Source organism: Mesorhizobium sp. M0998 (genome assembly GCF_040318885.1).
In the GTDB taxonomy this organism is placed as follows: Bacteria; Pseudomonadota; Alphaproteobacteria; order Rhizobiales; family Rhizobiaceae; genus Mesorhizobium.
In genome coordinates, this window is sequence record NZ_JAMYND010000039.1 from 1 (window position 1) to 48,777 (window position 48,777).

The 48,777-nt window shown below is 61.6% G+C and carries 47 protein-coding genes and 5 pseudogenes; 26 read left to right on the plus strand and 26 right to left on the minus strand.

The window, feature by feature from the left end:
• Window positions 1-106: 106 nt before the first annotated feature.
• The 6 genes and pseudogenes from NKH59_RS27025 to NKH59_RS27050 all read right to left on the minus strand — a co-directional run.
• A pseudogene (locus NKH59_RS27025) lies at window positions 107-262 on the minus strand (hypothetical protein); the annotation flags it as partial.
• Window positions 263-399: 137 nt separating this feature from the next.
• Entirely contained in the window at window positions 400-771 is a 372-nt protein-coding gene (locus tag NKH59_RS27030) for a hypothetical protein (protein WP_352818805.1), read from the minus strand.
• Entirely contained in the window at window positions 720-1,241 is a 522-nt protein-coding gene (locus NKH59_RS27035) for a PAS domain-containing protein (protein ID WP_352818802.1), read from the minus strand. Before NKH59_RS27035 ends, NKH59_RS27030 begins: the two co-directional genes overlap by 52 nt.
• 25 nt (window positions 1,242-1,266) lie before the next feature.
• Entirely contained in the window at window positions 1,267-2,034 is a 768-nt protein-coding gene (locus NKH59_RS27040) for an ATPase domain-containing protein (RefSeq protein ID WP_353023574.1), read from the minus strand.
• Entirely contained in the window at window positions 2,015-2,287 is a 273-nt protein-coding gene (locus tag NKH59_RS27045; RefSeq protein WP_352474883.1) for a BrnA antitoxin family protein, read from the minus strand. The genes NKH59_RS27040 and NKH59_RS27045 overlap by 20 nt, the downstream gene beginning before the upstream one ends.
• A complete protein-coding gene (locus NKH59_RS27050; protein WP_352818797.1) occupies window positions 2,271-2,573 on the minus strand; it encodes a BrnT family toxin in 303 nt (100 codons plus the stop codon). The genes NKH59_RS27045 and NKH59_RS27050 overlap by 17 nt, the downstream gene beginning before the upstream one ends.
• 337 nt (window positions 2,574-2,910) lie before the next feature.
• On the opposite strand from NKH59_RS27050, the pseudogene NKH59_RS27055 reads away from it, so the two are divergent.
• The 4 genes and pseudogenes from NKH59_RS27055 to NKH59_RS27070 all read left to right on the plus strand — a co-directional run.
• Window positions 2,911-3,882: pseudogene (locus NKH59_RS27055) on the plus strand (ParB N-terminal domain-containing protein); the annotation flags it as partial.
• A gap of 59 nt (window positions 3,883-3,941) precedes the next feature.
• Window positions 3,942-4,118 carry a helix-turn-helix domain-containing protein gene (locus NKH59_RS27060; RefSeq protein WP_353023576.1) on the plus strand — a complete coding sequence of 59 codons (177 nt, stop codon included), beginning with the start codon at window positions 3,942-3,944 and terminating at the stop codon, window positions 4,116-4,118.
• Window positions 4,119-4,786: 668 nt separating this feature from the next.
• Window positions 4,787-5,779 (plus strand): LacI family DNA-binding transcriptional regulator, encoded by a 993-nt coding sequence (locus tag NKH59_RS27065; RefSeq protein WP_352474894.1) that lies wholly within the window; start codon window positions 4,787-4,789, stop codon window positions 5,777-5,779.
• A 44-nt stretch (window positions 5,780-5,823) separates the two neighbouring features.
• The gene (locus NKH59_RS27070) at window positions 5,824-6,099 is read left to right on the plus strand and encodes a heme-binding protein (RefSeq protein ID WP_353023578.1); all 276 of its coding nucleotides are present in this window, start codon (window positions 5,824-5,826) and stop codon (window positions 6,097-6,099) included.
• A 176-nt stretch (window positions 6,100-6,275) separates the two neighbouring features.
• Here the strand turns inward: NKH59_RS27070 and NKH59_RS27075 are convergent, their stop codons facing one another.
• Both NKH59_RS27075 and NKH59_RS27080 read right to left on the minus strand, forming a co-directional pair.
• Entirely contained in the window at window positions 6,276-7,307 is a 1,032-nt protein-coding gene (locus NKH59_RS27075) for an L-idonate 5-dehydrogenase (protein ID WP_353023580.1), read from the minus strand.
• A 15-nt stretch (window positions 7,308-7,322) separates the two neighbouring features.
• Window positions 7,323-8,243 (minus strand): 2-hydroxyacid dehydrogenase, encoded by a 921-nt coding sequence (locus NKH59_RS27080; RefSeq protein ID WP_353023601.1) that lies wholly within the window; start codon window positions 8,241-8,243, stop codon window positions 7,323-7,325.
• A gap of 99 nt (window positions 8,244-8,342) precedes the next feature.
• Here NKH59_RS27080 and NKH59_RS27085 point away from each other — a divergent pair, with 99 nt between their 5' ends.
• The 9 genes from NKH59_RS27085 to NKH59_RS27125 all read left to right on the plus strand — a co-directional run bounded on the left by NKH59_RS27085 (window position 8,343) and on the right by NKH59_RS27125 (window position 16,101).
• Window positions 8,343-9,155 carry an SDR family oxidoreductase gene (locus NKH59_RS27085; RefSeq protein WP_352541909.1) on the plus strand — a complete coding sequence of 271 codons (813 nt, stop codon included), beginning with the start codon at window positions 8,343-8,345 and terminating at the stop codon, window positions 9,153-9,155.
• Window positions 9,124-9,702 carry a gluconokinase gene (locus tag NKH59_RS27090; RefSeq protein WP_352818790.1) on the plus strand — a complete coding sequence of 193 codons (579 nt, stop codon included), beginning with the start codon at window positions 9,124-9,126 and terminating at the stop codon, window positions 9,700-9,702. Before NKH59_RS27085 ends, NKH59_RS27090 begins: the two co-directional genes overlap by 32 nt.
• Window positions 9,699-10,583 carry an NAD(P)-dependent oxidoreductase gene (locus NKH59_RS27095; protein WP_352541833.1) on the plus strand — a complete coding sequence of 295 codons (885 nt, stop codon included), beginning with the start codon at window positions 9,699-9,701 and terminating at the stop codon, window positions 10,581-10,583. The genes NKH59_RS27090 and NKH59_RS27095 overlap by 4 nt, the downstream gene beginning before the upstream one ends.
• An 80-nt stretch (window positions 10,584-10,663) precedes the next feature.
• Window positions 10,664-12,160, plus strand: coding sequence for a sugar ABC transporter ATP-binding protein (locus NKH59_RS27100; protein ID WP_352541834.1), 1,497 nt, complete (start codon window positions 10,664-10,666; stop codon window positions 12,158-12,160).
• A 19-nt stretch (window positions 12,161-12,179) separates the two neighbouring features.
• A complete protein-coding gene (locus NKH59_RS27105; protein WP_352818785.1) occupies window positions 12,180-13,235 on the plus strand; it encodes an ABC transporter permease in 1,056 nt (351 codons plus the stop codon).
• 22 nt (window positions 13,236-13,257) lie between these two features.
• Window positions 13,258-14,193, plus strand: coding sequence for an SMP-30/gluconolactonase/LRE family protein (locus NKH59_RS27110; protein ID WP_352541836.1), 936 nt, complete (start codon window positions 13,258-13,260; stop codon window positions 14,191-14,193).
• 73 nt (window positions 14,194-14,266) lie between these two features.
• On the plus strand, window positions 14,267-15,382 hold the full coding sequence (locus NKH59_RS27115; protein ID WP_352997055.1) for an ABC transporter substrate-binding protein: 1,116 nt from the start codon (window positions 14,267-14,269) through the stop codon (window positions 15,380-15,382).
• A 132-nt stretch (window positions 15,383-15,514) separates the two neighbouring features.
• Window positions 15,515-15,904, plus strand: coding sequence for a hypothetical protein (locus NKH59_RS27120; protein ID WP_352541838.1), 390 nt, complete (start codon window positions 15,515-15,517; stop codon window positions 15,902-15,904).
• 23 nt (window positions 15,905-15,927) lie between these two features.
• The gene (locus tag NKH59_RS27125) at window positions 15,928-16,101 is read left to right on the plus strand and encodes a hypothetical protein (protein WP_352541839.1); all 174 of its coding nucleotides are present in this window, start codon (window positions 15,928-15,930) and stop codon (window positions 16,099-16,101) included.
• A 248-nt stretch (window positions 16,102-16,349) separates the two neighbouring features.
• Here NKH59_RS27125 and NKH59_RS27130 read toward each other — a convergent pair whose 3' ends face one another.
• Window positions 16,350-18,113, minus strand: a complete 1,764-nt coding sequence (locus NKH59_RS27130) for an adenylate/guanylate cyclase domain-containing protein (protein ID WP_353023582.1) — start codon at window positions 18,111-18,113, stop codon at window positions 16,350-16,352.
• Window positions 18,114-18,916: 803 nt separating this feature from the next.
• Here NKH59_RS27130 and ligD point away from each other — a divergent pair.
• Window positions 18,917-20,689: a DNA ligase D gene (ligD, locus tag NKH59_RS27135; RefSeq protein ID WP_353023584.1), complete on the plus strand. Its 1,773-nt coding sequence runs from the start codon at window positions 18,917-18,919 to the stop codon at window positions 20,687-20,689.
• A 74-nt stretch (window positions 20,690-20,763) separates the two neighbouring features.
• On the opposite strand, the gene xth is transcribed toward ligD, so the two are convergent.
• Both xth and NKH59_RS27145 read right to left on the minus strand, forming a co-directional pair.
• The gene (xth, locus tag NKH59_RS27140) at window positions 20,764-21,552 is read right to left on the minus strand and encodes an exodeoxyribonuclease III (RefSeq protein ID WP_353023586.1); all 789 of its coding nucleotides are present in this window, start codon (window positions 21,550-21,552) and stop codon (window positions 20,764-20,766) included.
• Between the two features lie 354 nt (window positions 21,553-21,906).
• Complete coding sequence (locus NKH59_RS27145; RefSeq protein WP_502904314.1) at window positions 21,907-22,137, minus strand: hypothetical protein; 231 nt, start codon at window positions 22,135-22,137, stop codon at window positions 21,907-21,909.
• Between the two features lie 182 nt (window positions 22,138-22,319).
• Between NKH59_RS27145 and NKH59_RS27150 the strand changes: the two genes are divergently transcribed.
• The 4 genes from NKH59_RS27150 to NKH59_RS27165 all read left to right on the plus strand — a co-directional run bounded on the left by NKH59_RS27150 (window position 22,320) and on the right by NKH59_RS27165 (window position 25,861).
• The gene (locus tag NKH59_RS27150; protein ID WP_353023588.1) at window positions 22,320-23,462 is read left to right on the plus strand and encodes a Fic family protein; all 1,143 of its coding nucleotides are present in this window, start codon (window positions 22,320-22,322) and stop codon (window positions 23,460-23,462) included.
• A 423-nt stretch (window positions 23,463-23,885) separates the two neighbouring features.
• On the plus strand, window positions 23,886-24,134 hold the full coding sequence (locus NKH59_RS27155; RefSeq protein ID WP_352455498.1) for a plasmid stabilization protein: 249 nt from the start codon (window positions 23,886-23,888) through the stop codon (window positions 24,132-24,134).
• Window positions 24,131-24,544: a type II toxin-antitoxin system VapC family toxin gene (locus NKH59_RS27160; protein ID WP_352541844.1), complete on the plus strand. Its 414-nt coding sequence runs from the start codon at window positions 24,131-24,133 to the stop codon at window positions 24,542-24,544. Before NKH59_RS27155 ends, NKH59_RS27160 begins: the two co-directional genes overlap by 4 nt.
• A gap of 225 nt (window positions 24,545-24,769) precedes the next feature.
• Window positions 24,770-25,861, plus strand: coding sequence for an AI-2E family transporter (locus tag NKH59_RS27165; protein WP_353023590.1), 1,092 nt, complete (start codon window positions 24,770-24,772; stop codon window positions 25,859-25,861).
• A gap of 86 nt (window positions 25,862-25,947) precedes the next feature.
• Here the strand turns inward: NKH59_RS27165 and NKH59_RS27170 are convergent, their stop codons facing one another.
• Entirely contained in the window at window positions 25,948-26,937 is a 990-nt protein-coding gene (locus NKH59_RS27170; RefSeq protein WP_353023603.1) for a Tim44 domain-containing protein, read from the minus strand.
• A 366-nt stretch (window positions 26,938-27,303) separates the two neighbouring features.
• Between NKH59_RS27170 and NKH59_RS27175 the strand changes: the two genes are divergently transcribed.
• From NKH59_RS27175 to NKH59_RS27195, 5 genes are all read left to right on the plus strand, one after another.
• On the plus strand, window positions 27,304-28,023 hold the full coding sequence (locus tag NKH59_RS27175) for a FadR/GntR family transcriptional regulator (RefSeq protein WP_352503247.1): 720 nt from the start codon (window positions 27,304-27,306) through the stop codon (window positions 28,021-28,023).
• 14 nt (window positions 28,024-28,037) lie between these two features.
• The gene (locus tag NKH59_RS27180) at window positions 28,038-29,243 is read left to right on the plus strand and encodes a mandelate racemase/muconate lactonizing enzyme family protein (protein WP_352541846.1); all 1,206 of its coding nucleotides are present in this window, start codon (window positions 28,038-28,040) and stop codon (window positions 29,241-29,243) included.
• A 39-nt stretch (window positions 29,244-29,282) separates the two neighbouring features.
• The gene (locus tag NKH59_RS27185) at window positions 29,283-30,266 is read left to right on the plus strand and encodes a sugar ABC transporter substrate-binding protein (protein WP_502895713.1); all 984 of its coding nucleotides are present in this window, start codon (window positions 29,283-29,285) and stop codon (window positions 30,264-30,266) included.
• A 195-nt stretch (window positions 30,267-30,461) separates the two neighbouring features.
• Window positions 30,462-31,442 carry an ABC transporter permease gene (locus NKH59_RS27190; RefSeq protein ID WP_352503300.1) on the plus strand — a complete coding sequence of 327 codons (981 nt, stop codon included), beginning with the start codon at window positions 30,462-30,464 and terminating at the stop codon, window positions 31,440-31,442.
• A gap of 2 nt (window positions 31,443-31,444) precedes the next feature.
• Entirely contained in the window at window positions 31,445-32,176 is a 732-nt protein-coding gene (locus NKH59_RS27195) for an ATP-binding cassette domain-containing protein (protein WP_254819755.1), read from the plus strand.
• A 52-nt stretch (window positions 32,177-32,228) separates the two neighbouring features.
• Here NKH59_RS27195 and NKH59_RS27200 read toward each other — a convergent pair whose 3' ends face one another.
• The 11 genes and pseudogenes from NKH59_RS27200 to NKH59_RS27250 all read right to left on the minus strand — a co-directional run bounded on the left by NKH59_RS27200 (window position 32,229) and on the right by NKH59_RS27250 (window position 45,109).
• Window positions 32,229-33,227, minus strand: coding sequence for a sugar-binding transcriptional regulator (locus NKH59_RS27200; RefSeq protein WP_353023592.1), 999 nt, complete (start codon window positions 33,225-33,227; stop codon window positions 32,229-32,231).
• A 97-nt stretch (window positions 33,228-33,324) separates the two neighbouring features.
• A complete protein-coding gene (locus NKH59_RS27205; protein WP_352541849.1) occupies window positions 33,325-34,380 on the minus strand; it encodes a hypothetical protein in 1,056 nt (351 codons plus the stop codon).
• Complete coding sequence (locus tag NKH59_RS27210; protein ID WP_353023594.1) at window positions 34,381-35,463, minus strand: ABC transporter ATP-binding protein; 1,083 nt, start codon at window positions 35,461-35,463, stop codon at window positions 34,381-34,383.
• A gap of 77 nt (window positions 35,464-35,540) precedes the next feature.
• Window positions 35,541-36,866: an iron-containing alcohol dehydrogenase gene (locus NKH59_RS27215; protein ID WP_352541851.1), complete on the minus strand. Its 1,326-nt coding sequence runs from the start codon at window positions 36,864-36,866 to the stop codon at window positions 35,541-35,543.
• The gene (locus NKH59_RS27220; protein ID WP_353023596.1) at window positions 36,859-38,388 is read right to left on the minus strand and encodes a xylulokinase; all 1,530 of its coding nucleotides are present in this window, start codon (window positions 38,386-38,388) and stop codon (window positions 36,859-36,861) included. Before NKH59_RS27220 ends, NKH59_RS27215 begins: the two co-directional genes overlap by 8 nt.
• 65 nt (window positions 38,389-38,453) lie before the next feature.
• Window positions 38,454-39,983 carry an ABC transporter substrate-binding protein gene (locus tag NKH59_RS27225; RefSeq protein ID WP_352686320.1) on the minus strand — a complete coding sequence of 510 codons (1,530 nt, stop codon included), beginning with the start codon at window positions 39,981-39,983 and terminating at the stop codon, window positions 38,454-38,456.
• Between the two features lie 47 nt (window positions 39,984-40,030).
• Window positions 40,031-40,930, minus strand: a complete 900-nt coding sequence (locus NKH59_RS27230) for a carbohydrate ABC transporter permease (protein ID WP_352503255.1) — start codon at window positions 40,928-40,930, stop codon at window positions 40,031-40,033.
• Window positions 40,930-41,841, minus strand: a complete 912-nt coding sequence (locus NKH59_RS27235) for a carbohydrate ABC transporter permease (RefSeq protein ID WP_352474341.1) — start codon at window positions 41,839-41,841, stop codon at window positions 40,930-40,932. The genes NKH59_RS27230 and NKH59_RS27235 overlap by 1 nt, the downstream gene beginning before the upstream one ends.
• 553 nt (window positions 41,842-42,394) lie before the next feature.
• A pseudogene (locus tag NKH59_RS27240) lies at window positions 42,395-43,092 on the minus strand (ArdC family protein); the annotation flags it as partial.
• A 587-nt stretch (window positions 43,093-43,679) separates the two neighbouring features.
• Window positions 43,680-44,072 carry a hypothetical protein gene (locus NKH59_RS27245; protein WP_353016357.1) on the minus strand — a complete coding sequence of 131 codons (393 nt, stop codon included), beginning with the start codon at window positions 44,070-44,072 and terminating at the stop codon, window positions 43,680-43,682.
• A gap of 695 nt (window positions 44,073-44,767) precedes the next feature.
• A complete protein-coding gene (locus tag NKH59_RS27250) occupies window positions 44,768-45,109 on the minus strand; it encodes a hypothetical protein (RefSeq protein WP_352541854.1) in 342 nt (113 codons plus the stop codon).
• A 358-nt stretch (window positions 45,110-45,467) separates the two neighbouring features.
• Between NKH59_RS27250 and NKH59_RS27255 the strand changes: the two genes are divergently transcribed.
• Complete coding sequence (locus NKH59_RS27255) at window positions 45,468-45,935, plus strand: hypothetical protein (protein WP_352474337.1); 468 nt, start codon at window positions 45,468-45,470, stop codon at window positions 45,933-45,935.
• A gap of 408 nt (window positions 45,936-46,343) precedes the next feature.
• Here NKH59_RS27255 and NKH59_RS27260 read toward each other — a convergent pair.
• Both NKH59_RS27260 and NKH59_RS33580 read right to left on the minus strand, forming a co-directional pair.
• Window positions 46,344-46,828: pseudogene (locus NKH59_RS27260) on the minus strand (exopolysaccharide biosynthesis protein).
• A 70-nt stretch (window positions 46,829-46,898) separates the two neighbouring features.
• A pseudogene (locus NKH59_RS33580) lies at window positions 46,899-47,106 on the minus strand (hypothetical protein); the annotation flags it as partial.
• On the opposite strand from NKH59_RS33580, the gene NKH59_RS27265 reads away from it, so the two are divergent.
• The gene (locus NKH59_RS27265) at window positions 47,055-47,378 is read left to right on the plus strand and encodes a DUF4142 domain-containing protein (RefSeq protein ID WP_352541855.1); all 324 of its coding nucleotides are present in this window, start codon (window positions 47,055-47,057) and stop codon (window positions 47,376-47,378) included. The pseudogene NKH59_RS33580 and the gene NKH59_RS27265 sit on opposite strands and share 52 nt — an antisense overlap.
• A gap of 188 nt (window positions 47,379-47,566) precedes the next feature.
• A complete protein-coding gene (locus NKH59_RS27270) occupies window positions 47,567-47,809 on the plus strand; it encodes a polymerase (RefSeq protein WP_352686328.1) in 243 nt (80 codons plus the stop codon).
• A gap of 105 nt (window positions 47,810-47,914) precedes the next feature.
• Here the strand turns inward: NKH59_RS27270 and NKH59_RS27275 are convergent.
• On the minus strand, window positions 47,915-48,777 hold an 863-nt coding region (locus tag NKH59_RS27275; RefSeq protein ID WP_353023599.1), incomplete at its 5' end, for a DUF1236 domain-containing protein.

Genomic DNA, 48,777 nt, shown 5'->3' on the forward strand with positions numbered 1-48,777 from the left:
GCGCTGTGCAGCAGGATACGAACTGCGGTCGAGGCCGCAGACCGCTTGATGGAGATCGATCCCCCCAGCTTTGAACGACATCACGTGGGTTGAACTGGGCCGGCGTTCATTCGTCGCGACCTTGCGGCACCCTGCCGCAAGAGCTTGCCCTGTTGGCATCACAGCGTGAGCAAACATTGGAACAATGCACGCTGGTCCCTTTGCCCACCTGGCTATCGATGCGGATGTGCCCGCCGGACTGTTTGACGAAGCCGTAGACTCGGCTGAGTCCGAGCCCTGTTCCCTCGCCATTGCTTTTTGTCGTGAAGAAGGGCTCGAAGACCTAGGCGAGAACTTGCTTGTCCATGCCGTGGCCGGTGTCGCTCAGCGTCAAGCGAACGAACAACGCCGCCAATCCTTTCAGATCAGATCGTCAGGCGCGTCACTCGTCTCGATCGTGAACCTGCCGTAGTCTGTCATTGCATGCCTGGCGTTGACCGCCAGGTTGAGAATGGCGACGTCGAGCTGATTGGCGTCGATGAGAACCGGACCGAGCGCTGGATCGAGATGACGCTCGATCCTGATGTCGCGGCCGAAGGTCCGCTCCAGCAGAGCGGTGAGCGATCCAATATGTTGGTTGAGATCGACCTTTTCGGGCTCCAGGAACTGACGCCGGGAGAAGGCGAGCAACTGCTGCGTCAGCGCGCCGCCATTTCGCGTGCGCTTCAGCATCTCCTCGATCAGCGTACCGATTTTCGGATCGGCGGGATTCTCCGCAAGCTGCTTTGCCAACTGCCGGAGGCCGGATTCGAAGAGGCGATCAGATTGTTGAAGCCATGAACGATGCCGGCTGCGATGCGACCGATGGCTTCGAGTTTTTGCGACTGCAACTGGCGTTCTTCCTGCGCGGGGCGCGCGGACACGTCGCGAAGGCTGGCGAGCAGGGCAGGTTTGCCATCCCAGGTCACCTCGACGACGCGCATCTCGACCTCGGCCGCCTTGCTGCCCGGACGGGCCACGGTGATTTCTGCGGTTTCTCCCGAGACGACGGGCCGCCCGAGGGGAACATGAAGAAGCTCTTCGAGCGGATGCCCGAAAATGCGGGCCGCGGCCGGATTCGCGTAGAGAACCGCTCCCGAAAGATCGACGACGAGGACACCGTCGGCCGTGTTCTCGATCAGGAGACGGAAACTGAGCTGGCTGATGCTGGTCAGCTGCGGATCATCGGTCAGGTCGGAAATTTCCGCCGCGCTCCGCGTCATCGTTCTGGCCTCCTCACAGGTATGACTATGACGAATCGTTCGTCGCGGAACCGCCGAAGACATCCGGCGCGCCCTCTATCGGCTGGCCGAGATGCATTCCGCCGCCATCGATCGTGAAGCGTCTGATCTGCTTGTCGTGTTCGCTGCCGCGCATCTTCAGCACCATGAGGCCGCGATACATGAACTGTGCTTTCTGAATGTAGCGCAAAAGGATGAAGGAGTCGGTCAGCGTCGAGATGTGCTGTTCGCTCGCCGAATGGCCGCCGACCAGCGACTTGTCCGTGGCGGTGCAAAGTCCAGCGATTTCCCGTTTCTTGACGAAGGATGTGAGGCTGATCAGGAACTCGCGAAAGCCGGTCTCCGGCGCAATGCGTTCGAGCGCGGAAAGGCTGTCGATGGCAAGCCGATCCGGTTTGAATTCCTCGACCAATTGACGGATCATCAGCAGATGGTCGGGAAGGCTTTGCGCCTCCGGATAGAGACAGACGACCTTGAGCCCGCCTTCCGCTTCCATCGTCTCGAAATCGACACCCCAACTGCACGCGTTGCGAATGAGCTGACCGCCGCTTTCTTCGTAGCCAACCAGTAAGGAGCGTTCGCCGGCCGCGACGCCACCGGCCAGGAAATTGGTCACCAGCAGCGTCTTGCCGGTGCCGGTCGCGCCGCTGACCAGCGTAACGCTGTCGCGGAAGAAGCCCCCGCTCGTCATCCTGTCAAGATCGGCATTGCCGCTCGTTATCGGGAGAGGTAGAGGCGGCTTAAGGCCGGCCTCCTTAGCCTCGAGAGGCGTCAATTTTCTCGGACAGCCAGGTCTTGATAAGGGACTGATAGGGCACGTCGCGCTTGTTCGCCGCGACCTTGATCCGTTCGAGCAGGCTATTGGGCAGCCGCAACGAGATCGAGGTCGACGACGGCTTGAGGTTGGGCAGGCGGACCCGCTCTGCCTTGCTCCAATCGACATGCTCACTGGAGTCGTTGGACTCCCAGAAGGCGCGCTCCTCGGCCTCCGATGCAAAGGTCGGAACCGGCTTAGCTGTCTTGGTCATAGTAGCCTCGCTCCTTGCGGCTCATATCCCGGGCGGAAATCACCCGGATCTTGGTCTCCTTGTCCCGAAGCGTGAAGGTGATGTGCAGCAGCCTTCCATCATCGGTGCGCCCGAGAGCATGAATTCGTTGCTCGATGGCGCTGTGCTTTGCGTAGGGAACGGTCAGCAACGGCTCGTTGAAGAACACCTGTTCCGCCTCGGCCTGGCTGACGTCGTGCTTGTCGATGCTCTTGCGGGCATTGCCCGCATCCCAGTCGAAGCCGGCAATCCGTTCCCATTCGATCATCGATGTATATTGCCATAATATACGCCGATTTCAAGCTCCGTCAGGCGTGAGCGCTCCGCCCAGCAGATTTGGACAGCATAGGGAGAGGAAATGGAGGCAAGGAAAACCACCTCGCTGATCGGCCAGACCGGTGGCGCTGACGCTCAACCGCCAGCCTCGCAATCCCGGCCGCGTCGTCCGGCGCAGGGCTGAAAGCCCCGCTTGTCCTGCCGGGCAGGGATGCTCACCAGGCAGTTGCACCGGCCCGCCGGCTCCGCGGGCAGGGGGATGTCTTCGGAAGAAAGACGAGAAAGGACCGGTGAAAGGCCGCGTCTGCAACCCTCCAAGGAGAATTCCTATGGAACTGAAATTCGTTGATCCGCGCTCGCTCAAGGACAATCCCGACAAGGCGCGCCGTTCCAAGTCCAGCCCGCAGGCCGACGCGCTGCTGCTGGCGACGATCAAGGCTGTTGGCATCGTGCAGCCGCCCGTCGTCGCCGCAGAAACCGATGGCGGCAACGGCTTCGTCATCGACGAGGGCCACCGTCGCGTCAAGCAGGCGATTACCGCCGGCCTCGAGGAAGTCGCCGTTATCGTCGTTCCCTGCGCCGAGGATGGCGGCGCCATGCGTTCGCTGGTCACCACGATCGCGCATGAGCAGCTTAACCCCGTTGACCAGTGGCGCGCCATCGAGCGTCTCGTGGCGCTCGGCTGGACCGAAGAGGCGATCGGCATCGCGCTCGCCCAGTCGGTGCGCCAGATCAAGAAGCTGCGCCTGCTCGCCAATGTGCTGCCGGCGATGCTGGATCATATGGCCAAGGGCGACATGCCCGACGAGCGCCAGCTCCGCACCATCGCGGCCGCCTCGCTCGAGGAGCAGAAGGAGGTCTGGAAGGCACATAAGCCGACCAAGGGCGATCCCCAGGTCTCGTGGTGGGCTGTCGCCAACGGCCTCGCCAAGACCCGCATGTATGCGCGCGACGCCAGCTTCGGCGACGATCTGCGAGAGGCCTATGGCATCGCCTGGGTCGAGGATCTGTTCGCCCCGGCCGACCAGGACAGCCGCTACACCACCGACGTGGACGCCTTCCTGGGGGCCTAGCAGGAGTGGATGACGCAGAACCTGCCCAAGAAGGGCGTCATCGTCGAGACCAACAATTGGGGCGAGGTGAAGCTGCCGCCCAAGGCCGAACGCGTCTACAGTACGCCCAAGAAGTCGGACCACACAGCGATGTATCTTGACCGCGAGGGCAAGGTGAAGACGGTCCACTTCCGCATGCCCGAGGCCACGAAGCCCAAGGGCAAGGGTGCGGAAGACGCCGGCGGCTCGCGGCGGTGCTCGAAGGTTCGCCCATGCCGCCCAGGCTTTCTCCGCGACAGGCCGAGATCATGATGCTGGTCAACAAAGGCATGACCAACAAACAGATCGCCAAGGATCTCGATATCTCGCCGGCGACGGTGAAGACCTTGCTCGAACGGCTGTTCCGGATTTCGAAGGCGAAGAACCGGATCGCCCTGATTCATTGGTGGCAGGGGACAGATCACCCCAATGTGTTCGACGGCTGAGCATGGTGCGCCGGCTGCTCGGATAATTCGGCAGATAGGCTTCGTTATGCCCACGGGATCCTGGTCGGCGGGGTCATCGCCGCCGCCGTCGGCAACGATCTGGTGCTGGCGCATTCCCATGATCCGCTCAAGACGGCCTAACCTAAGTCCTGATCCTCACTGGCGGACCGGCGATCTATCTGCTCGGGAGCGCCAACTACATGAAGGCGGTCTATCGTGTGGTGCCGGCATCCCAATGGCGGGCGTTCCTGCCCTGCTGCTCCTGATCCCGTCGCCTACACCGTCGACTTGCTCGCTATGGGCTGGCTGACAGAGCTGGCGCACCCACGCCCGGCAGGCATCGAAGAAACGGTGTCCGGTCCTGTCGGGCGGACCTCATTCGGCAATCGTCGTCGGCAGGAGAGCCAAAGTGTGATCGCGGCCCAAACCGGTGCTCATGACCATGTTTACGCTTGGGCCGTATGTGGCTGTTGTCTTTTGATATGGTATCGATAACATGCCTTGCGTGAAGTTGATTCCAACGGGTGGTTCATGAGCGATGCCGGACGCCGCAGAGAGCTTGTGCCCGAGTGTCCAGCGTTTTGCTTGGGCACATCGCTGCCGGCTGGTGGAGCGGCATGATGGCCAAGGCCGCCTCATCGAGACCGGGCGAGAGCCACGCCCCGACGATGGTCGACGTGGCGCGGCGGGCAGGTGTGTCCACCATGACGGTTTCACGCGCCCTGAAAGAGGGCAGCCTCGTTTCCAAGGCGACGCGGGAAAAGATCATGGTCGCGGTCAACGACCTCGGCTACGTGCTCGACCAATCGGCCGGCAGCCTGTCCTCGCGCAAGACTGGATTTGTTGCCGCGATGGTTCCATCACTCAACAATTCCAACTTCGCCGATACGGCGCGCGGCATAACGGATGAACTGGAGAGCACGGGACTCCAGCTTCTGCTCGGCTACACCGACTATACGGTCGAGAAGGAGGAAAAGCTGATCGAAGCGATGCTCCGTCGGCGGCCCGAAGGCATCATTCTGACCGGCGGCGCCCATACGGAGCGCGCCCGCCGGCTTCTTAAAAACGCGGGCATCCCTGTAGTCGAAACCTGGGAGTTGCCGGCGAAACCCATCGATCAGGTGGTCGGATTCTCCAATGAAGAGGCGATGGGACTTCTCGTCAAGACGCTGGCCAGAAAAGGCTACAATAAATTCGGTTACATCGGTGGCACGACCTCGCGCGACACGCGCGGCAGCCAACGGCGCGAAGGCTTTGTCAGAGCCATTGAGGAGCTCGGCCTGCCAACCGGGCGCCTCGTTTCCTTTGGCGTGCCGCCGATATCCATCGAGCAGGGAGGCCAGGCCGTCGTCAGCATGCTGGAGCGCTGGCCAGACACGCAAGCCGTACTCTGCGTTTCGGACCTTTCGGCCTTCGGCGCACTGATGGAATGCAAGCGCCGGGGCATGCGGATCCCGCAGGACATCGCCATTGCCGGCTTCGGCGACTACGAGGTAGCCGCCTTTTGCCATCCCGGCATCACCACCGTGAATGTCGACTGCTACGGCATCGGGCAACAGGCCGCCCGCAGATTGATCCAGGTGATCCGAGGCGACGAGAAACGACACGGCGAAGAAATCGTCCTCACAAGCTATCGCGTCGTCGAGCGCGAAAGCACCTGAGTTCCTGCATCGATTCAAACGCAGCGAAGGGCAGCCCAGCAGCGATGTTTCGCGAGACCATCACCCTCACGCATGACGGTGCTTTGAAAGCCGTTGCAGCCGGAGCAGCGCGCGCCGTCACGATGGGCGTGCCGCAATGTCTCGTGGTCGTCGATGCGAGCGGCGAAGTCCTCGCCAGCCTGCGCATGGATGGCGCGCGGTTCCTCAGCATGCGTACGGCGCAGGCGAAGGCGTGCACCGCGGCGTCAATAAACGCCGCTACTGGCGGCATGGCGTTCGAAGTGGCGCTCTCAGCCGGTATCGCATCGCAGGGCGCGTGACCAATTTGCCCGGGGGCTTGCCGATCCGCTTCGGCAGACGCCTTGCGGGCGGCATCGGCGTCGGGTCGGAACCGGCGAGCAGGATTTCGATGTGGCACACGCCGCCTTGGCGGCGGTTGGCGCCGACGTGATTTAATGCGATGTGCCGATGCGCCTCCAGCGCAACCGAAGGATCTTCAGAACGCTATCTGAACCTTCATGGATTTGTTTCGGTCACCAGCGATGTCGAAAGCCGCGACCGCCTCGTCGAGAGCATAGATGCCTGTCAGTAGCGGTTTGACATCCACCCGGCGGCGATTGATCAGGTCGACGGCGAGCGCAAACTCCTCGTGGAAACGGAAAGTGCCCCGCATCTCGATCTCTTTCGCGACGATGAGGTTCTGCGGGATTGACAGATCGCCGCCGAGACCGAGCTGCACGAGCACGCCGCGTGGCTTCAGGACATCGAGCCCTGCACGCACCGCGCGTTCATTGCCGGAGGCCTCGAACATCATGTCGAAACTTCCCTTGTCGACAGTATAGACGGCGAGCTCTTCGCTGTTTGTCGCGACGTTGATAGTGCGATCGGCGCCGATCTCCAGGGCCTTCGCCAGCACGCCCTCCATGACATCGGTGGCGACGATTTCGCGCGCACCGTGGGCTCGTGCGGCGAGGATGCAAAGCGCGCCGATCGGCCCGCAGCCGGTGACCAGAACCCGCTTGCCAAGCAGCGAGCCGGCGCGGTTCATGGCATGCAGCGTAACCGCGAAGGGCTCCGCAAACGCGGCTTCGTGGATGGAGATGTGGTCGGCTATTCTGTGGCACTGCCACGCCTCGGCGACCAGGCGCTGGCGGAAGGCGCCCTGGATGTGCGGCATCGGCATGGCGCTGCCATAGAAGCGCATGTCGAGGCACTGGTTCTGCATGCCTTGCAGGCAGTAGCGACAGGCATTGCAGGGCCGGCTGGGCGAGATCGCCACGCGATCGCCCACCGCAAGTGTGGAGATGCCGTCGCCGAGGGCCCGCACCGTGCCCGCAACCTCGTGGCCAAGAATCATGGGTTCACGAAGGCGGATCGCGCCGAAGCCGCCATGGTTGTAATAATGCAGGTCCGAGCCGCAGATGCCGCCAGCCTCGACCGCGATCTCGACCTGTCCGGCGCCAGGGGAGCCCGGATCGGTCTCCTCGATCCGCAGGTCTTTTGCCGCGTGGATGACGATCGACTTCATTGATGTGATCGCTTCTCAGACGACCGGTGTCAGCAAGGTCTGTCCGCCGAAATGGGCCGCGAGATTATCGCGAACGAGCTGACCCATGGCCTTGCGGGTCTCCACCGTGCCGCTGGCGTGGTGCGGTTGCAGCACGATGTTGGTAAGCTTCAGGAAGCGCTCGTCGATGGTTGGCTCGTTCCAGAACACGTCGAGCCCGGCACCCTTGATGGCACTGGATTCCAGGGCCGCGAGCAACGCGGTCTCGTCGATCGTGCTGCCGCGCGAAATATTTATGACGATACCGTCTGCTCCGAGCGCTGCCAGGATCGACGCATTAATCATGTGTTTTGTGCTTTCGCCGCCGGCGAGCGTTACGATCAGAAATTCGCTGTCGCGCGCCAGTTCGACCAGATCGCCGACAAAAGCATAAGGAAGATCGTCGCGCTTGCGGTTGTCGAAATAGGAAATCGTGCAGTCGAATGCAGCGGCGCGCTTCGCCACCGCCGCACCGACGCGGCCCATGCCGACAATGCCCAGCCTTTTTCCACAGACACGCGTGACCAGCCCCATATTGCCCTTGCGCCAGCTTCCATCGCGTACGTAGGCGTCGGCCTGCGGGATTTTTCGCGCCACGGCGAGCAGCAGCCCGATGCCGATATCGGCTACGTCCTCGGTCAGCACATCTGGTGTATTGGTGACACGAATGCCGTTCGCCCTGGCATAGGCAAGGTCGATGGCGTCGGTGCCCACGCCGTAGCAGGAAACGATCTCGAGCTGCGGCAGCTTTCCCATCAGCGCAGCACTTGCGCCAAGCTCGCCGCGCGTAGCGATGGCGCGGATCGCGCCGGCGTGGCTTGAGAGCAACGCGTCCTTGTCCTCGGACTGCCAAAGTTTGTGGACGCGATACTTCGCCTCAAGATCTGCCATGTCCCAATCCGGATAGGGACCTGTCATCAAAATGTCGGTCACGGCATCATCTCCTGTGCGAGTCCATTTTTCCCATTGACTATGTTATCGATAACATTCATGTCAATAGCGACTGGCGGCGGGGTGATGGAAATCGCGGCCGCTTCAGGAAAGCTTGCTCGGGAGGAGCGTTTGGGCAGTTCGTTGTTTGATTTGAACGGCATGCGGGCGCTGGTCACCGGCTCGGGGCAAGGGATCGGCCTGGCGCTGGCCGAGGGGTTGGCGCAGCACGGCGCCGAAATCGTGCTCAACGGACGCAGCGCCGAAAAAATGAAAACGGCTGCGGATTCACTGACAGCGAAGGGACACAAGGTCCATAGCGCCGTCTTCGACGTCACCGATCATGCTGCGGTGGCGAACGGCGTCGCGCAGATCGAGGCGACGATCGGCGCCATCGATGTCCTTATCAACAATGCCGGCATGCAGTTCCGAATGCCGCTCGAGGATTTCCCCGCTGACAAATGGGAGGAACTCTTGCGCACCAACATCTCCAGCGTGTTCTTCGTCGGGCAAGCGGTGGCGCGGCACATGATCCCGCGGCAGCGCGGCAAGATCGTCAATATCGCCTCGGTGCAAAGCGAACTGGCACGGACGAACATCGCGCCCTATACGGCCACGAAAGGCGCTGTGCGCAACCTGACGCGCGGCATGTGTGCCGATTGGGCGAAGCATGGCTTGCAGATCAATTCCATTGCGCCGGGTTACTTCAAGACGCCGCTCAACCAGGCGCTGGTCGACAATCCCGAGTTTTCAGCCTGGTTGACCAACCGAACACCGGCGGGTCGTTGGGGCGATGTCGGCGAACTGGTCGGCGCGGCGATCTTTCTAGCTGGACCGGCCTCATCCTTTGTCAATGGACACACGCTCTATGTCGATGGCGGCATCACAACCTGCCTCTAAGTCCTGGCCCATCGTTGTGATGGGTGTCAGCGGCTGCGGCAAGACCAGCATTGGCGTCGCTATCGCGGCTCGTCTAGGGCTTGCTTTTGTCGAAGGCGACGTGCTGCACCCGCGTGGCAATGTCGAAAAAATGTCGGCGGGCATTCCGCTTACCGACGAGGATCGTTGGCCTTGGCTGGACCTGTTGGGCGCAGCCTTGCGCCATGCACATCAAGAAGGACGTGGGCTCGTCGCGAGTTGCTCGGCGCTGAAGAAGTCCTATCGCGATCGCCTTCGCCATGGTGCTAGCGGGCCGGTGCTTTTCGTATTTTTGCACGGGTCACGTGCGGTGCTGCAAGCCAGGCTCGCCGAGCGCGGCGGCCACTTCTTTCCACCCGCTCTGCTTAACAGCCAGTTCGCCACACTGGAAAATCCAGGCGACGAACCGCTGGTGGTCACAGTGGACATCGACGCGCATGTGGACACGATCGCCGATAGAGTGTTGGAGGGTCTGGGTGCATTTGGGGTCGCCCCCGCCAGGATCAAGGAAAAAGGCACGTTGAGATGACGCAACCAGCAAAAGTCGCCGTTGTCGGCGCCGGCATCATGGGGTCGGCGATCGCCACCCGTCTGATCGAGACTGGGCAAGCCGTGACGGTATTCGATCTGGACAAGGCCAAGGTCGCCGCGCTGACTGCAAAGGGTGCGGTTGCCGTCGCGTCTGTTGCCGAAGCAACGCGGACGAGCAGCTTCGTCATCCTCAGTCTGAACCATGCCGACATCGTGCGTTCCGTGGTGTTCGGCGATGCCGGTGTCGCGGCCGCTGCGTCGCCCGAAAAGCTGCTGATCGACATGTCTTCGATCGATCCCGTCGACACCGCGCAGATGGCCAGGAAGCTGTCTGCCGAGACCGGCATGAAATGGCTCGACTGCCCGCTTTCGGGCGGCGTTCCCGGCGCGCTGGCCGGCCGACTGACCGTCATGGCGGGCGGCGAGGCGGCTGATTTCGAACAAGCCCGCACGGTGATGCGGCATCTCTGCGCCAACTACACGCTGATGGGGCCGAGCGGGGCAGGGCAGACCACCAAGCTGATCAACCAGCTTTTCTGCGCAGTTCTGTTCCAGGCCGTCGCCGAAGCGGTGAAGCTTGCCGAAGCCGGCGGCGTCGATCCGAAGGCAATTCCGGCGGCACTCAAGGGCGGGCGAGCCGATTCCAGCATCATGCAGGAGTTCATGGCAAAATTCGCTGCCCGCGATTTTTCGCCGACCGGCCGCATCGACAACATGCTGAAGGACCTGGATTCGCTGCAATCCTTTGCCCTCAAAACCAAGACGCCGATGCCGATGACCGGGCAGGTGGTCGAGATCCATCGCCTGCTCTGCACCGCAGGACTGGGGCCAAGGGATTCGGCCGAAATGATGCGTCTGCTCGACGGCAAGACCAACTGATCCGTTGGCCATATTTTCTTTGATGCTTGACGCTTAGAAATGTTATCGATAACATAATTTTATCTCGGGAGGAACGCATTGTGACCGAGCAAAAACTGATCGAGTTCAAGTCAATTACCAAGGAGTTCGGCGGCACCCGCGCGCTCTCCGACGTGACGCTTGATCTGCACAAGGGCGAGATCCTGGCGCTGCTCGGCGAGAATGGCGCCGGCAAGTCGACGCTGATAAAGACGCTCGCCGGCATCTATCGGCCGGATGGCGGCCAAATCCTGTTTCGCGGCGAGCCCTACCATCATCGCCCGCCGCGGCCGAACCAGCGCCAGCCCGTCGCCTTCATTCACCAGGATCTCGGTCTCATCGAATGGATGACGGTCGGCGAGAATGTCGGCTTGGCCCAAGGCTTTTCGCTGCGCTCCGGGCTGATCGACTGGCGATCGACCGAGGCGAGGGCGCATGAGGCGTTAAAGCTGGTCGGCTGTGACTTCGACCCGACGACACGCGTTCAAGATCTGACGCGCACCGAAAAATCGCTGGTCGCCATCGCTCGCGCCTTGGCTACCGAGGCCGATGTGCTGGTGCTCGACGAGCCGACGGCCAGTCTTCCCGCCGACGAGGTCGAGCGGCTGTTCGACGCCATCCGTCCGCTCAAGCAACGCGGCGTCGGCATGATCTATGTCTCGCATCGCCTGGATGAAATTTTCCGCATCGCCGATCGCGTCGCCGTGCTGCGCGACGGCAGGCTGGTCGGCCAGAAGAAGGTCGCCGATACGAAACCGGACGAACTGGTCGAGATGATCGTCGGCCGTCCGGTCAGCCAGGTTTTCAGCAAGGCAGAGACGCAGGCCGGCGAGACGATCTGCGCCGTGCGCGACCTTGTCTGCGCCGGTGCCGGCCCGGTGTCTTTCGACGTTCGCAAGGGTGAGTTGCTCGGCCTGGTCGGCCTGCGCGGCGCCGGGCAGGAACTGGTTGGCCGGGCGCTGTTTGGCTGCCAGGCCTTTTCCGGCACGGTGACGATCCGCGGGGCTGTGCCGGACCTGTCCAGCCCGATCGCGGCGATGTCGTCCGGCATCGGCCTGATCGCGCGTGACAGGACCGAAGAATCAATCGCTGGATCCTTGTCGATCCGTGAGAACAGTTTCCTCAATCCCGGCGCCGGCAAGCGCGGCCTGTTTTCCTTCCTCGCGCCTCATAAAGAGGCTGCGCTAGCGCAGGCGATCGGCAGTTCCGTCGGGCTGCGCCCCAACGACCCGAATCTGCCGATCGAAGCCCTTTCTGGCGGCAATCAGCAGAAGGTGGTCGTCGGGCGCTGGCTGCACACCGGGCGTACGTTGCTGATCGCCGAGGATCCGACGGCCGGCGTCGATGTCGGCGCCAAGGCTGAGGTCTACCGGCTGATCGGCCGCGCGCTTGAAGCCGGCCTCGCCGTCGTCGTGGTGTCGACCGATTTCGAGGAGATTGCCCACATCTGCCACCGCGCTTTGGTGTTTTCGCGAGGACAGATCGTTCGCGAACTCACCGGCAAAGACCTCACCACATCCGCCGTGATCACCGCGGCATCGGCTTCCGAAGCCGCCTGATCTTTCTGGGAGCGAACTCATGCAATCGATCGAATCCAGCGCCCTCGAACCGACCCGCGGCGAGATGGCTGATTTGTCCATGGGGCAGAAGGTCATCCGGCTGCTACCGGTCTACGGGCTGGTGATCCTGACGGTGTTGCTGATCCTTTTGTTCTCGATCCTGCTGCCGAACACGTTCCCGACGCTGCTTAACCTGCGCTCGATCATCTCCGACAAGGCGATTATTGCGCTGTTGTCGCTGGCGGCGATGATCCCGATGGCGTCGGGACGGATCGACCTCACCGTCGGCTACGGAATTGTGCTGTGGCACATCCTGGCCATCAGTCTGCAAACCATGTTCGGCATTCCGTGGCCGCTGGCAGTGATGATTGTGCTGGTTCTCGGCGCCGCGACCGGCTTCCTCAACGGCCTGCTGGTCGAAGTCGCCCGCATCGACTCTTTCATCGCCACGCTGGGCACCGGCACCGTGCTCTATTCCTTGGCGCTTTGGCACACTGGCGGCCGGCAGGTTGTCGGCGTTTTGCCCAACGGCTTCTACGCGCTCAACGGCACGATGGTGTTCGGGCTGCCGATCACCGGCCTCTACGTGCTTGGCATCGCCGTCGCACTGTGGATCATCCTCGAATATCTGCCGATCGGCCGCTACGTTTATGCCATCGGCGCCAACCCGAAGGCGGCTGCTCTCAATGGCATTCCGGTGCGCCGTTTCGTCATTGGGGCGTTCATCTCCTCGGGGTTCCTGACGGCGCTGACGGGCGTGCTTCTCGCCTCCAAGCTGCGTATTGGCCAGGCCAGCGTCGGATTGGAGTATCTCCTGCCGGCTCTGGTCGGTGCCTTTCTTGGCTCGACCACGATCAAACCCGGGCGTGTCAATGTCTGGGGCACGATGACCGGCGTCATCATCCTTGCAGTCGGCATTTCCGGCATTCAGCAGTTCGGCGGCTCGTTCTTCGTCGAGCCATTGTTCAATGGCGTGACGCTGCTCGTCGCCATAGGCATTGCCGGCTACGCCCAGCGCAAGCGCGGCGCGGCGCAAAGAGCCAGGACCAAGACCGTCGCGCAGCGCTCGAAGTGACGTCGGGCCTCGGGGACCTGGGATGAGCGACTACGAGATTCTCGACGATCGGTTCGGCAAGCTGATGATCGGGCATGCCAAGCTCGAACGGCTATGGACCGGTAGCCGTTGGGCGGAAGGACCGGTGTATGTCCCCGCCGCAAGGCATTTGCTGTGGTCGGACATCCCGAACGATCGGCTGCTGCGCTACGACGAAGGCGACGGCTCGGTAAGTGTCTTCGAAACGCACTGCAACAATCAGAACGGCCACACCCTCGACCGCGAAGGCCGCGTCGTTGCTTGCGAGCATGGCGGGCGCCGTGTCTCCCGGCTCGAGCATGACGGGCGTTGGAAGACGCTTGTCGAAACCGTTGCAGGCAAGCGGTTCAATTCACCCAATGACGTGGTGGTCAAATCCGACGGTACGATCTGGTTCACCGACCCGGTCTACGGCATCGAAAGCCACTACGAGGGCAAGATCGCCAGAGCGGAGATCGGCGGCTCCCATGTCTACCGGTTCGACGAGCTTTCGGGTGAGGTGAGCGCCGTTGTCACCGACATGGTGCAGCCGAACGGCCTGGCTTTTTCGCCCGACGAGACGATCCTCTATGTCTCGGAGAGCGGCGCCAGCCATGTGCCCGGCCTGCCGCGCGCGATCAAGGCCTATGACCTTGCCGTCGATGGCCGGTCGGCGCGTGCAGGCGGCATCTTCGCCGAGTGCGGGGCTGGCCTCTTCGATGGTTTTCGCGTCGGTCGCGACGGCAACATCTGGGCCTCCAGCGCCGACTCGGTGCGCGTCCATGCACCGGACGGAACCCTGATCGGCCGTATCCTGGTTCCCGAGCTCGTTTCCAATGTCTGTTTCGGCGGTCCCAAGCGCAACCGCCTCTACATCACCGCTCAGACATCCCTCTACGCCATCTACGTCAACGCACATCCGGCCGGTGTTGGTCCGGTGGCGGGCGACATCAGCCGGTGACATGTCGCCAACTCCAATCGAAAGCCGAGTTTGAAAGATCATGCAATTTCTAGAAACCAAGGGAGGTACCAACATGCAACGCAGAACATTCCTGAAATCATCCGTAGCCTTGATGGCCATGACAATCGCTGCTCCTGTCCTGTTCGCCGGCCAGGCACGGGCGGACGCCACAGCCGACGCCATGGCGGTCGTCCAGAAATATGCGCAGAAGGTCACGGCCTGGGATGGCCCGACCACCGGTCCGAAGGCGCAGCAAGGCAAGACGATCGTCGTGCTCGCCGGCGACCTCAAGAACGGCGGCATCCTGGGCGTCACCAACGGCGTCGAGGAAGCAGCCAAGGCGATCGGCTGGGAGGTCAAGGTGATTGACGGCGCCGGCTCGATCGGCGGCCGCACCGCTGCCTTCGGCCAAGCCATGGCGTTGAAGCCGAATGGCATCGTCATCAACGGTTTTGACGCGGTCGAGCAGGCGCCGGCGCTGGAACAGGCCAAGGCCGCAGGTATCCCGTTGGTCTCCTGGCATGCCGGACCGGTGATCGGGCCCGACGAGAAAAGCGGCGTGTTCGCCAACGTGTCGACGGATGCCATGCAAGTCTCCACAGCCGCGGCCGACTGGGCCTACGCCGATGCCAAGGGCAAGCCCGGCGTCGTTATCTTCACCGATTCGACCTACGCCATCGCCATCGCCAAGGCAGACAAGATGAAGGCGGAGATCGAGCGGCTGGGCGGCAAGGTGCTCGAATATGTCGACACGCCGATCGCCGAGACCTCCCAGCGCATGCCGCAGCTGACCACTTCGCTGCTGCAGAAGTACGGCGATACCTGGACGCATTCACTGGCGATCAACGACCTCTATTTCGACTTCATGGGACCCTCACTTGCCGCCGCCGGCAAAGCCGGTACCGACGCGCCGATCAATGTCGCCGCAGGCGACGGTTCGGAATCGGCCTATCAGCGCATTCGCGCCGGTCAGTTCCAGAAGGTGACCGTTGCCGAACCGCTCAACTTGCAGGGCTGGCAATTGGTCGACGAGCTGAACCGCGCCATCGCTGGCGAAAAATGGTCGGGCTATCTGTCGCCGCTGCATGTGGTGACGGCCGACAATGTCGAGTTCGACGGCGGGCCGAAGAACGCATTCGACCCCGGCAATGGCTACCGCGACGCATACAAGAAGATCTGGGGCAAGTAGGAGCCCGGCGATGCGGGCGCAATACGCGATGCGCCCGCATCTCATTCGCACGACAAATCCACGAATTGCACCGCGACCTGCCCTTGCCGGCCGGCGGCCATCCCAAGCGCAGAAAATCAGGAAACCCTCGCCATGATCATTCGCTACGCCCTGTTCGAAGGCGAAATCCACCCCGGACGCGAGAGCGAATTCCGGCGCTTTGTCAGGGAAAGGCTAGTGCCGTTGTGGACGCAATTTCCTGGAGCCGAGGAGGTGCGCGTTCTGGATGGCACGGCACGGGATGAGGGCGCCCCCGTCTATGCCATGGCGCTCGCCATCCGTTATCCCGACATGGACGCCTGCAACAAGGCGCTGCAGTCCGACGTTCGCTTTCAGAGCCGCGATGTGACCGGAGAGCTGCTCAAGATGTTCACCGGCCGTGTGCATCACCATGTTTTCGAAGCGAACGAGTTTCCAACCGCTCGATTACGGCGACGGGACGAGGTTTCAGAAATTCGCGTTCGAGGGCCTGGGCGAGATTGACTTCATCGTGGTCGGGGCCCGGCGTGGATCGTGTCGCTCGAACAAGGGAGCGGCTTGCAGAGCTGAATCCGGAGTTCGTCAGACGGACGATCGCACAGCTCATGATCATGCCAGACTACGAGGAGATGACTGCTGATAGCCTTGCCATTACAACAGCCCTGCTCGAAGAGGTGCTGTCGCCAGCGACATCATCCTGACCAACACCGGCAGCCGGCTTCGAGCGGGACCTTTTAGAGCCCAGACGCCTTGGTGAGGTTGGTCCGCAAGATGGGAGTCTTTGAGCGACCCCGAGGGGAAGGTCGTTCGCGCAGGACGAATTCACGCCGATGACCCTTTCGAGACCTTGCGGAGCCGAATTCTCTTTTTGGAAGTCGGCATTAGCCGGAACCAGCATTCGCGCGGGCTTCTCCAAGCCGCCGATCAGCGGCAGGGAAGCGGCATGGCCCTAGCCTGCTTGGGCGTGGCGAACGTCCACACGGGGCGGTGCTGACGTCGCGACTTTGTGAAGCTGAAAGACTTCCGTCGCTTCGCCGCGCCCGCGCAACCTGTGCTTGCCCGCCGGGATCGTTTCGAACTTTTCGTCGAGCCGCGAAACAGTCTCGCCGGAAATCGCGATGGCGGTCGCGGCATCTGGTGCGAGCAACTTGCCGAGTTCCTGAAGCCGCTGGCTGATGTTCACGGTGTCGCCGACGATTGTGTAGTTCACGCGATCGGATGCGCCGATATTGCCGACGATGACGGAGCCCGTGTGGATGCCGATGCGGACGTGAAGCGGAGGCCGGCCTTTGCCAGCCGCTTCCAGATTGTCCTTGTCCAGCTCCTCGCGGATCGCCGCGGCGGCGCGGACGGCCGCGGCGGCATGGCCCTTCAGACGATCCGGCGCGCCGAAGAACGCCAGCATGCCGTCGCCCAGGAACTTGTCGACCGTACCGCCATGTGCATCGACCGCGCCACACAGGATCGCGAAGTGGTGGTTCAGCAGCCTGGCCGCGGCTGCGGCGTCCATCTGCTCCGACAGCGTGGTGAACCCGACGATGTCGGTAAACATGACGGTGACGACCGCTTCGCGCGGTTCGGCGATGCCCACCTCTCCGGTGCGCACCAGCTTGGCCACCAGCGAGCGCGGAATATAGGTCGAGAATGCACGCAGACCGATCAGCATGGCGTTGAAGGCCGAAGCCTGGTTGTCCAACTCCAGAACCCTGCTGCGCGGCAGCGGAGTCACGCCGTCGAGATCGAAATCGGCAACGCGCATGGCCTGGCCGGCGATCGCCTGGATCGGTCGCGACAGGCGCCTCCCAAGCAGGATCGCGACGATGACCGCCACGGCCATCGCCCCAACACCGAGCAGGGCCGATCCCAACACGCGCTCGATCTCCTTGCTGATCTGACTGGTCTCGAAATACGCGCCGAGCGTCCAGGGCTTGTCGCCATAGCCTGCGATCTTGCGGGTGATGGCGATGTAGGTGGCGTCGCCGCTCCACTCGGACGCATTGTCCACGCTGCGGTCGATCTCGGCGATTTCTATGTCGCGGGCGCGGCGCGTGTCGAAATCCCGCTCTACCTTCCGCGCGCTATAGGCGGCCAATACCGGATCGCCATACGTGGCCAGCGGCGTCAGCGGCAGGACGCCGTTCTTCAGAGCGTCGGGATCGGCCAGCCTTTGGTCGGCGAGCACGCGGTCTTCGCCATCGAGAATGAAGGCATGCGTGCCAAATCGCGATGATAGCTCCCGCGTGATATCGGACAGTTTCTGCAATTCGACCGCCGCGATCACCCAGGCCTGCGTCACGCCATCACGTGCCAGCGGCACTGAGACATGCGCGTACAGGCCGAACTCGTTGGCTACGAATGCCCCCCATTGCCTGCCGCCGACCCGTCTGCGTTGTTCGAGGGCGGCGCGGACTTGGGGCGACTTCTCGGGCTTGGCCGGAAAATGCTCGATGGCGCCCGTTGCAACGTTGTTTTCGACTGAGCGCGCGGCGCCGCGGCAGACCAGGTCGGGGGTGCAGATCAGCATCGCCTCGACCCCCGAGGCGGTAGCCAGAGCACCGGCAACGGCTGCAGACATCGCCTCGTCGTCGATCTGGAACTCGCCCTGGGCATACAGCTGCGCGATGCCGTCGACCGCGTTCTCGGCGTCCCCCATCTCTGCGCGCAGCGAGTCCTCCATCGCATCGATCAGGAGTGTCGACTGGGCGCCGAGCAAGTCGAACGTGTTGCGAAAATTGGCGCCGACCGACAACGCGAGCACGCCCCCGACCGACAGGAATACGAGGCTGCCAAAACTCAACGCCATGATGACCGCAATAGGGATGCGACGCCGCTTCTTTTCGGGGCGGGCCAGACGCACTGGTTGTGCGGACGTGCTCATGCAACAAGTGTCGCAATGCGCCACCGAATTGCAAGCCCCGTGACGGCTTTAAAGAGGGCGCGCCCCGAATGCACGAGCCTCGTTGCTTCCGTGCCCAGCGCATCACCCGAATGTCCACTTCGGAAGATGTTTCTCAATTTCTGTTCATGGCGCGCCCGTTCCGGTTCAGATCGATCGCAGCAATGTGAGGCTTCCACCCGACCGTTGCTCATCCATGGCAGCCGCAATGAACGGCTATTCACAAAGCGGACCTTTGGTGAGGACAGAAATTGCCGCTTGCCCCGATGCAGCCATGGAAGGAGAGTCCATGTCAGGATGCACATCAGATCAGGATGGTGCAGGGAGGCTCGGCGGACCCCGACACCTCGACTACGACTACACGGCGGTGCAATTGCGGTGCGACTACGATCCGCGCCACGCAAGCCTCCCAAGCCGCTGGCTATTGTCATTGCATTTTGGCTGGCGGCAGATCGAGCCATAGCAAATCCGCCTCCAGCTCGCGCCAGTGCTTGCTATGTGCGCGGCTTGATAATTGATGCTAATTCCAACGGAACCATAAACTGCCCCAACATACAATTTCGCTAAAATGCCCCGGAACCTATTGCTGCTCTGCGTCTTGACTCGCCGTCGGAGGGTGCATGCGTAACGCCACAGACGGGCTTTCTTTCGTTGAGTTCCAGTCGCCGACGCTGGTCGAGAATGCGCCCGAGGGCGGCGAATGGCTTCACGAGATCAAGTACGACGGCTACCGCACCGAGCTGATCATTGAGGGCGGCAAAGCGCGGGCCTTCACGCGTCGTGGCTACGACTGGTCGCACCGATACCGACGAATTGTTCAAGCGGCGGCGGACTTGCCGGTGAAGGCGGCGATCATCGACGGGGAGGCTGTCGTTCTCGGCGACACTGGCCTGCCGGACTACCAAGCGTTGGAACGGGAGTTGGGCAACCCAGACTCGCCGAGGCTCATCTTCTACGCATTCGACCTGCTGCACCTCAACGGGCGCGATCTGCGGCAGCAGCCGCTGGTAAGGCGTAAGGCAGCCCTAGAGAAGCTGCTGAAGAACTCAGCCCCGACATTGACCTACGCCGAACATCTGGAGTTGGGCGGCACGGACGTATTTGAACATGCCTGCCGTATGGGGTTGGAGGGCATCGTCTCCAAGCGCACCGATGCCACCTACCGCTCAGGGGTCCAGACCAGTTGGCTCAAGGTGAAGTGCATCAAGAGCGACACTTTCCCCATCGTGGCATTTGTCGAGAAGCTGGGCGCTCACCCGCGCCGCATCGCATCCCTCTACATCGGTCGCCGCGAGGGCGACCGACTGCTCTATGCCGGGAAGGCCCGCAGCGGCTACACCTTGAGCGTTGCTCAACTGGTTCGAGAGCGGCTCGACCCGCTGATCATCAGCAAGTCGCCTCTGTCAGAGCCCATCGTGAAGCCGAAGGCGACGTGGGTCAGACCAGAGGTGCTGGCCGAGGTACAGTTCAGCGGCGTCACTGATCGCGGCGTGTTGCGTGAGGCAGTATTCAAGGGTCTGCGAGAAGACCTGGTCGCGATCCCGGCCAAGCCTCCGGCGCCATCAAAGCGACGTGGACCAGCCCAGGAACATGGCATTGCCAGGGAGAACATCCTGCAACTGCTGCCCGACGCGGTCTCGCCCTCCAAGGAAGAGCTTGCGCGCTACTGGCAGAGGGTTGCCGATTACGCACTCGTCCATCTCGGCCACCGACCGCTGAAGCTGGTCCGCCATGCTCTCGGGGCAACCTTCTACCACAAGGGCGCGCTGCCGAAGATCCCCGCAGCAGTGCATCAGTTGCGCGTTCAGAAGCGCGAGGGTGGCGAAGGTGTGCGCGTGTGGGTGGACGACCTTGCCGGCTTGCTGGGGCTGGTCGAGATGGATGCGGTAGAGCTGCATCCCTGGAACGCTGCTGTTGACGACATCGAACATGCCGACCGGGTCGTTCTGGACCTTGATCCGGGCGAGGGGGTCGAGTGGGACAAAGTGATCGAGACCGCGCTAACGCTCCGCGACATCATGGAAGCGGAAGGTCTGCAGAGCTGGCCGAAGGTGACGGGCGGCAAGGGAATTCACCTGATGGCCCCACTTGAGACGAAGATCACGCACGACAATGCCCGGCTCCTTGCCCGATCGTTCGCCAAGCGCCTCGCTGAAGCCCATCCTGATCGCTATCTGCTCTCCGCCGCGCCGGCAGCCCGAAAGGGCCGCATCTTCATCGACTACCTTCGCAATGGGCGCGGCAACACGGCGGTCGGCGCCTTCTCCCCACGAGCGCGACCCGGCTTCCCAATCGCCCGTCCCGTGACCTGGAGCCAGGTCGAGGCAGCCATCCGTCCAGATGCGTTCACCATTGACCGTCCGTTTAGGGCGGCTGCTAGAAAAGCAGCGTGAGCAATCTCGCAGCGCATTCTATTAGCAGTGGGCGAAGACGCCCGGCGATTCCGCCGAACATTCGATCATGTCAACTAATTGCCGGCCGGGTCGATCTCTATCCAGGCGGGCACATGATCACTCGGCTTTTCCCAGCCTCGCAGGTCAGCGTCCACGCCCGCGTCACGTAATCTGTTCGAAAGTGATGGGCTGACGAGGAGGTGGTCCATCCGCAGGCCGGAGCTCCGATCATAACCGCCTCGATAGGAGAAGTTCCAGTACGTGTAGATGCCTTTCTCCGGATGAATGCAGCGGACGGCATCCATCCAGCCATTGTCTAGCATTTCGGCGTAGGCCTGCCTGCTCTCCGGAAAGTAGACTGCGTCGCCTAGCCAACGTCTCGGCACCACGGCATCGATCGGCGTTGGCACGACGTTGTAGTCGCCGCACAGAACGCTTGTGATCCCCTCCTTGAGCAGTAGCTGGCCGTAGCTGATCAGACGGTCGAACCAGCGGAGCTTATAGTCGAATTTCGGGCCGGGCGCTGGATTGCCGTTGGGCAGGTAGATGCACCCCACGACGATCCCATCCACCTCTGCCTCGATATACCGGCTGTGAGTATCGTCAGGGTCACCCGGCAGGCCGCGTCGACGCTCCAGGGGCTCCTTTCCCCGTGCGAGTATGGCTACACCGTTGTAGGACTTTTGCCCGTGCCAGATCGCGCCATAACCGGCGTTCCTGACGGCTTCCGCGGGAAATTTCTCGTCCGAAGTCTTCAGTTCTTGAAGGCACACGATGTCATAGTCGGTCTGACCCAGCCACTTGATGAGCAAGGGCAGGCGACCGTTCACGCCGTTGACGTTAAAGGTTGCGATACGGGTCATCCGAAGTTCTCAACAACCCTCGGCGATTTGAGCATGGAAGGCTCAGATGTTGATGCTTGCATCATGCCGCCAAAGGGAGGCCTTGTCAGTCGTCTTTCTAGAATGGCGGTCGAGCGGTTTCAGCGAGCCTTTCCGCGTGCCAGATGGCGCAATGAGCGCAGGAGCTGGTCGTCGGGAGCGTCGTAGGCGAAGTCGCGAGCGGTAGATGCGGCGCGCACAATCCGGCGTTAGGGCGGCCGCAACGCACGGATGGGTGGAGCTTGGGCAGGTCTACTGCTGAGGAGGGCGACCGCCTTGGGTCCAGTGGGTTTAAGTAATGCTGCGAAGGAATCCTATATGGCCGAGCCACAGCTCTCAATTCGTAGCGGCAAGGCGGGCGATCTTGCGAAGGGTTGAACCGAAGCACGGCTCGACCTTGTGGACCACATCGGCCATGGTCTTGTCCGACCGGACCCGCTGCTTGTGCTGGACGGCATCCTTGCCCAGCCCGGCAGTTCGGCCGACTTCGTCGCTCGTCGTGCGAAAGGCGTCGGCAATCGTGCGCGGAGCGAAGAAGCCATTGTCGGAGTACTGGACCAGTGCCATCTCACTGCCTAACCGCAAAATGCCTCATAACCTGAGGAGATATAGCGTCAAAATGGGAGGTCTTTGAGAGAAGAAGCCGACAAGAGGAATAATAAGCCGTCTATTCACCGCATAAATTGCGGCAAATGATCTTGCATATACGACGATTGAGGCCCATATTCGACGCAAAAAGTGCGGAGAATATGGCGACCTATATCTACGAGCTTGAAAACTGGCCGCAGTTCGAGTGGCGCAGCCAGGACCTTGCCGATCAACTGGCGACGGTGCGCCATCGGCAGGGCCGGCTGCTGGGGCGGATGGAGGCGCTAGGCTTCGAATTGCGTGCCGAGGCGATGCTTCAGACCCTAACGGAGGACGTTCTCAAATCCAGCGAAATTGAGGGTGAAATTCTCGACAAGGAACAGGTGCGGTCGTCCATCGCCCGCCGACTGGGCATGAATATTGGCGCACTGGCGCCGGTCGACCGCGATGTCGAGGGCGTGGTCGAGATGATGCTCGACGCAACTCAGAACTATCAGGCGCTACTTACGGATGAGCGGTTGTTCGCCTGGCATGCGGCCCTGTTTCCGACGGGTCGCAGCGGCATGACGAAGATTATCGTCGGTGCGTGGCGGCATGAAGCCTCTGGTCCGATGCAGGTCGTCTCAGGTCCCATCGGTCGGGAGAAAGTCCACTATGAAGCTCCAGCAGCGGCCCGGCTTGAGCTTGAAATGGCCTCGTTCATCGACTGGTTCAACGGTTACGCGCCGCTTGATCCCGTTCTGAAGGCGGGGGTCGCCCATCTATGGTTCGTCACCATCCATCCCTTCGAGGATGGCAACGGCCGTATCGCCCGCGCGATCGCCGACATGATGTTGGCGCGATCGGAGGGCAGCGCTCAGCGGTTCTATAGCATGTCCGCGCAAATCCGGGCGGAGCGGAAGGACTACTACGCGATCCTCCAACGGACGCAGAAGGGCAGTCTCGACATCACCCCTTGGCTGCAATGGTTTCTAAGCTGCCTCGAGCGCGCCTTCAGCGGGGCCGAGGAGATTTTGGCCAATGTGCTGCGAAAGGCCCGTTTTTGGGAGGAGATGGTCCAACGACCTCTAAGCGAACGCCAGCGCACAGTCGTCAATCGGCTCCTGGACGGCTTCGAAGGCAAGCTCACCTCCTCGAAATGGGCAGTGCTGACCAACACCTCACCTGACACGGCCTTGCGCGATATCAATGATCTCCTGGCGCAAGGGATACTCGTGAGAGATGAAGCCGGTGGGCGAAGCACGAGCTATTCGCTGGCAGGATTGGATGATGGGCCGGATCGCGCGCCTCGGCGACATCGTTGAAACAGGAGCGCGAGCCGACAGCGCGCGCCCAAAGCATGATTGGCCCGCTCGATTGGTTCGGAGAATGCGTCTATGCCGTTTGTCGCTCGGCACTGGTCCATCGGGTTCGGTCGCAAGCCGTTAGGGCCAGTCATTGACGAACTTTCCGCCTTGATAGCCGCCATTGAAGCCCCAGCGAGCGGTTTGATAGGCTGCAAAACCCCTGAATCGCGCTTTGGCTTTGCCTAGGCACCCAACGCCTTCTGGTTTCGCCATCCTGACAGCACCACAACCCGTACGGCAACCGACGCTGGGCCTGACATTTTATCTCCTATTTCTGCGCAGCCGCAACTCGCTGCAACATCGGTTTTGACATCAAGCCATCAGATGCCATCTTGCTAGCAGGCGAAATGAGCCTATACAATGGGTGCCAAGGAGTCCGATATGGCCGAGCCACAACTCTCAGTCCGCAGCGCCAAGGCGCGTGATCTTGCACACCGGCTTGCCCGTCGTGAAAACCGCTCGATTGCGGAGGTGGTCGAGCGCGCCCTCGAATCTTACGAGGTCCGCGAGGCCGGTCGTGAGCCTGCTTCTGCCTTCTACCCGCGGCTTTCAGCGCAATCCGGCACAGACATCGACCTTGAGGCGGTGATCCGTGAGAGTCGCCGGCCGAATCGAGGCGTCGAGCTTTGATCTTTGTCGATACGAACGTCGTTTCCGAAACGTTGAAAAAGACCCCAGACGAGGCGGTCATTGCCTGGCTGATCCGATACGATGCCGAACTCGCGCTTCCAACCGTGACGATTGCCGAGATCGCGTTCGGCATCCAGAAGATAAGACCGGATCAACGTGCCGAACGGCTGGAGCAAGGGTTGTCGGACTGGCGCCGGCGTTTCGCAGACCGCATCTTCGGTCTGACAGAAGAGGCTGCGCTGGTTTATGGGGAAATTATGGGTGCTGCTGCTCGCCAGGGACGCGGCATGTCGGCACCCGATGGCATGATCGCGGCGATCGCTCGAGTAAACGGGGGCCGCCTCGCCACGCGCAATCTGACTGACTTCGAGACGGCAGGACTCGTTCTGACATCTCCGTGGGAGTTCTGAAGCATTTTCCTGTCGTCGCTTTTGTTCAAGCCCCATCTGCCTGTCAAAGACGGGCTGAAAGGCCGTCAAAGCGCAGGCGAGCGATATCAGGTCAATTTGCATGTCGTCAAAATCCCCTGAAGGTCACTCGAAGCGCCTCAGCGGCAGCCTGACCGAGTACGGCAACCGACCTGCCTTTTCTTCGGGAAAACCATTAGGCTCGCTGGGCTTGCGAGACGGCGAGAGATGCCCGATCTGAAACAGATGCCGGATGTGAAACAATTGAAATTGCTCGGCGTCCTGGCAGCGACGGCGATCGGTCTATATGTCTGTTATCTGCTGGCATGGCCTTTTTTGCCGGCATTGACCTGGGCGCTCGTCCTGGCAATTATTCTGTCTCCGGCTCACCGGTGGGTTGAGAGACGGGTCGGAAATCGAAACCTGGCAGCGCTGATATCGGTAAGCGTCGCGGCGATCGCCGTCGGCCTGCCGCTGGCGCTCGTCGCACAACAGCTCGTTCGCGAGGCGGTAAACGGAGCGACTTATCTGGAGGAGGTCAACCGCGGTTGGGACGCAGTCGGCTTCATGTCTGGCTATCCCACGCTTTCGGCCATTGCCCAATGGATCGAGAACCAATTCGATCCGGCCGGCTCAGTCGCCGCATTCGTGCAATGGCTGACGGGACAAAGCACATCGCTATTGCGTGGCTCCATCTATCAAGTCGCGATGTTCGGCCTGACATTTTATCTTCTGTTCTATTTTCTGCGCGACCGCCAACATGGCCTGCAAGCCGTCGCGGGCCTTTCGCCCCTGCGCGCTCCGGAGACAGCCTACATCTTGTCTCGCTTTGCGGAGACCGTCCATGCAACACTGCTCGGCACCGTGTTCGTCGCCGCCGTCCAGGGAACATTGGGTGGCCTGATGTTCTGGTGGCTCGGCCTGCCGACGCCAGTCTTTTGGGGCCTTGTCATGGGACTTCTTGCCATCGTGCCCGTGCTCGGGGCGTTTGTGATCTGGGTGCCCGCAGCGGTCTATCTCGCACTGGAGGGAGCTTGGGCCAGCGCAGCGATATTGACCGTCTGGGGCGGCGTCATCGTCGGCGGCATCGACAATCTGCTCTATCCGATGCTTGTCGGGAATCGGTTGCGCCTCCACACGGTGGTGGCCTTTATCGGCGCGGTCGGCGGCATCGTCTTGTTCGGAGCATCCGGCCTTGTCCTCGGACCTGCGGTGATCGCCATCACAATCAGCCTCATCGACGTGCTAAAGACTCGATTGACCGACCGGCCGACGCCGGCGCGCGCTGGTGAGCTACCGCATCAGTCCGTGACGGATTGATCAAGCGCGAAAAGGGCGCTGGTTTTCGAGTGGTAGCGCGAAACCTGAACAACCTCTGGGCAGAGATCTCAACGAAGGCAAGCACATCAGCCAGCCTGCTGTATTGCGGCAAGCTTCCAGTCACCGCCGTTCTGCCGCGTAAAGGTCCACAGTTCGACCGTCTCCGTCGGCTGATCGGCCCCGCCCTCAACGACCTTGCCGCTGATGCGGTCGCGGGTCACGTCGCGAGACTCATAGCGCAAAGCAGCCGTCGCGTAGTCGCGATCACCCTCCCGCCAACTTTCCGCAATATCGGCCTCCAGCAGGCTGACGTCCGACACGTCGTTCCTGACGCCCTTTTTGGCATTGTCGGCAAGTTCCTCGGACAGATAGGACACCATCTCGGATGTCACCAACCGGCGCAATGCAGCATGATCTTCGCGCCCGAATGCCTCCTGAACTTCCGTCAGCCGTTGCTGGAACGTGTCGAGGTCGGTTTGGGTGAGTGTGATCTCATCGGAAGCATTGTCTTGGTTCGTTCCGCCATATCCTGACCCAATGCCTGGAATGGGGAACGCTGCGGTGTTGCTCGGGTCAGGCCGGGCTGCAGCGCTTCGCCCAAAGGTCCCGGTGCCTCGCGAGGCACCGGCCATAGCGGGTGCCGGGTTTTGCGCCGCCTGCGAGCGGAAAAAGCGGATCGCCAGCATGATCGCGCCGCCGAACAGCAGTACTTGGAGCAAAAGACCCAACATGCCGGCCAAGCCGCCGAACCCATGACCCAGAAGAACGCCGATCAAACCGCCGAGAAGCAGCCCACGTATCATCGATCCGCCGAGGCCGTTGAAGAAGCCCGGGCGCTGGAATGCCTGCGGCTGACGGGCCGCATTGTTCGTGGCCGCATTGGGCGTCATCGAGCGCTCGACCGGTGCGGCCGGTTGCGGCGCAACTCTGGTCGGCGGGACCGGCTGGAAAGTGCGCATGCCGCGACTGCCGAAGCTGCCGCCACGGCGCGCATCGGCGTGATCCACAGCGACCATGGAAAATGCCAGGAACAACCCCACAAACAAAACTGCAAACCGTCCCCAACGCGAAATCAGCATAGGCAAGTCCTCAAGTGACACTCTTTCCGCTCATATGGGGTGCGTCGATCGAAATAGCAGTGAATCGTCCGTCGAGATATTTTCGGGCGGCATGGTCGGCCGCCCGCCGGTGTTCACGACGAGAATGTCTGCCCTACCCAAGCGCGATGATCGCTGTTCGACCACGCAGGCTCCCGCACCCGGCCGACCGGCATCGGTCGCGTCAACAGCATCGCTCATGCAAGCCTCTGGTCATCGATGTCCCCGGCGATGATGCCGAGGTCTCCCGGCGAAGACTCGATTGACTTACAGCTTTCCTATGTACTATCAACATATCTGGAAAACCTGCCATACAGGTTTGCCCACTCCTGAACGGGAGATTGCGTGAGCACGGCCGTATCCGCAAAACATTCCGACGCAGCGAGCCTGGTCAGCAATACGATCGGCGAGATCACGCGCCATATCCGCGCGCATGAGCTCGGGCCCGGCGACCGGCTGCCCAGCGAGGCCGCGCTTTCGAGACAATTGAGCGTCTCGCGTACCGTGGTTCGCGAGGCCTTCAGCTCGCTCGCCGCCATGCGGCTTATCGACCTGAGGGCGGGCAGACGGGCTACCGTCGCCGAGCTGGATTATGGCGCGATGTCACTGGTGATCGAGCATGGCGTCCACACCGAGCAGATCACGGTGCAGCAAATCTATGACGTGCGCCGCACGATTGAGACCCGCACCGCCATGCTGGCGGCCTTGCGCAGAACAGCCGACGAAGTGGAAAGGATCAGGACGCACGCGCTCGCCATGCTCGAGAATTTCCAGCGGCCGGAACAGGTCATGGAGCACGATCTCGCCTTTCACCTCGAAATCGCCAAGGCTGCGAAGAATCCGGTTTTCAGCCTCATCGTCGGCGCGTTCGAGCGCGTATCGCGCCAGACCTGGCCGATCGGCTGGCGGACCCGCCCTTCGGATGCCGAGCAGTTGGCGATGATCCAGATCCATATCGACCTCGCCGAAGCAATCGAGACCGGTGATCCCCAGTCGGCGCGTGACCTGATGGCGAGGCATTTTGACGAGAGCGTCAAGGCCCTGCTGGCGGCCGGCATCGCCTGAGGAGCAGGGGCGCAATGAAGATCACGAAACTGGAAACGCTGCGGCTCAAGGAGCGGCCGAACCTTCTGTGGGTCCTGGTTCACACGGACGAAGGCCTCGTCGGACTCGGCGAGACCTTTTTCATGGCTGAAACCGTCGAGACCTATCTGCACGAATATGTCGCGCCGTGCGTGATCGGGCGCGACCCCTTGCAGATCGACCTGCTTGCCGCCGACCTCGTCGGCTATCTCGGTTTCCGATCGACGGGCGCGGAAGTCAGGGGCAATTCCGCTTTCGACATCGCGCTTTGGGATCTGTTCGGAAAGGCGACGGGTCAGCCGATCGCACAACTCCTCGGCGGGTTCACCAGGCACGAGATCAGGACCTACAACACCTGTGCCGGAACCGAATACATCAAGAAGGCCACCGGGCAGACGACGGCCAACTACGGGCTCGATAAGCCTGGCGACGCCTATGATGATCTGAACGGCTTCCTTCACCGCGCCGACGAACTGGCGCATTCGTTGTTGGAGGAAGGCATCACGGCCATGAAGATCTGGCCCTTCGACATGGCCGCCGAGAAAACGCGCGGCCAGTATATATCGCAGCCCGACTTGAATTCCGCGCTGGCGCCGTTCGAGAAAATCCGCAATGCGGTCGGCGACAAGATGGACATCATGGTTGAATTCCATTCAATGTGGCAGCTGCTGCCGGCCATGCAGATCGCTCGCGAGCTTGCCCCCCACAAGACCTTCTGGCACGAAGATCCAATCAGGATGGACAGCCTGTCCAGCCTGAAACGCTATGCCGAGGCTTCGCTGGCGCCGATATCGGCTTCGGAAACGCTCGGTTCCCGGTGGGCCTTCCGCGACCTTCTCGAAACCGGAGCGGCCGGTGTCATCATGCTTGATATCAGCTGGTGCGGCGGGCTCTCGGAGGCGCGCAAGATCGCTGCCATGGCTGAAGCATGGCACCTGCCGGTCGCGCCACACGACTGCACAGGTCCAGTGGTGCTCGGCGCATCGACCCACCTGTCGCTGAATGCGCCGAACGCGCTTGTCCAGGAGAGTGTCAGGGCCTTTTACAAGACCTGGTACCGCGACCTTGTGACCGCTTTGCCGCAGGTGAAGAACGGCATGATCACCGTGCCTCCCGGACCGGGCCTCGGCATGGAACTGAACCCGGAGATCGATCGCGCCTTCACGGCGCTTCGACGGGTGAGCGAGGCATCTACTCTCTGAAAATGAACCTGAAGCAGCTTTCTACGGAGGAGGAGAACCATGAAGAAGCTACTTATCTCGGCAGCCTTGGCAGCAGTACTGGCTGGAGGCTCGGCAATCGGCTCACGCGCACAGGAGCCGATGAACATCGTCTTCACGCATCATTCGTCGGCGTCGAACCCGTTCTGGCAGGCGGTGAAGAAGGGCTTTGACGACGCCTGCGCCAAGATCCAGGCCAATTGCCAGATGGTCTTCACGCAGACCGAAGGTTCGATCGAGCAACAGTCGGCCAACATGCAGGCGGCACTCGCGGCAAAACCGGACGCGCTGATCACCTCGATCGTCGACAACAATGCCTTCGACCAGATCATCGCCGACGCCCGCGCTGCCGGCGTCACGGTCATCGCGTCCAACGTCGACGACACCGAGGGTGCAGCCGGCAATGCCCGCCAGGCCTTCATCGGCCAGGGCTTCATTCCCGCCGGCTACGAACTCGGCAAGAAGATGTCCGAGTTCTTCCCCAAGGAAGGCAAGATCAGGGCGCTCGTCGGCGTCTCCGCGCCCGGTCAGAACTGGTCGGAACAGCGCGCTGCCGGCGTCATGAAGTTCCTTGAGGAATACAAGGCGGCGAATGCCGGACGCGAAGTGGTCATTGAACGGCTCGACACCGGCACAGATGGCGCCGTCGTCGCCGATCGTGTTGGCGCCTATCTCTCTGCCCACCCGGACACCACGGTGTATTTCGACACCGGCCTTTGGCATGCCTACGTGGCCCAGGTCCTGATCGATCGCGGGATCGAGCCGGGCAAGGTGCTGATGGGCGGCTTCGACATCGTCTCGGAAGTCCTGCAACAGATGGAAGCGGGTTACATCCAGGTTCAGGTCGACCAGCAGCCCTACATGCAGGGCTTCATGCCGGTGATGGAAGCCTATCTCGCCAAGAACGTCGGTCTGCTGCCGGCAGACATCGACACCGGCAAGGGCATCATCGTCAAGGAAGACGTGCCGAAGCTCAAGGAACTGGCCGCACAAGGCGTGCGGTAGGCGCGAAGCCAGCGTCCTCTCCTCGTTCTTTACGCGGAGGGGGCAAGGGGAGGGCCAGGCAGCACGGCTTTGGGCGTCGGCTCCGTCCCATCCTCCAACGGCATCTCCCATGTCAGGGGCGGTAGCCGACAAACTGCCGCCATCCCCTTGCCGATGCGACAAGCCAGCGCAAACAATCCCAAGCCGGAGCGAATGATGAAGCGCTTGATGAAGATTTATCTGGAGAAGCCTGAGCTTGCGGCGGTCGTGTTCCTGCTCCTCCTTCTCCTCGTCTTTCAGATTCGCTCGAACGGCGTATTTCTGAACACACAGAACGTGCGCGGAATGCTTGGGCTGCTGCCTGAAATGGGGCTGGTCGCGATCGGCGTGACCCTGCTGATGATATGCGGCGAGTTTGATCTTTCGGTAGGCTCGGTATTTGCGCTGACCCCGATGACCATGGCGGTGATGCTGGCGGCAGGCGTGCCGTTCGCGCCGGCCTTTGCCGCCGGGCTCGCGATCGCCGCCCTGATTGGCTTCTTCAACGGGTTCATAACGATTCGTTTCGCGATACCAAGCTTCATCACCACGCTTGGCATGCTGTTCATCGCGCGTTCGCTGACGGTGGTAATCTCCGGTGGCTTCCCTCCTGTCATCCCAGCCAACGCTCTGCCGAAATGGCTGTTTACGATCTATGTGGGGCCGGGCGACCTCTTTCGCATGTCGTTCTTCTGGTTTCTCGCCGTGGCAATCCTGGTGACGGTGCTTCTGTCGCGCACGAATTTCGGCAACTGGGTGCGCGCCACCGGCGGCTTTCTGCCCGCCGCGCAATCGATGGGCATCCCGACGGCCCGGGTGAAGGTCGCCTGCTTCATGATCTGTTCGGTGCTCGCCGGCTTTGCCGGCACCATTCAGGTGATGCGGCTTGGCGCGCCGCTGCCTTCGATCGGCGAGGGGCTGGAGTTGCAAGCCGTGTCGGCTGCCGTCATCGGTGGCGCCTCGCTGACTGGCGGCATTGGCACTATCTTCGGCGGCATCATCGGGGCTGCCCTGATCCGCGTCATCGACAACGGACTGGTGCTGAGCCAGGTTGACGCCAACTGGTTCAAGATGGCAATCGGCTTCCTGACTATCTTCGCGGTCGTCGTGAACGCCTGGCTTCGAAAGCGGGGCAGGGCAATGAAGGTGGAGACCTGATCATGGCGGCACCCATCATCGCGATCAAGGGGCTCCAGAAATGGTATTCCGGCGTCCACGCCTTGAAGAACGTCACTCTGGACATTTATCCAGACGAGGCGCTGGGCCTTGTCGGCGATAACGGCGCCGGCAAATCGACGCTGATCAACATCCTGTCAGGCACCCAAAAGCCCGATGGCGGCGAGATCAGGATCGAAGGTGAACCGGTCCGCTTCTCGAACCCGCGCGACGCCATGGATCGCGGTATCGAGACGATCTACCAGTACAATTCGATGGTCCCGACCATGACCATCGCACGCAACGTTTTCATCGGACGCGAACCGGTGAAGGGCTCGGTTTTCGGCATCGGCATCCTGGACCAGAAGCGCATGCGTGACGAAAGCGTCAAAGCGATCGCCGACGTCGATCTGCATCTGAGGTCGCCCGACGCGCTGGTCGGCGAACTGTCGGGCGGCCAGCGCCAAGGCGTGGCGATCGCCCGGGCCATGCACTTCAAGTCGAAAGTCATGATCCTCGACGAGCCGACCAATCATCTCTCGGTCAAGGAGACGCGAAAGGTGATCGGCTTCGTTCGCGCCCTCAAGGCCCAGAACATCACCAGCGTCTTCATCAGCCACAACATGCATCATGTTTTCGAATGCTGTGACCGGGTCGTGGCGATGGCGCGCGGCGAGATCGTTCTCGACAAACGGATCGGCGAGACTTCGATCGAGGAAATCCACGAGGTTCTGTGACGCGAAGAAGCGGTCACTGGCGAGCCGTTCGGCTGGTAGAGGTCAGTCTGCGCTACGGCTTTTCCGCAAGGATCGCCTCGGCGGTTTTCTCGTCGGTGATCAGCACATCGACGACTCCCAGACGCAACACGGCGCGCAGCACCGGAACCTTGTCGAGGCCGCCGGAGGGCAGGATCACAGTGTCGACGTCGCGCAGATGTTCGGGGGCGAGGCCGATGACACGGCTGTTTAGCGGGTGATCGACGAGTTGTCCGTCGGCGCCGATCCAGTGACCGCAGATATCGCCGACGGCTCCGGCTTTTTGGAGCGATCTGAGATCATTGTCTCCTACCAGTCCGATCCGAAAGATGGTGGCGTCTTTGTGCACCGCGCCCACCGAAACGAAAGCGGCGTCAACGTCGCGGGCGTGGGTGAAGGCGTCTTCCAGAATGGACTGGCGCATAAGCAGATCGCGCGTGGCCTCCGTATCCGTGAACACCGGTGCCGCGATGTAGTAGCATTCCGCGTCGAAGAGCGCCGCGAGCCGCGAGGCGATTTCATAGATGTTGATCGCCGATCCACGCGTGAGCCCGCCAAGCAGGGAAACGACCGACATGCCTTTGACGGGGCGCACGGTCACTGAGCGCAGACTAAGCTGGAGCGTGCGTCCCCATCCCACGCCCACCGATATCCCGTCACGGATTCTATGCGACAGGGCTTCACCGGCAGCGGCTGCGATCACCTGTGGCACCAGGGTATGATCGGGCGGTGTCGGAACCACGATTGGGTCGGAAACGCCATAGGCGTCCCGCAGCCGGTGCTCCAGCTCGATGCAGTTCGCCACCTTGGAATTGATGCGAATCTGAACGATCCCGCGCTGACGGGCATGCGCCAGCATCCGGTTGACGCGAAGGCGGGTCAGGCCAAGAGACTTGGCGATTTGCGCCTGCGTCAGGTCACCGACATAAGCAAGCCAGGCGGCGCGCACGAGCAGCCCTTCCTCGCGATCGGCCGTGACGGAACTCGTTACGGCTTGGCGGCCGTCGCGTTTCTTTCGCGCTGGTTTCTCCATCAGATCATCCTGTCCACTCCGCGGCAGCGGGTCCAGAGCGGCTCGGCGGAGCCATGTGCTCATCGATATGAGGCATCAATCGAGTTTCCCGGCTCCGCTAGCCTCGATGATAGCGGTCGAAGGACAAAACCAGCGGAGCATCATGGCAAATTGCGTCGATGATGGCGCTCGTCAGCGGCAGGCGATCGTGGGGAAGTACACCCCGGGCCATCATATTCTTCAAAGTCGGACCAAGGTCCAGCGCCAGTTGCGCGCCCTCGACCGTGTCTGAACTCATATGTTCGCGCTTCGCCACGGAATAGGGCAGGCCGCGGCCGAGCAGGCGCCCCATGCGACCGTTACGGCCCGCCTGGCAGGTCACGTAAAGATCGCCGGAGCCGGCCAGCCCCAGCACTGTTTCGACCTTTCCACCCAGGGCTTCGACCAGAATCGCCATCTCGGCGAGGGACTGCGAGAATAGCGACGAGGCAAGATTGTGCATCAGTGCGCCATTGGGCGCCTTGCCGTCGCGCTCGAGCAGCCCGACGGGAGCTCCAACGGCGAGTGTGTAGAAATTCTTGAAAGCGGCGCAGATCTCGACGCCGACGAGATCGGATGACGATCGCGCATGATAGAAAGGCGCGCGCAGAATGCGGGACGCCGCGGCCACCTGGTCGGGATCATGCCCGGCCACGATCACTGAGGTGTCGCGCTGCGCCGCCAGTTCGCCGGCAATGCACGGTCCGCCGACGGCCATCACCGGGACCGACAAGCCAGTGCGTTGCTCGATCTCGCGGGCAAGCAGATGTGGCAGGATTTCCACGCCTTCGTCGCTTGCCGCAAGCCCTTTCGTAATCATCAGTATCGGCACGGGCGACTTGATGCTTTCTGCAATGCGGTCGATCGCCCAAGGAATGCCGGCCGACGAGACGCCGAGTACAAGCAGATCGGGTCCATCGTTCATCGCCGCCCCGAATTCGGTCCAGGAACAGGCGGTTACCACATCAGGCAGATTGATGTTGAGGCGTGGGTGATGACTTGTGCTGGCCACGGAGCCGACGATCTCCTCATCGAGATGGGTCCCGACAAGAGTGATGCGGTTACCAGCGTGAGCGGCCGGAAGCGTCATGGCAGAGCCCATGACGCCGGCGCCGAGGATAACGATCCGCGCCATTCAGCTTCTTCCCTTGTCCAGCCGCTCGCCGCTGCCTTCGTCGAACAGGTGGATTCGCTCAGGCGCCGGCTCCACATGGATCACAGCTCCAGGAGAGACCTCCATGCGGTCATGCAGCACCGAGCAGATCGCGGTGTTGCCCATGCTGGCAAAGATGTGGATTTCGGGGCCAGTCGGCTCGACAACCGTAATCCTCGCTGGAATGCCGCGCCCGTCGGCCACTGGTCGAAGATGTTCGGGGCGAATGCCGTAGATCACCTTTTGGCCGGGCCGGACCGCAGCCCCTGGCGGGAGCGGGAGGGATAGCTCGTCGGTCCGCACCACCCAGGCGTCGCGCTCGGAAGCCACCTCGCCATGGAACATGTTCATTGCGGGCGAGCCGATGAAGGAGGCGACGAAGAGGTTTGCCGGGCGATCGTAGACATCGAGCGGGCGCCCGATCTGCTCGATATGGCCGTCGCGCATAATGACGACGACATCGGCCATGGTCATGGCCTCGATCTGGTCATGCGTGACATAGACGGTGGTGGTCTTCAGCCGCTGGTGGAGCTCCTTGATTTCGGTGCGCATCTGCACCCGCAGCTTGGCATCGAGATTGGACAGCGGTTCGTCGAACAGGAACACAGTTGGGTCCCGCACGATGGCGCGACCCATGGCGACGCGCTGCCGCTGGCCGCCCGAAAGCTGGCGGGGATACCGTTCCAGATAGGGTGTCAGGTTGAGGATCGATGCCGCCCACCCGACCTTCTGTTTGATTTCTTCGTTGGGGCGCTTCTTCAACTGCATGGAAAAGGCCATGTTGTCGAAGACGGTCATGTGCGCGTAAAGCGCGTAATTCTGGAAGACCATCGCGATATTGCGGTCTTTGGGATGGAGCATGTTGACGACCCTGTCACCTATGGCGATCTCACCGGACGTGATGGGCTCGAGACCGGCTATCATGCGCAACAGAGTGGACTTGCCGCAGCCGGACGGCCCCAGCAGAACGACGAACTGGCCATCCTCGATCGAGAGATCGAGTCCGTCGATAATCGAGAGGGCGCCATAGTCCTTCTTTATGTTGCTGATGGTGACAGACGCCATAAATTGCTACCCTTCGATTGCCCTTGCCGGTTGGATCTCATTTTCGCCATGCGAGCGATTGGCGATCGGATGCGCTCTCACCATTCGCTCTCCAGAAACTCTTCCAAGAGTCCCGCATCGGCGGCCAGGTTGACAAAGGACCATCGGCCGCGGATTTCTCGCGAATAGCGAATGGCGTCGTGCCAAAGCGCGCGCGGCAGCTCTAGTTCCGCGCCGGTGACCGGCCCTCCCGCAGCCTTGAGTGCTGCCTCCATGCGGGCGACCGGCATTGCCATGGGCCGAACCTCCTGGCGCAGCGCCGGCCAGATTTCCGCAAGCCTGCGGTTGAAGATTTCCGACTGGCTGGCGTCGAGTGCCGTCTTCTTCATCTCGGCAATGCAAAGTGGTCCAAGCTGCGCGCCATAGCGGGCCAGCATCGCCGCTTCGTCGATGGCGGTCGGCTTCACCTGCGGCGGCTCTTTCATGTCCAGCAGCCGCGCTTGCAGACGCGCCATGACCAGCGAGGCAACCCCGACCTGCTGGCCGTGCGTGGTGCCGGGATGACGCTCTCCCGCGAACATGTCGACCCAATGGGAAATCTGGTGCTCTCCCATGGACCCGGGATGGGAAACGCCGGCAAAGCACACGCCCATCGAGCACAGCGTCAAGACGCGCTGGAGATGCCCGACAGCGGTGACGTCATGCCTGGCAAGGCCAGGCGCATGGGCCAGCATCGGCTCCTCATCGCCCGCCTGCAGCAGGTAGGGCACCTCGGAATAGTAAGTGTCGAACAGCCGATGCGAAGCCCACCAGTCGATCTGGGCCGTGGAGCGGCAGAGGCTGTCGCCAAGCCCGGCGGCGCTGAGCCAGGCGGGCGCTGCGGCCGACACGCCAAGGTCCAGGAAGATGCCCCGGGGCGCGTGTGAAGGCAGCGAGATCTTGAGCCCGGAGGCCAAGGTCACCGACGCTGTCGAGGCGCCGTAGCCATTCATCGAGGCGGCCGTGCCGAAGACGGCATAGGGTCGCTCGTCGAGGAAGGTTGCATGCTTGCAGCTGTCATTGAGGACGCCCGACCCGACGGCCACGACCCCTTCGGCGTGACGTGTCTTCTCCCTGACCATCTGGATCGTCGCCTCATCACAGTCGAGGCCGTCAGGCAGCACGATTTCGTCGATGTCGGCGATGGCACGCAGCGCCTTCGCGACGCGCCTGCCCATCACATCGACGGTGTTGATATCGGAGACCACGGCGATGCGGCTGCCTAGCTTCAGCGGCGCAACGAGATCCGCCTCGCGGCCTTCCGTCGTCTCCAGCAATTCGATGGTCTGGAACGGCAGGACCGCGGCCGCGCCTGTCTTGGGATCTGTCCAGCGTCCAGCGACAACGTCCTCGATCAACGCGCTCCAGTTGGTCGCTTCAGCCATGATCGGCCTCCATGAAGGCCGCGAGGCGTTGGTTCCAGGCTGCAAGCGTTGGCCAAAGATCAGCATGGATCGCAAGAAGTTCGGCGTAGAGCGCGGCCCGTTTCGTGTCCGGTTCGAAGGTTTTGGCCGGCTCGCTGGCCATTGCGAGCGACGCTTCGGCGATCGTGGAAAACCAGCCCACCCCCTTTGCCGCCGCCATCGCCGCGCCTAGCGAGGAGGCTTCGACGGTCGTCGAACGCTTTATTGGACGATCGAGTGCATCCGCCAGAATCTGCATCCACAGGTCGGACTTCGCTCCTCCGCCGATGGCTATGAACTGGTCGATGGTCTGGGCGGCAGCCGCAGCCGCCCGCTGACTTGTCGCGGCCTGATGCAGCGCTATGCCTTCGAGCACGGCGCGATAGATGTCGCCGCGGCGGCTCGAGCCCGAAAGCCCGGCAATCACACCACGGGCCGCACTATCCCAGTGCGGGTCCATGACGCCCTGCCAGTAGGGCAGGAGCATTATGCCGCCTGCGCCGATCGGGCTGGCAGCGGCTTCGGCCTCGAGCGCCTCCAGCGCATCGCTTGCGCCATGCAGATCGACGCCAAGCATTTCGCGCGCCATCCAGTCGACAAGAAAAGTGCCGGCGCGAAGGCACGTCTCGTAGATGTAGCCATTATCGGCGACCGCCGTTTCGGTGCGGAAGGCCTGGTCGTGGACGTAGTCCGTGCCGAAGCTGCCGGAGACGACCGCCGTGCCGAGGTTGATGTAAGCGCATCGCCGCTGCAACACACCAGCGCCCGTGCCGGCGCATTGACCGTCGCCGCCGCCGGCGACGATCGGCGTGCCCTCGCGCAGGCCCGTCGAAATGGCCGCTTGCGACGTCAGTTGGCCCAGAACGGTGCCGGGCCGCGCCAGATCCGGCATCATGCGCCGGGCGACGCCCGCTGCCTCCAGTATATCGTTCGACCAGTCCATAGCCCGCATATCGAGTATGCCCATCGGGTCGGCGGATGCGGTGGACGTCACCCACCGGCCGCTCAAGCGAAAGACCAGATAGCCGTGGACTTCGGCCATCCGCTCCACGCGGGCAAAAATCTCGGGCTCTTGCTCGCGGAACCAGATCATGCGGTAAAGGCAAGGAATGACGTCCAGCGGCTTGCCGGATATTGCGTGGACGCGTGCCGCGCCGAAACTCTCGCCGAAGCGGCGTGCTTTGCCACGGGCGCGCTCATCGAGCCAGAGCGTCGCCGGCCCGACCGCTTCGCCTTGCTCGTCGAAAAGTCCGAAGCTCTCGCGCTGGTTGGCAATCGCGAGGGCGGCAATGCGTGCCGGCGAAACCGTTGACGTCACGGGGCGCAGCGCTGCGACCGTCGAGGTCCACCACTCGGCCGGATCCTGCTCGAAATAGCCCGAACGCGGGTTGGACATTGCAAGCGGTGCACGACCTTCGGCCACGGCCAGACCATTGCGGTCCCAGGCGATCGCCTTGGTTGCCGAGGTCGAGGAATCAATGCCGATGACGAGATCAGGAACCATTGCCGCCACGTTGCCAAACGGCGAGGGCGGCCGAAGCCGCCTTCGCCCAAATCACCGACTAACCGCTAAAGACCGGCGTCCTTGACTTTGCCGTCGACAATGCCGGCAATGGCATCGAGGCACGCCTTGGCATCGCCGCCATAGTCTTGGCCCGTAAGCAACTTGCCGAGCTCAACCGGAATGTCGTTGTTCGACAGATCCGCCCAGATCGGCATGTCCGGCTCAGATCCCATCTGATTGTCGATCGTGTATTTGATCGCGTCGAAATGGCGTGTCGTTCCGGGGCCGACAACAGCCTTCGCCTTGACCCGAGGATCTGTAAAAGAGGAATTGCGCATCGGCGAGGCGCCGCCGCCGAGCGTCGATACCCGCGCCATGACATCCTTCGAGCAGACCCACTGCATGAACAGCCATGCCGCTTCCTTGTTCTTGGAATATTGCGACAGCGAGATCGTCGAGCCGCCCTGGTGGCCGACGGCCGGGATTTCGTTGAAGCCGCAATCGGCAGCGGCGCGACGACCAGGAACTTCCTTGGGCGCGGGCAGGGCCTCGAACAGGCCTTTGACCTTGGAATCCTTGGCATCGAAGCCGGGGAAATCCTCGCCCCAGGTGATTGCCATGGCGGCTTGTCCCTGTGTCAGGGCCTGTCCTTGGCCGTCCCAGGTCCAAGTCGTCGCCGACGGCGGCGAGTTCTTGACCAGCTCCTGATAGAATTTGAGCCCGGCCACGCCGCGCTCGTCATTGCCGACAAACTTCTTGTCCTTGTTGAAGACAGAACCGCCATGGCCCCACAATGCGAAGGTCCAGTCGCATTCCAGCGAATAGTGGCCGGACTTCGCCTGGCACGCGGTGCCGAAGATGCCGTTGCTCTTTTCTGCCTCTGTAAGCGCCTGGACGGCCTTGAGGTAGGCGTCGAGGTCTGTCGGCAGGGCAATGTTGTGTTTGTCGAAAAGATCCTTGCGGTACATCAGGATGAAGATCGGAATATCGAATGGAATTCCGCACTGTTTGCCGTTGTACATGGCGATGCCGTCGACCAGCGGCTTGGAGAAATCGTCCCAGTCGAAGTTCGGCATCGCCAGTTCTTTGTTCTGGTCGTAATACTCGCGCGGATCGACGACATCCTGGGCAAACGTCGCCATCCAGGACTGGTCGAGATAGTAGACGTCATAGGTGCCAAGCTGGCCCTGTACGTCTTGCGTCGCCTTGGCGAGAACCTGCTCCAGCGGCACGATCTCGACTTCCACCTCAATGCCGGTTGCCTTGGTGAATTCACCCGCGACAAGCTGGTTGGCAACAATCGTTGGCGGCGTCGCTTCCGACGTGTAGCGGATTTTGGTGCCGACATATGGTTTGCCGACGTCGGCCAGCCACTTCAGCATATCGGCGTCCTGGGCGCGGGCTTCTTCAACCCCGAGGCCCAGCATCCCCCGACTGGTGCGGCCACCACCTAGCATGGCCGATCCGAAGGCGGAAAAGCCGACACCGGCGAGCGCCATCTTCCTCATGAAGTCGCGTTTGGTTATCCGGCGCGCCGTAAAGTCATTGCAGGTATCGGCTACGAATGTCTTCTTGTCGTGTTCACTGAAGCTCATGATCGTTCCTCCATTGCGTTTTTGTCGTCGTTCTTCTCGTCAGCGCCTCACTCCTTCAGCGATCCGAGGGTGAGGCCGCGGACCAGATGCCGTTGAACCAGCAGGATAAAGATGAAGCTGGGTATGATCGCGGACGTGCCGAGCGCTGTGATGTAGCCCCACTCGGTCGCGGTCGAGGTGACAAAGGTCGAGATCTTCACCGGCACAGTGCGGATCGACGTTGTCAGGAACAGTGAGAGCAGGAACTCGGTCCACGAAAAGATGAAACACAGCACGGCCGTCGCAGCGATGCCGCCCTTGACCATGGGAAGGACCACGCGTCGGAACGTCTGCCAGCGCGTCGCGCCGTCAATAAGCGCCGCCTCATCAACCTCGCGCGGAACATCGTCGAAGAACGACTTCAAAAGCAGAACCGCCAGCGGCAGGTTGATCAAACTGTGAACGAGGACGAGGCCCGTATAGGTATCGCGCAAGCCGAGATCGCGGAACATGAAAACGATTGGAATGACGATCGCGATTGGCGGCATGAAGCGCTGCGAAAGAATCCAGAACAGGAAGGACTGCTGGCCGCTGAACTGCATTCGCGACAGGCAATAGGCGGCCAGGGTGGCCAGCAGCAGCGTCAGCGCCGTAGATCCGACGGCTATGATGGCGCTGTCGAGCAACGACTGGCGGGAATCGTATGAACTGGCGCCACCCTTGATCACCCCGGCCGCCTCGCCGCCCTGTTCCATGCCGATGTCGACGCGTGAGACGCCAAGCAACGTCACGCGGTAATTGTCCGGCGTCGGTGTGAAACCGACGTAGACCGGTCCGCTGCGGTCGAAGATCGCCGAATAGGGTTTGATAGACGACAGCGCCCACCACGCGATGGGGAACATGAAGATCGCCACCACCAGGACGGCGAGCACGTCGCGGGCGATCGTTTGGGCGCGCGACGACTCCATCAGAACCTCACCTTGAACAGCCTGACGAAGAGATTCGACACGACGATCAAGACGACGAGCACGATCAGCGACAGGGTCGCGGCATAGGGGAAGTCTCCGGTGAAGTAGATACGGCCAGCGTAGAACGAAAGCGTCTCGGTGGCCGTGCCTGGCCCGCCGGCGGTGATGATGTAGACGTAGTCGTAGATGCGAAAGAGATCGACGCCGCGGATCAGCACCGCGACCGCTATCACCTTGCGCAGCATCGGCAATGTGAGCCGCAAGAACGTCTGGATGCCGTTGGCACCGTCGATCGCGGCTGCCTCGAAAGGTTCCTTCGGCAGCGCCCTGAGCCCTGCCAGGATGATGAGCACCATGAACGGCGTCCATTGCCATATGTCCGCCAGCAGGATCGCCGCCAATGCGGTTCCGGGCTGCGTCAGGATCGGCTGTGCCGGCGAGATCAGGTCGAGGGCATAGAGGTAGAACGACAGGACGCCGAAAGAGCCGTCCTGCATCAGCAGGAACATCATTCCGGTCACCGCAGGCGGCACCACCAGCGGCAGTGTCATCAGCGCCCGCAGCACGCCGTAACCTTTGCGATCGGTGTCAAGCAGAAGCGCGATGAGGATGCCGAGCGCAAGCTGAACCGCAAGCGCGACGAAGGTGTAGATCAGCGTGGTTTCCAGCGAATGCCACATACGCGCATCCGAGAAGGCGCGCGTCCATTGGTGGAGCCCGGCGAAGTCGAGCTGACGGGAAACGACATTGCGTTTGTGAAGCGACAGCCAGACCGAATAGGCGAGGGGATAGATGCCGAAAACGAGAAGCATCACCGTGATCGGCGCGAGCCAGGGGAAAGGATGCTCGGCCGTCATGAACCGGGGAAGGGCCCATCTGGGCGCTTCGCGGGTCACGGTCACCGTGCTCACGCGCAAATCTCCGCTCGGTCACACAGACGCATCGGCCTTCTCCCTATCGGCCAGATTGTGCCAACTTGAACTTTTGTAAGTTTGTTGTGCCTTTTGTTAAGAACGTGTCGGAGGGCCGCCGATTTGTCAAGTGTCGGTTCAGTCAGGCTCAAGGGATTTGCTCGTGGTCCCAGAGGATGCGTGATCGCCGAGTATGGAGTTGTTTTGGAGGAAACGCCGCCGGCAAATGCCGTGCACCAGCCTCAAACGCGCTCAGGGCCGCCGCCAATTTTGGCTGCAACATCCTTGGCCCTCGAACTGCGCAATTAGCGCTAAGATGCGATAAACTGCGCAGTTACAATAAGACCCTTTTCGTTACGAATTTACAAATGCTTAACCCTGATGCCGTTTCGAGCTTAGTTGTCCGCGGACAACTCACAGGGAATGCAGGAGAACACCTCAGACAGAGCAGTGGTTGTCCGCGGACAACCAAATGGCGCCAGGTGGAACGATGAAGGATCGATTGCTATGATGGCGCCGAAGTCCACCGCCGGCCTCCGGACACCCCATCTCATTACGCGGCTTCCAGTCCGACGGCCGGCTGCAGCATTGTGAGATACTCGGCAGCGGCCTGCGCCTTCGCAGCGGCCGTGATGATGGCTCTCTTGTCACTCTTAAGGACGGCGAGCCAGCTCGCCAGATAGGCGGCTGTGTTGTCGCGTGGATCATGCGCCACGCCCAGGTCGGCACACAGGAACGATGCCGCGAGCTCCGCAACAAGCTCCTCCACGGCGTAGCCTTCACTGCCGAACCTGCCCGTCAGATCGCGGTCCAGGCGATGCTTTGCGCCGGACCAATGCGAAACCTCGTCTAGCAAAGTCGAGTAAAGGTGAACCTCGCTGTCGAAACGCCCGCGGTCAGGCATGAGGATGTCGTTGATGCTGGGCCGGTAGCAAGCTTTGGCACCACCGTAGCTGACGCTTGCGCCGATGTTCTGGACGAAGCTCTCGAGGGCCTCGATGTGCGGAGCCGGATTGCCGAGAGCTCCTCGGCGGGGCTGAAGAAGCGATCCGGTATGTTCTCGATCTGCTCAATATTGAAGACGGTGTAGCCCTTCAGATATGGAATCGCGCGGTCTTCGTCATCGTCGTGATGCTTCGGCGTGAACGTGCCATATTTGACGACGAGGGTGCCTTTTTCGCCCTTACGGGCTTGACCACCGAAGTCCTGCGCCTGCCGGTAGGTCATCCAGGTGTTTTCCTCGCAGCCTGAGCCGAACTCAACGTGGGCGGAACCTGAATGTTGCAAAGTGAGGATCGGCATGGCTGGATACGGTGACGATGCAGGCTCCACGGCCTATGCGACGGCAGGCAGCTATACCTGCCAGCAGGCACGATCGCAGCGGCGCGCCACGCGGCAGCGCCTATATTGACGGCCCCTACGGCATGCTTCCCCAGCGTGCCCACGGGGGCTTGGCACAGCCACGGGCTTGGCCTCCACCGTGTACGGCGCGACGCTCGCTAGCGATCTGACCCTGCAGCGGGTGATCGATGCCTCGTATCAGCCCGCGTACCTCGAACTGGTCAATCCGGGCTCGCTGCGAGCGCTATGTCACCGATTCGGACGGCATCGTCCATGTGCCGTCGACCCGTTCAGACCGACGCGGACAATTTGCCCATCATTGCTGAACTTGTAGGTCCCAATTCGCCCTTGCGGGCCACCGACGCGGTAAAGGGCTTGATATCAAACATTCTTTTTGGTTCAGACTCGTGAGACATTCAGACTCGTGGGACATGACCCACACGACGCGCTACCGTGTGTCTCGCCATCACGCCACCGCCATCCGACTTTGAGAAAGATCAGGTAGACCGGTCGAAACGGCCCGATTTGCGAAGCTTCGCAAGCAAGCTCTCTGCCGCGCCGTGGTAGTTGGCAGAGGCCTGCTCGGCCATCGGCAGCGAACTCCACACGGTTAGTTCGGCCACCAGAAAGTCGTTGTCTGCGTCCACCGGCGCGGATCTAAGTTGTCCGTTTTTATCCATCATGATTGCTACCACGGTGTCGTTTGCGCCGTACCCAATCGCCGCCATCCTCTGAATGCGAGAATCGCCGTCCACGCGAACGTCGAACAAGACAGATCCGCCAGTTTTCTCCGCGATGTCATCCACTCGGTCGGAAAACGCCCGATTCATACCGCCTGTATTGGCAAGTGATTGCTCCAACAAAACCAGTTCAACATACTCCGCCTTCATGCCGTGACTATGGGCGCACAGGCCCAATCGGCAATCCTACCCGGATCTTTTCACACAGGAATCCCAATGACATCCTCCAACGCGCCGCGGCGTGCGCGGCGACAATCAAGGTGAGACCGAACCAAGCACGAGACAGATGATATTGGTGATGATTGCGATTTCGACGCTGTTCCAGGTGGCTGCGATCAAGCGGTCGTTCTGCCACAACGAAGCGTACCACTCCGTCGTCCCTGATTGTCCTGACCCACAAGCTCCTCCCCAGGAAGAAACTAAGCCTTGAGCGGGCGCGTGGGCGGCTGCAGCATCCGCAGACGACCCTCCGATCTCTTTCCGCTTCCTCGCAGGAGCGCCAGCTCCATGTTCGGCGTTTGCGCCGATTGCTGAGGGACGGAGACAAGGAACGCGACTGCCTCTCCGCTCGTTGACCGTCTCGACCCGAGTTGCCGTCATGCCCTCCACCTCCATACGCAAAACGGGGTCTGATCCGGAAAGAAGAATCCTCTCGGTCTGGTTTGTAGCCAGCGCCAAGGCATACCGAGTTTGACAGCGTTCCGCCGGAGACCTTTGCCGCGTTCCGGGCCGCATCCGCCAGGGTCGCTATTTCGACGACGCATCGGCAACAACTTCCGGTACCACCTTGTTGCTGCCGGTAGCGACCGGGGGACGACCTGACATTTCGGTGCCGAGTTCGTCCTTTACGCTCCAACCGTCGGTTTGTGGACGCATGGAAGCTCTGGAATACCAGTGGCCCTGATCGCGCATCGCGCGGAAATTTGCGGCTGTTGCGATGCTCCGCCAAGCGGCCGGATGTTCAGCGTCAGACCGCAGTCCGTGCAGGTGGAATCTATCTTGACCAGACGTTCTCTGGCCTCGGCCAGTCGACGTTGTGCAGACCTAATCCTGTCGCACAGCGCGATGTTAATGCCGACGCCGCAGTCTTTGTCCAGCATTTCGGTCGCACGCTGGAGAGACAGCTCCGCTCGTTTCACGCGCTGCCTGGCTTTAGGCAGCTCGATGTTCAAAAGATCGACCATCATTCAAGATCCGAGGGGCCCCTTCGATTGTTAACCGGACCCGGTCGCATTGGTTCCAGTGGGAATCTGCACAGGGATTGGACGCGAGGATTCGTAAGCCTTGGATTGCCGACCAACTGCGGCCACAAAATCTTGCCGTCGATTGCGTGCGGCGGCGCTGGCCAGCGGCAGCTCACTAACGGCGCCTCATCGGGCCAAGGTGATCGCCCGAGTACGAGTTTGGAGCCAAGTCGGGTTAAGCAGCCGTGTCGAGCGGCGCCGCCGGCGTCTGCGACTAAGCCAGCTTGCCGATGCTAGGTCGGCTTGGCAAAAAACTCCGGCAGGGTATGGACGGTATATTACTCGACCCTAATTAAGCGCCATGTTCCGCTTGCTGCTTAGCTTCGTCTCGTTGTTATTTTCCACCACGCTTCTTTATGCGCAAGAGTGGCAGCCCTTCGGCATTAAGCAGTTTGGCTTTGTATTCGATGCGCCCCCCGGCTTTGTTTTAACTCAGCGTTCCGACCAGGGAGCAGCTTTTCAGGGCAAAAACGAGGCCTTTCTTGCTGTTTGGGGCGCAAGGCTCGGAAAGGCCAGTTTCCGCGCCGAAATAGAGCATCGAATTGTCGAGGATGAAAAGGCGGGCTGGAAAGTGACCTATCGGCGCGTTAAGCCGACGTGGGCCAGTTATTCCGGTATCAGGGACGGGCAAATCCGCTACGTACGCGTCATTGCCGTCTGCAATGACGGTGCGGCGCTCTTTATAATGAACTACAGCAGATCCGAAAAAATCGCCTACGATCCCGTCGTCGTGCGAATGGTGCGATCGCTACGGGCGGAAGGCTGCTAAAGCCTGAGACTTTCAGAAATATGTGTGGACGTTGATCGCGTTGGCCTGCAGCGAAGACTGAGATTTAACGGCAACAGCGGTTCTCGGTCGCCCCGTTCCACCGCCGCACCGCCAACGTGAGGGAATCTGCCGTTTCCGTGGCTCCGCAACGGCGAAACCGAACCAGGCTGGGCGCCTATCCCTCACCGCGACCGCGGCGCAGCCGAGGAGATGGGGATGTTACGGTCCTCTGTTTAGGGCCGATGGTCAAAAAGTTTACCAGCTCCCGACCGGAAGCTGGTCGCAGAGGAAGTCCTTCTCTAAATTCCATAGCAATCCTTTGGTTCGCACCTCCAGTGCACCCCGTGATAAGCGAGTTGCGGCGCAGACTTGAGGCAGATGAAAATGTCGAAGAGCAGGCCTGGGCCGTCAGTGAGCGGCGGGTCTCGGACTCAATGCCTGACGACGCGTCCGTGATCTCGCAATCCCGCGCTTAGGACGTCGGGACCGCTGATGCCACAACAACAAGCAGAGCCGCAGTCGCGACAAACGACGTCGAGCGAGCAGCAGTCCAATCAGGGTTACGAGACCGTCGCATTCCATCAATGCGACGGCCAAGACTACCAGTGAGAGCACCGGCAGGATATTGCCGAAGGGAATCAGCAGGGCGATAACGACAGCGAGCAGGAAGATCGGAACGCCGAGCGGGTCTGCACCGTCGGGCCCGTCAGGATCTGCAGCTGACCGGTGCGCACCACTTTCTCCACCCGGCTGATCATCGGCACCGAATGACGGACCATAAGACCGAACGCCACAGGCGAAAACTGGCGCTCTCTGATGATGGCGGGCAACCAGACCCTCCGGCTGCCCGCGACGATCTGGAGCGGGACCAGCGCGAGCCCGCTGCCGAACACCGTGCCGAACGGCCCCGGGATCGGCGTCAACGCTGGGATGGCTCGGACATCTCACCCACGCAGCCGGTCCTCACGCATCCTCGCCGGCTCTGTTCAGAGCCCGGACAAGGGCTGCGCATTGCGGGTCCTGGCTATCCAGAAGCTCCGCCGGCGCGGTACGGCCAATCGCTATATTGATGGCGGTGGACCGCCGCCCAGCCGTAGTCGCCGGCGGCGCGCTCGATGAGTGGCGGGTCCTGAGACGTCAGGCAGTTCTGAGACTGGCGAACGATCTCCACGGAAGCTTCGCGCGCTCTCCGACCAACTCAAGGAGGCCAGTGGTGACAGCTTCCAATCGAAATATATCGACATGCAGACCCAGGCGCATAAGGAAGCGGTGGCGCTGTTTTCCGCTTACGCAAATTCCGGCGACGATCCGGCTGAAATGAAGGAGTTGCCAAAAAGACGCTGCCAGTGCTGCAGATGCACGAACGTCACGTCAAGGATCTCGCTGCCGCGCATCAATGGCGACGACCGCCAGCGGCTTCGCAAACGGAAACGTCCGGCATGAAGGGAGCGGCTGTCGTCGGGACCCGGGAACAAAGTACCGAGAGTGCCGTTATTCACCTGGCTTATTCCCGAGAGGATCCAACGGGAGGCGGCATTCGCGAGGCGCCAAGGGCAGTAGAGCTGGGTTTCGGCACCGTCCCGATTGCCGCTGTCACAGGCTGAATCGATTTCCGGCCAGGACAGGTTACCATGCGCTACGGCGAGATATTTGCAAACGCAACGGCACTCTTGTTGGTGACGCTGATGATTGGCGGCGTCTTCGTCCTGTTTGGAGAGCCGCTGTGGCCGCGGCACTACGCGAGAATGGTGCTGGTCACGGATATCGATGCCATGACCACCGCGTCAGTCCGAACAAGCTGCCTGCCCAGTCCCTGCCTGCCCGACACCATCGATCATACCGTGCTCACTCCTCGCCCCGAGGACGGACCTTGATTTGCGATTTGCAGACGCTGGAGCTGGGTACGGAAAAGCCCGCCGCCCGAGCTGCGCGGCGGGCTTTTTTGGTGAATCAACCCACGGTAGACCGTCTGGCCACGACTAGGTCAGGATAATCACGATCTTGTAGGTATTCGGGTCGACGATGACGATCCGGCCGTCAGCGAGCACGAAATACTCGTAATTTTCATAAGCCGGAACGATCTTGACGATGCGCGCCGGCAGACGATGCAGCCGGACCTTCTTTCGCGGAACCTCGACGCCGACGGAGATGTCGAAATCGACATTGGAAACGGGTTGGACGTTCGTCTCCTTGATGACCTGAGTGATCTCTGTCTTCTGCTCAACGGTCACATTGCTGATGGAAGCGGTCGAACTCTGGTCCTGCGTCTGCGTCGAGGCATTGCCTTGGGTCTGCTCGGTGGTCGTGGTCCCGGCCTTGCCCTGAGCCTGCTCGTCGGTCTTCATCTTGGTGCTGCCCGTGGCCTGTTGTTCAGTCGTGGCGCCAGCCTTGCCCTGAGCTTGCTCGGTGGTTGTGGTGGTTCCAGCCTTGCCCTGAGCCTGCTGATTGGGCTTTATCTTGGAGCTGCCCTGAGCCTGCTCGGTGGTGGTGGTTCCAGCCTTGCCCTGGGCTTGCTCCTCGGTCGTCATCTTCGTGTTGCCCGTGGCCTGCTGGTCAGTGGTGGCGCCAGCCTTGCCTTGGGCTTGCTGGTCAGTCGTAGCGCCAGCATTGCCCTGTGCCTGCTCGCCGGTCTTCAGCTTCGGTTTGCCCTGCGCCTGTTGATCAGTGGTGGTGGCGGCCTTGCCCTGAGCCTGCTCGCCCATCTTGGCGCCGTTCTGGCAATTGGCAGTGCCGGCTGCACAATTGGCGCCGGACTGGTCGTCGGTCGACTGCTGCGTCTGGGCAAGTGCGGCCCCGCAGCTGACGCTGATTGCTAACATGCTGGTGATCAGAACGCCTTTCA

Excerpts from the sequence above, each read along its gene's own strand:
- NKH59_RS27050 (WP_352818797.1), bottom strand. The coding sequence starts at position 2,573 with ATGATCGAATGGGAACGGATTGCCGGCTTCGACTGGGATGCGGGCAAT.
- NKH59_RS27155 (WP_352455498.1), top strand. The coding sequence starts at position 23,886 with ATGGCCGAGCCACAACTCTCAGTCCGCAGCGCCAAGGCGCGTGATCTT.
- NKH59_RS27230 (WP_352503255.1), bottom strand. The coding sequence starts at position 40,930 with ATGGAGTCGTCGCGCGCCCAAACGATCGCCCGCGACGTGCTCGCCGTC.
- NKH59_RS27270 (WP_352686328.1), top strand. The coding sequence starts at position 47,567 with ATGCGCTACGGCGAGATATTTGCAAACGCAACGGCACTCTTGTTGGTG.
- NKH59_RS27180 (WP_352541846.1), top strand. The coding sequence starts at position 28,038 with ATGAAGATCACGAAACTGGAAACGCTGCGGCTCAAGGAGCGGCCGAAC.
- NKH59_RS27090 (WP_352818790.1), top strand. The coding sequence starts at position 9,124 with ATGTCGATGGCGGCATCACAACCTGCCTCTAAGTCCTGGCCCATCGTT.
- ligD (WP_353023584.1), top strand. The coding sequence starts at position 18,917 with ATGCGTAACGCCACAGACGGGCTTTCTTTCGTTGAGTTCCAGTCGCCG.
- NKH59_RS27190 (WP_352503300.1), top strand. The coding sequence starts at position 30,462 with ATGAAGCGCTTGATGAAGATTTATCTGGAGAAGCCTGAGCTTGCGGCG.
- NKH59_RS27165 (WP_353023590.1), top strand. The coding sequence starts at position 24,770 with ATGCCCGATCTGAAACAGATGCCGGATGTGAAACAATTGAAATTGCTC.
- NKH59_RS27255 (WP_352474337.1), top strand. The coding sequence starts at position 45,468 with ATGTTCCGCTTGCTGCTTAGCTTCGTCTCGTTGTTATTTTCCACCACG.
- xth (WP_353023586.1), bottom strand. The coding sequence starts at position 21,552 with ATGACCCGTATCGCAACCTTTAACGTCAACGGCGTGAACGGTCGCCTG.
- NKH59_RS27220 (WP_353023596.1), bottom strand. The coding sequence starts at position 38,388 with ATGGTTCCTGATCTCGTCATCGGCATTGATTCCTCGACCTCGGCAACC.
- NKH59_RS27250 (WP_352541854.1), bottom strand. The coding sequence starts at position 45,109 with ATGATGGTCGATCTTTTGAACATCGAGCTGCCTAAAGCCAGGCAGCGC.
- NKH59_RS27080 (WP_353023601.1), bottom strand. The coding sequence starts at position 8,243 with ATGACAGGTCCCTATCCGGATTGGGACATGGCAGATCTTGAGGCGAAG.
- NKH59_RS27035 (WP_352818802.1), bottom strand. The coding sequence starts at position 1,241 with ATGACGCGGAGCGCGGCGGAAATTTCCGACCTGACCGATGATCCGCAG.
- NKH59_RS27060 (WP_353023576.1), top strand. The coding sequence starts at position 3,942 with ATGATGCTGGTCAACAAAGGCATGACCAACAAACAGATCGCCAAGGAT.
- NKH59_RS27120 (WP_352541838.1), top strand. The coding sequence starts at position 15,515 with ATGATCATTCGCTACGCCCTGTTCGAAGGCGAAATCCACCCCGGACGC.
- NKH59_RS27110 (WP_352541836.1), top strand. The coding sequence starts at position 13,258 with ATGAGCGACTACGAGATTCTCGACGATCGGTTCGGCAAGCTGATGATC.
- NKH59_RS27200 (WP_353023592.1), bottom strand. The coding sequence starts at position 33,227 with ATGGAGAAACCAGCGCGAAAGAAACGCGACGGCCGCCAAGCCGTAACG.
- NKH59_RS27115 (WP_352997055.1), top strand. The coding sequence starts at position 14,267 with ATGCAACGCAGAACATTCCTGAAATCATCCGTAGCCTTGATGGCCATG.
- NKH59_RS27145 (WP_502904314.1), bottom strand. The coding sequence starts at position 22,137 with ATGGCACTGGTCCAGTACTCCGACAATGGCTTCTTCGCTCCGCGCACG.
- NKH59_RS27045 (WP_352474883.1), bottom strand. The coding sequence starts at position 2,287 with ATGACCAAGACAGCTAAGCCGGTTCCGACCTTTGCATCGGAGGCCGAG.
- NKH59_RS27095 (WP_352541833.1), top strand. The coding sequence starts at position 9,699 with ATGACGCAACCAGCAAAAGTCGCCGTTGTCGGCGCCGGCATCATGGGG.
- NKH59_RS27225 (WP_352686320.1), bottom strand. The coding sequence starts at position 39,983 with ATGAGCTTCAGTGAACACGACAAGAAGACATTCGTAGCCGATACCTGC.
- NKH59_RS27105 (WP_352818785.1), top strand. The coding sequence starts at position 12,180 with ATGCAATCGATCGAATCCAGCGCCCTCGAACCGACCCGCGGCGAGATG.
- NKH59_RS27085 (WP_352541909.1), top strand. The coding sequence starts at position 8,343 with ATGGAAATCGCGGCCGCTTCAGGAAAGCTTGCTCGGGAGGAGCGTTTG.
- NKH59_RS27205 (WP_352541849.1), bottom strand. The coding sequence starts at position 34,380 with ATGGCGCGGATCGTTATCCTCGGCGCCGGCGTCATGGGCTCTGCCATG.
- NKH59_RS27070 (WP_353023578.1), top strand. The coding sequence starts at position 5,824 with ATGTTTCGCGAGACCATCACCCTCACGCATGACGGTGCTTTGAAAGCC.
- NKH59_RS27195 (WP_254819755.1), top strand. The coding sequence starts at position 31,445 with ATGGCGGCACCCATCATCGCGATCAAGGGGCTCCAGAAATGGTATTCC.
- NKH59_RS27215 (WP_352541851.1), bottom strand. The coding sequence starts at position 36,866 with ATGGCTGAAGCGACCAACTGGAGCGCGTTGATCGAGGACGTTGTCGCT.
- NKH59_RS27150 (WP_353023588.1), top strand. The coding sequence starts at position 22,320 with ATGGCGACCTATATCTACGAGCTTGAAAACTGGCCGCAGTTCGAGTGG.
- NKH59_RS27210 (WP_353023594.1), bottom strand. The coding sequence starts at position 35,463 with ATGGCGTCTGTCACCATCAGCAACATAAAGAAGGACTATGGCGCCCTC.
- NKH59_RS27075 (WP_353023580.1), bottom strand. The coding sequence starts at position 7,307 with ATGAAGTCGATCGTCATCCACGCGGCAAAAGACCTGCGGATCGAGGAG.
- NKH59_RS27065 (WP_352474894.1), top strand. The coding sequence starts at position 4,787 with ATGGTCGACGTGGCGCGGCGGGCAGGTGTGTCCACCATGACGGTTTCA.
- NKH59_RS27185 (WP_502895713.1), top strand. The coding sequence starts at position 29,283 with ATGAAGAAGCTACTTATCTCGGCAGCCTTGGCAGCAGTACTGGCTGGA.
- NKH59_RS27245 (WP_353016357.1), bottom strand. The coding sequence starts at position 44,072 with ATGAAGGCGGAGTATGTTGAACTGGTTTTGTTGGAGCAATCACTTGCC.